This is a genomic window from Paenibacillus sp. V4I9 (genome assembly GCF_030817295.1).
GTDB lineage: Bacteria > Bacillota > Bacilli > Paenibacillales > NBRC-103111 > Paenibacillus_E.
This window is the reverse complement of the sequence record NZ_JAUSZE010000001.1, coordinates 980,418-1,038,088: the sequence shown is the minus strand read 5'-3', so window position 1 is coordinate 1,038,088 and position 57,671 is coordinate 980,418. Positions and strand designations below refer to the sequence as shown.

The window sequence follows — 57,671 nt, the reverse complement described above, 5'->3', positions numbered from 1 at the left end:
TTGCTAAACCGTCATCAGATTAGCCTTATCGAGTACGGCATGACACTCCATGCTTATACTCTAGCTCTGTAACAGGAGCTCCTGTCACACCACCTCCTGAGAGCCAATTCAGGTTCCGATGTGATGCTCAGTGACTTGGTTCAACAAGGTATACTTTACTCCTTTTCAGCAGCCGGAGCTCTCTGTATAAGTACGCCTTGTTTACTCTTCACATCATTGCATTTGTTTAATATTACCAGTGGGGTGTTGTGTTTGTAAATGCAAAAGCGTTGAAAGTATCCTGCCCGTTACTTCAATAAACGAAAATGGAGCTGCCCAAAGCAAGCTCCTCAACTATCGTTTCCCGTTAGTTGAATGAATCTTCCTGTCTTTACACCAATTCACTTCTTCGAATAGTTATACAAGTTGTATCCTGTGTACTTTATATAAAATCCATTTTGAATACGTTTTTGGTCTAGAGGTTGTATGCCAAAAGAAAAATCAGCACCTGGCCCGATACCTTGCTGTCCTAATGGTATCTTGTTTCTATCCTTATCATAAATAGTTATTTCTCCTGGTGATGGAGATGAGATAGTACCATCTTCATTAAAAATTCCATTATACAAAAATTCTCCCGCCTTATATTTCATGTTAAATTCTGCATGAAAACTAAAGTAAATGTCATTGCCTCTGTTCCATACATTGTTTAGAAGAATAGTTGTGTTGTGTGTTTCAAGAAGCTTCTCATTTAATTCTTTTTGCTCATTTGGTTTAAATGGAATCCACTCAGGTTTAATAAATACCTCTATTGGTACTTGTTCTTGTTGATTAACCAATGTGTATCCATCACGGCTTGTAACGTTATCTAAGATGGCTTGCTCGGTATACTTTAAACTGTAATACCTGTAGAACATTATAAGCATGGCTACTAATACTAAAGTAACTGCAAATAATTTTCTTCTTGTATTCATGCCTCCTCCTCCTATCTAAAAGACCGTCGTTTCCAATTATACCCTATACGTCATTACAATGAATTTGTTGCGGTAATCTGCCCGTTAGCGCAATGACAGCTGCCCCGCGGCAGCCGTTTTGGTGTTGAACTATCGTTCCTGTTAGTTTAATCTCGTCTAAATCTCTACGTTATTTATATTATGCATAATTTTTTTAACCCAACTGACGTTTAGGTAATTTTTATTGTGTGAAAGGAGTTCCTCCAGAAATACTCGTGTTTTAGTTCTTTGACGAACGTCCATCCCTTATCCTTAACATAGAACGGATGATTGAAGGTCGATTCAATCGTCTGACCGCCCACATGGATGCTGTATATCTCATCCGTTTCGTGATTGAACGTCGCCGTAATCTCTTTGTAAGCCACTTCGCCAGTTTCTTCATCCTTTGAGAGAACCTTATCTCCGACTTTGATGTCCTGATAATCTTCTCCCCTTCGTCTGTTTGAACCTTCGTCTCCCAGTAAAACAGTTACAAGCATTAGCAGCCTTACTTGCTATAGATGCTTCTTTTGTAAAGAACTTTCCTTCTGTACTCATAGCAAGGTAAACTCCACCTTCAGCGAGTGCTTCAACATCCTCTAAAGTAAATTCACAAGGGGTAGATAAAATCAATAATATTCGCTTTTCCAACAAACACCCCCATGCACAGCAACCCAACACAGCTTCTTTATTTTCATCCTTACATGAAACATAGATTTCATCTAAATGACAGGGGAAGCCCTGCATGAATCCTGACAAACAGAAACGTCCCTCCGCTCTCTCTCAATTGTTGTGTTGATGCTGATTAACAGTTACGCATTCAACGTAGCAGAAGAGTTCTGAATCGGTCAGGTTTGTTAATTGAAAGGTTAGCCGCTAGTATCTTTCTAGCGCTGATTTGCGTTGTTAGTGATACTGCGGCGGACAAAAAGAAAACCTTGCAATACTTACTCGCAATGTTATGTTATACGTTGGCTAAGCATGTTATTGATTAAATACTGGGTTCATTCGGTAGTGGGTAGCCACACCAAAAGAAAAACCCTGAAAGAAGATTTCTTTCAGGGCAAGATTTTTATGTTATTGAAGGAGAGCGGTTGAATGGTCTTTATATTTATATGCTCTGCCTGTAGAAGCTATTGTTCATAAAGTGTGATTGAAAGACCTAATTCCCCCATAAGTCCTTCACCATATTTAACAATAATATTTCTGGTACACGTTGGTGGGTTGAATCCATTTTATAATGAAGATCGAGCTCAACGAAAACTAAACAAGCTGAAACTGGCAGAATACCGGTGCCAGCTTGTTGTAGAAGGCTTTTCAATGTCCACTATACGCAAACAGAGTCTTACTGGTCTAATTGTTAACCAGCCATGTTATTGGCGGAATCTACCGAATTAATAAACAGAAATATGATCTACTTTTCCAGTGGATTTAGCAATGATAAACTTAAGTTGAAAAACTTGTGATGCTTTATAGATATATATAGTATGATCACTATTTAATTTGATGTCATTCGGTTTAGACAAATAACCACCACGTGACTACAATCGTTTGAACATAAAAGTAATCACTTAAGTGGCTATTATTTATATCTATTTGTTATTTGTTATTTGTTATTCGTTATTTCCGATCCATTGGAAATGAAAACTTCCCTTTTTATCAATCCGCTCGAACGTATGAGCCCCAAAATAATCTCTTTGTGCCTGAAGTAAATTTGCTGGAAGTCTCTCTGTGCGATAGCTATCATAATATGCTAAAGCGGAAGCAAAACCTGGAACCGGAATCCCACTCGTTACAGCCACCGAAATCACTTTTCTCCAAGCATCCTGATAGTTTTTTACGATTTCACCGAAATATTCATCTAACAACAAGTTTTTAAGAGCTGGGTCTCTGTCATAAGCATTTTTAATATTTTGCAAAAATCTTGCACGGATAATACATCCGCCACGGAAAATCATCGCAATGCTGCCATAATTCAAATCCCATTTGTATTCATCGGAAGCAGCTCTCATTTGGGCAAAACCTTGCGCATAAGAAGCAATTTTACTGGTGTACAAAGCTTTGCGAACGGCTTCGATGAATTCCTTAGGATCTCCGTCGTAGCTGGATGCCGCTGGGCCAGTGAGGCGTTTGCTCGCGGCTACACGTTCTTCTTTCATAGCCGAAATGAAACGTGCGAACACGGATTCGGTAATGATAGACAAGGGTACGCCCAAATCTAAAGCACTTTGACTTGTCCATTTTCCGGTTCCTTTTTGTCCTGCCGAATCGAGAATGACATCTACCATCGGTTTTCCTGTTTCCGGATCCGTCTTCGCGAAAATATCAGCCGTGATTTCGATCAGATAACTATCCAACTCGCCATTATTCCATTCGGAGAAAATCTCATGTAATTCGGTTGTATTTAAGTTCAGTACATCTTTTAACAAGTGATAGGCTTCGCCAATAAGCTGCATATCACCGTATTCGATACCGTTGTGTACCATTTTGACATAATGACCAGCGCCATCTGCTCCGATATAAGTTGAGCACGGATCGCCGTTCACTTTTGCCGAAATAGCAGTCAAGATTGGCTCGACCAGTTCATAAGCGTCTTTTTGCCCCCCAGGCATAATTGAAGGACCGTTCAGGGCTCCCTCTTCACCGCCTGATACGCCAGCACCGATAAAGCGGAATCCTTTCGCTTGCAAATCTTTATTTCTTCTTTGCGTATCAGGGAAAAAGGCGTTGCCACCGTCGATCAATATATCTCCCTGACTCAGATAAGGTACAAGCTGATCAATAGTATCGTCTGTCGGTTTGCCCGCTTTTACCATGATGAGTATTTTACGCGGTGTCTCTAACGATTGGACAAATTCTTCGATACTAAACGTACCGACAAAATTCTTTCCTTGCGCCTCCGCAGTCAGCTCATTCGTTTTCTCTGGTGAACGATTATAAACAGCTACCGAGAAACCTTTACTTTCAATATTCAATGCTAAGTTTTTACCCATTACGGCAAGACCAACTACACCAATTTGCTGTTTTTTCATTGTCATTACCTCCCTGTTATTTACCAGATGTATTTGTTAAACGTTTGATAAGCTCATCTTTATGTGCTTCAAATCCAGGCTTGCCGAGCAGTGCAAACATGTTTGTTTTGTAAGCTTCCACGCCTGGCTGATCGAATGGGTTCACCCCAAGCAGAATGCCACTGATGGCACAGGCCTTCTCGAAGAAATACACCATTTCACCGTACGTAAATTCGTTTAGAGCATCTATCTCTACAATCAGATTAGGCACGCCTCCGTCAACGTGAGCGAGTCTTGTGCCCTCAGCTGCTTTTTTGTTGACTTCATCCATTGTCATACCGGCAACAAAATTCAGTCCATCCAAATTGCTTGAGTCCTCTTGAATGGTCCACTCAACCCGCGGCTTTCTCACCAAAAGCATGGTCTCGATGAGATCGCGCCGGCCTTCTTGAACATACTGTCCCATCGAATGCAAATCAGTCGAGAAATCCACAGATGCCGGATATAGACCCTTCTGATCTTTACCCTCACTTTCACCGAATAACTGCTTCCACCACTCGGATACATAGTGCAAAGAGGGTTCAAAATTAGCCAACAATTCAATGGTTTTTCCTTTGCGGTAAAGAGCATTTCGAACAGCGGCATATTGATAGCTCTCATTGGTAGATAGATCGGCATTATTGTATTTCTCGGCTGCGGCTGCGGCGCCTGCCATCATTTGATCGATGTTGATCCCCGCGGCAGCAATGGGAAGCAGACCTACTGCTGTAAGCACGGAATAGCGTCCGCCTACATCATCAGGAATAACAAAGGTTTCATAACCTTCTTCATCGGCAAGTTTTTTTAATGCACCTTTCGATTTATCAGTGGTTACATAAATACGTTTATTGGCTTCTTCTTTTCCATATTTCTTTTCCATATATTCGCGCAAAATACGAAATGCGATGGCCGGTTCCGTCGTTGTCCCCGATTTCGAAATGACATTCAAAGAAACATCCTTGTCTGCCAGCATTTCTAATAAATCAGAGATGTAAGTTGAACTAATGTTTTGCCCAGCAAAATACACTTGGGTATTCCCCTTCATCTGATTATGAAACGAATGGGATAGCGCTTCGATGGCAGATCTGGCTCCTAGATAGGAGCCTCCGATTCCTATGACAATCAATGCATCAGAGTTGCCACGGATTCTTTGGGCAGCATCCTTGATTCTCGAAAATTCTTCCTTATCATACTGAAGCGGTAAGTCCACCCAACCTAGATAATCGGAGCCAGGTCCCTTCTTCTCATGCAGCAATTCGTGGGCTGTTTTTACGAAATCCTTAAAATAATCGACTTCATGCTCTTGCATGAAAGGTAACGCATTGGAATAATCAAATTTAATAGCCATGTTTGTTCCTCCCCAAATAATCTTATGTCCACTCAGTACTCAGCTTTTAACAGCTTTTTTCCAATCTGCCGCGAATTTCTCAAGCCCTTGATCCGTTAATGGATGTTTCGAAATTTGTTCAATTACACTGAAAGGTACCGTTGCGATATGCGCTCCTGCCATGGCTACGCGTGTGACATGATCAGGATGACGGACAGACGCGGCAATGATTTGGGCATCTAGATTGTGGACTCGGAATAGCTCAGCAATCTTGACCACTAATTGTACGCCGTCTTCCGATATATCATCGAGTCGACCTAAGAACGGGGAAACATAAGTGGCGCCTGCTCGTGCAGCCAGTAAGGCTTGATTCACGGTAAAGATCAAGGTCACGTTCGTTTTAACACCTTTCTTGGTTAAGTAACGGCATGCTTCTAATCCATCCAACGTCATTGGCAACTTAATTGTAATGTTCTTATCGTTATTATTAATTTTGATAAGTTCTTCCGCTTGAGCAATCATTTCCTCAGCTGTAACTGCATCCGGCGTAACCTCGGCGGAAACGGATTCGACGTCAGGTACCAATTTCAAAATCTCTTCAATGCGATCCTCAAATTTCACACCTTCTTTGGCCACCAGGGATGGATTCGTTGTTACTCCTGCTAGAACACCCACTTTATAAGCTTTTTTGATATCCACTACATTCGCGCTGTCGATGAAAAGTTTCATTTTAAATTACCTCCATAAATTGAATTTAGTTTTAGAATTACGATTCAGGTCATTCTTTACGATTTACAATGATGATCCGAGTAGATCCTTCGATATTCGGACGACATTTTCTACGGAGAAACCGAAATATGCCATGACTTCAGGTCCTGCCCCCGATGCCCCAAATGTATTTATAGCGATCATTTGGCCTTGCGTACCTACATAGCGTTCCCAACCCATTGAAATTCCAGCTTCAATTGATAGGCGTTTAGTTACGGAAGAAGGAAGAACGGTTTCTTTATAGGTGGCTGGCTGCTGGTTAAAGAGTTCCATACTAGGCATGGCAACGACTCTGACAGATACATGACCCTTCTCTAACTCGCTTTTCGCATTCACAGCCAGGGAAACTTCCGAACCGGTTGCGATGAGAATAAGATTCGGATGCGCATCAGTTTCTGTTAAGATATACGCTCCCTTCTTCACTTCTTCTAGATTTTCTTTCGTCGCATTGTAAACCGGAAGGTTTTGTCTACTTAGAACAAGAGCTACAGGCCCATTCTTGTTCTGCAATGCATACGCCCAAGCACTTGCTGTCTCGTTAGCGTCACTTGGCCGAATAACGGTTAGGCCCGGAATTGTCCTAAGTGCAGCCAAGTGCTCGACTGGTTCATGCGTCGGGCCATCTTCACCGACAGCAATCGAATCATGCGTGAAGACATAAATGACCGGAAGTTTCTGTAATGCAGCCAAGCGAATGGATGGTCGCAAATAATCGCTAAAGACGAAGAAGGTACTTACAAATGGGATAACTCCTCCGTGTAAGGCCATACCGTTGCCCGCTGCACCCATTGCGTGCTCACGTACGCCGAAATACACATTTCGTCCTTCATAGGATTCCACACCGAAGATTTTTTCACCATTGATATCCGTCATCGTGGAATGCGATAAATCGGCGCTACCTCCGAATAAGGACGGCACACGTTTCATGAAATGATTGATCGCGTTCCCGCTAGCTACACGAGTGGAAATGGCTTTCGAATCATCGAACGTCAGTATGTCGGATGCTTCGATCAGAACCTTACCATGTATAGCATTCTCAAGTTCAAGGCCAAGCTCTGGATAAGACGTTTTATATGAAACTAACAATTGATTCCATTCTGCTTCCTTGGCTTGTCCGAGAAGTTTCAAATTTTCAAAGTGAGCTTGAACGTCCTCCGGCACCGTAAATTCATCATGCTCCCAGCCATAGAATGCCTTCGTCGCTTGGGCTTCTTCCAATCCAAGTGGGTTACCATGTGCTTTATTCGTTCCTGCAACCTTGGGACTTCCGTAGCCAATGATCGTCCTTATTTCGATTAAGGTAGGCCGCGTGGCATCTTTCTTAGCTAAATCGATCGCTTTCGTAATTTCAGCGATGTCATTGCCATCCTCAACTCTTAAGTACTGCCAATTCGCAGACTCTGCTCGTAACTTTGCGTTATCTGAATAGGAGACGTTCAACGCTCCGTCTAGAGAAATATCATTGGAATCGTATAAAACGATCAATTTATCCAGCTTCATATGCCCAGCCATCGACATTGCTTCATACGAGATACCTTCCATCAGGCAGCCGTCTCCAACAAGTGCATACGTATAATGATCAACAACCGGGAAAGTATCTTTGTTAAATTTCGAAGCCAAATGAGCTTCAGCCATCGCCATCCCAACAGCCATCGCAATTCCTTGTCCTAGAGGACCCGTTGTTGCGTCGACGCCATCTGTATGACCATATTCCGGATGGCCTGGCGTTTTACTTTCAAGTTTACGAAATTGTTTTAGATCATCCATGGACACTTTATAACCAGACAAATGCAACATGCTATAGAGTAACGCAGAGCCATGTCCCGCGGACAAAACGAAGCGGTCGCGATTAAACCATTTGGCGTGTACGGGATTATGCTTCAGATGTTTTGCCCATAACGTGTAGGCCATCGGGGCAGCTCCCATTGGCAAGCCAGGATGTCCCGAATTCGCCTTATTGATAGCATCAATAGATAAAGTGCGAATCGTGTCCACTGATAATTGATCAAGTGTTGTATTCATAAGTATAGTTCTCTCCTTTTGTTTCATTGTTTTTCGATACGTTTTTGGAATCTAACCACCAATGGGAGCCGTCTTTCTCAAGCAATGTATCGGATGCATGAGGACCGTACGTTCCTGCTGGATAGATGTGAAGCGGTATTAGGTTATCTCTATAAGCGTCTAATATTGGCTGTACCCATTCCCATGACAATTCCACTTCATCCCAATGTGCAAAGTACGTTTTATCACCTGTTAACGCATCGTGGATGAGTATTTCATAAGCATCCTTCGCACCGTCGTTCATGATGCTAAGTTGGCTTCGAACAGGTACATTTTCATCTGAATGCTCCTTACTTATCTGACTTTTTTGATAGAAAATGCCTTCTTTGGGACCAATCTCTATGATCAAAAGATCCTTTAAGGGACCTTCAGATTTAAACTCGATTACGATTCTTGTGGCTTTCTCTTTCAGTCGCTTTCCTGTTCGAATATAGATGGGAGTGTCCTTCCAGAACGGGTCATTGATTTGTAGTCTGGCAGCAATGAAAGTATCATTTTGAGAGTCTAAGTCTATTCCCGGCTCATTTGAATAACCGACAACTTTCTCTCCTTTTATCTCCCCTGCCCCATATTGACCACGAACAATATGGTCAGAAACATCCATTTTATTAAGCGGCTCTAATGACTTCATGACCTTCTTTTTAAGCTTTCCAACGTCTTCTACCGAGCTTCGGTTCGGCAACTCGATTGTTAACATCATAAGTAATTGAAGCATATGATTCTGGAACATATCACGGATGGCGCCTGCATGATCATAGTATCCAGCTCTTTCTTCCACACCTAGTGTTTCGTTTGCGGAAATTTGTACACTGGCAATTTTTCGTGTCTTAAAATCTTGCTCCGTAAGAGCAGTGTGAAGCAGTTGCCCCATTTGCTGGACCATAGGTTTACCTAAGTAGTGATCAATACGATATATTTCAGTCTCATTGAATGCTTGGTTCAACTTGTGATTCAATTGTCTTGCAGATAACAAGTCGCGGCCGAATGGCTTCTCAATCACTAGACGCTTCCAACCATTCGCTGAACCAAGGCCGCTTTCATGAATATTGGCCGCGATCGTTTCAAAAAACTCAGGTCCAACAGACAAATAAAACATACGGTTCGGGGTTATGTTAAGCTCCGCTTCCCGCTCTTCAACTAATCTTAGTAGCTTCGAGTAATCTTCTTTGCGATCAACATCAAGTACATGATAACGGAATGCACGCAAGAATTTTTTCATAACATCGGCATCTTTCACTTCATTTGGGGAGAAAGTAATAAGAGATTTCTCTACATTTGCCTGAAATGACTCATGAGATACTTCTTTTCTTCCAAGCCCAATCAAAGAAAAGTTTGGAGGTAATTTCTGATCGATGAACAATTGGTATAAGGCAGGGTAAATCTTCCTTTTGGCTAAATCCCCTGTAGCTCCAAATAAAACAAACGTTGCTGGCTCCAATTTAATCTCTCCTTCGCTGGTTCTTTTATCAAAGCTCTACTATAATGTTTCTTATGCCCATTAAATCTATATAGGAGCTATAATCCAAATTTTATGAACAATAATTACGAATTGTATAAAGTGTTTTATTGGGCAGCAAAGACCGGCAGTTTGACTCAGGCTGCCAAAGTCTTGTACCTCACCCAACCGAGCGTCAGCCACGCCATCAAACAACTGGAAGACAGCTTTGGTATTACCTTGTTTAATCGTAATTCCAAAGGCGTTATCCTCACTCAAGAAGGTGAAGTCCTTTATTCTTATATAGAAAAGTCCCAACTCTTAATCTCTCTGGCTGAAAAACAAATGGCTGCCCTTAAAAATCTAGACAGTGGTGAACTGCGAATCGGCGGAAGCGATTCACTGTTCAAGCATTACATTCTTCAATACTTGGAAAACTTTCATAAACAGTATCCAGGCATCAAACTTCATCTTAATCACGGAACAACCCCAGAGATCATTGCTCTTTTAAAAGAAGGAGAAATTGATTTAGGCGTTGTTCGTATGCCGATCTCAGATTCTCAACTTGAAGTAAGGGAAAGCTTTCAACTTCAAGATTGCTTTGTAGCAGGATCGCTTTATTCCGAGCTTCAAGGTGTTGTTCTATCCTTGGATATGTTGCTTCAATACCCAATTATTCTATTCTCTCGAAATAGCCGGGCTCGAATGGCTATTACGGAACTATTTCAAAGCTATGGTCATCACCTCAAACCCGAAATCGAAGTTGGAAGTGTGGATCTTCTCATTGAGTTAGCGCGGAAAGGACTCGGAATCTCTTACGTGACCAGGGAATTCGTATCGAAAGAGCTGGAAGAAGGAACACTCTTCGAGATTCAATTAGATGTGCCAATACCCCCGTCACATGTAGGAATTATGATAATGCGCAACATGCCGATTTCCAATGCGGTTAACAAGTTTATTGAAATGGTTCAATAGATCAATGAATATATCAAGCTGATATTCCTGATAACCAACCAACCGCATTGTGTATATCCTCGAATTCATGGTAGCGTAATTTAGTTGACTCTTTTCCAATCGCTTGACTTATGTCGTTGCTAGGAAGTGAATTCTCTGGCGCAACAGTAGCCGTATATTGAATACCTGCATTTAGAAGTTTTGGAAGCCACTCTTCAGAAAACCATTTTTTGTCATCTGACAAAACTAGTCTAGGACTTTTATCAAACAATACTTTTTTTGCATTTTTTAAAATTGCCAGTTCAATTACTTTATTTAGGGGCAATCGGAACTCCTCATCCCTAACTAAAGAATTCCAACGAATTACAACAGCTTCAATCACATCATCCCAAAAAATATGAACTTCTTCAGAAAAGTAATAGTGCATCAATTTAATCTCTCCTTTCACATATCTCCAATTAAAATTTAGATGTAAATTAAACTTGTGATTCTTAAACGCTTATATTTTTGCGTGCTATCCATAGATCAACTATAGTACGAAATTCATCTATACATGTAATTAATATATTTAACAATGCTCATAGACCATATGAATGGGTGTATCCGTGCACTTAATGAAATTATAATATTACAAGTTGCAACAAAAAGACTGCCAATCAAATTGGCGGCAGAATCATCATCATTAATTTTTATCTTAAACTTCCGTCGATCGTCAAGTCTTATGGATTGTGTCACAATCTAAGTGTTTTGTTTTAATTGTTTTTTTTGGAATCTCGTTAACCCTTGAACTTGTCTAATGAATTTTTCATCTGGGTAAAAGTCTACAATCTGTAACCCCACCATATATTTTTCATTATAAAAAAATCACCCAGTATAATGGACACCATTAAGTCCAAAGCATCCTGGACATTTCGGATTAATATATCGAAACTTTCTACAATGGCTACCTTAGAATCATTTTGCTGATCAACCCTTATATTCATTATATGTCTCCCCTATACTATCGTAGATTTCTGTCCCATTGCTTCAGCTCAGCTTCACGGACATCGGTTCGGTAAGGTCTGTACCAGGTCAAGACTAAGTCACGTACCGTGTACGATCTGCAGAAGCCACACGGCTATAGTCGTACGTCTGTGACCGTTCATGTTCAGCAGCCGCTAGTGACTTTTCAGCTTGGGCTATCTTGGCGTTCAGTTTATTCTTCTCAGTGGTCAGATTTGTCTTCGAAAGGATGATAAAACCATATTAAAAACGAGCCTCTAGAATCGCTTCTAGGGCTCGTTTCGCATTTAGCTTTTTCCAAACCAATACTTTTGCAGCGGTCTCCATAAAAGGGGCTTGTTTGAATAGTTCTCTATTTTTAAACCTAACCTCGCAGCTTCAAAATGAATTAACCTTAAGCAAAATTCTTCCTCGGCCATGTCTTGATTCACTTTTCTCATGAGCCTTCTTCGTTTCGCTTAATGGAAATATTGAATCAATCTCTGCTTTTAATGTTCCGTTGGCAAGTAATTGAGCAATGACTTGCAAATCCTCGGAGGTTGGAAACTTCGAATTAAACTTAGCTGTGACTCCATACTGTTCGGCCTTTTCAGCAGATGGGGGCTGCGTCAAGGAGACCAGTTTTCCGCCACGTTTCAGAACAGACCATGATCGATCCTCGTTATTTCCCCCAACCGATTCGATGACTAAATCTACGTCCTTGACTTTCTCCTCAAATGGTGTGGTGGTGTAATCAATGACCAGGTCCGCACCCAATGACTTTACAAAATCCAGATTGGCGGTTGAGGCAGTAGCAATAACCTTAGCGCCTTTCCACTTAGCCAACTGTACAGCAAATTGTCCTACTCCGCCAGCGGCAGCGTGAATGAGTACCGTTTGACCGGCTTCTAATTCGCCTTCCGAAAATAATACCTTCCAAGCCGATTCTGCACCGCCTTTAATAGTTGCCGCATCCTCAAAGTTCAAGTTTTCCGGCATGTGAACCAAATCATTTGCCGGGGCAATGCCATATTCTGAGTAGCCTCCATTTACATTTCCAAAAACGCGATCGCCTTGCTGAAAACCGGTTACGCCTTCGCCGACGGCTTCAACGATACCCGAAACAGCTGTTCCAGGAGTATAAGGCAATGTTTTAATAAATATCTCTTTCAGCCAACCGTTACGGATCTTCCAGTCTAGAGGAATAGCTGCAGCGTAAGCAACTTTGACAAGAACTTCTCCAGCAAGCGGTTTAGGGCGTTTAATTTCTTCGAGTTTCAAAACATCCGGTCCGCCGTACTTACCGACTTGAATAGCTTTCATTAAGGATTCAGTCATTTGTATCTCTCCCAAAGATTATTTTAAAGCAGTGTCTATTTGAGCAGCTACTTTTCTTGATAAATTTATTAATAGTTCTTTTTCTTGTTCTGAAAGGTTCTCTATCGTGACTCTCTCCAGTATACTCCAAGCTTCTAGAAGTTTAGATTCAAATCCACGACCAGCCTCGGTAAGGGACACAATAGTAACACGGCCATCTTCGTCTGAACGGTTGCGGGTAATCAATCCCGCCTCTTCCAGCCTGCGGACAGATTTTGCAATGGTTGAGTGATCCAGACGCAAGGTCCTGCCAAGGGAGTTCTGCGACTGGCCGTCCTGCTGGAACAGCTGCATGAGAATGATTTCTTGTCCCGGAAAGAGGCCTGTCTCGCGAATCAATTGGGAAGCCAGTGCGCGATGCGAACGCCCAAGAGCAAAGATCGAGAAGCTGATCGGAAATTGCTTCTCTGCGCCAAACTCTACTTCGGGTAATTCATTATCGGGAAGTTTCTTTTCTTGTTTCATAGATATCCACAACTTTCTTAAGCTTTATCCTGTTCAGCAAGCGTCGGATAATCGGTGTACCCTAGGCTGCCTCCTGCATAGAGCGTAGCACGATCCGGTTCATTTAGCGAGGCACCGGCTTTAAATCGTTCAATGAAATCAGGATTAGCCAAAGCCCAAGACCCGATAGGCGCAATATCAGCAAGTCCTTCGTCGATGTCGATTGTAATATTTTCAAGCGGTCTGCCAGCACGGTTTACCAACAGAGCCGTTGGCCATGCCGATCGGATTTTGCGCAAAAGATCTTCGTTTCCGACATGTACGATGTGAAGATATGCTAGATTTAGTGTTGCCAGCTCAGATACCAGGTATTCATATAACTCAGTACCATTCGGACCTTCATCAAGACCACCCAACGGTACGCCAGGAGAGATGCGGAACCCTGTACGGTCTGCGCCGATTTCTTCCACCACTGCTTTTGCCACCTCTATGGCAAACCGGGCGCGGTTTTCAATGGACCCTCCGTATCCATCAGTCCGTATGTTCGCATTCTCCGCAATAAATTGTTGAATGAGATATCCGTTCGCCCCATGAATCTCTACTCCGTCAGCACCCGCCTGAATGGCTGCGGCAGCTGCTTTGCGAAAATCCTCGACGGTTGCTTTGATATCTTCAATGCTCAACTCACGAGGAACTGGAATTTCCTGAAGTCCTGCTAAAGTATACATTTGAACATCAGGTGCAGGTGCAATTGCAGAAGGAGCAACAGGCTGCCGATGATGAGGAGTGTTGTCCGGGTGTGACATACGACCCACATGCATCAATTGAATGAATAGATGACCGCCTGCATCATGTACTTGATTAGCGACTTCACGCCACCCGGCAATGTGTGCATCTGTGTAAATGCCAGGGGTAAACAAATACCCTTGCCCATCATCAGATGGCTGCGTACCTTCGCTGATTAACAAACCCAATGAGGCGCGCTGCTTGTAATAAAGGGGTGTGAACTCTCCAGGTGTCCCGTCAGGCAGAGCCCGTCCCCGAGTCATTGGTGCCATTGCTAGACGATGAGAAAGCTCCATACGTCCAATTTTAATAGGATTCCATATTTTTTCCATTGTTAACACTCCTCGTAAATAATATATTGCCGGCAACAAACTTTATGTGGTTGGCAACATAAATATATCATAACTTTATGTGGTTGGCAACATTTAATTGAATGTGAAGCGAATAATCTTGTCGCTTCTGGGGAAATTTAATTCCGGTCATTGCGAGAACCGTTAACGCCAATACCCTAATTAGCCGTCCGATATCTCAATAAACGGCTCACGAAGACTGTGAATATGAGCAAGGAGATCGCTACTGAAGCGGCAGCGACAAGGAACAAGACCTGATACCCCGTGTATTGAGACACCCATCCGAGCATGATCGCGCCAAGCCCGATTCCCAGGTCAAATGCCGTCATGAAAGAAGCATTTGCTGCCCCTGCCCGGTTAGGACGTACAAGGCTCAAGGTTGCTGATTGAAGAGCTGGTTGTGCTGAGCCGATTCCAATTCCAAATAAAACCGATGAGGCAATCATGCCGTATAAACCATTTGACAAGCTTAATACCAGCAAGGCTGCAATTGTAACCGTAAGAGCCGGTACAACCACAAATACCTCGCCATAGCGATCTGAAAGTTTTCCCGTAATCGGCCGGATTATAGTAAGCGTTGCTGCGTACACCAAAAAGAAAGTGCCTGGATTAACCTTGACCGATTCCGCAAAGAGCGGCAAAAATGTAATAATTCCGCCATAAGCGACGGCCATAAAAAAGATCGCAGCCATGATGGATAAAATCGATTTTTCAATAAAATCGATTCGCCCTGCGGCAGCTTTCGGTTGAAACGGCGTTTTTGTCATAAGTGCCAAAAGCATTGCTGCCGCAGAAAGGATCGTACCGAAAAGGAACAGGCCGTTGAAAGAATAGTTCCACAGGACCCAGATTCCCAGCAATGGACCAATCGCCATCGCCACGGTCATCGCCATACCAAACCAACCCAAGCCTTCTCCACGGCGCGAGGGCGGAATAATGTCCGTAATCGCCGTTCCTACAGCTGTTGTGGAGAAAGCCCAGCTTGCTCCATGAAGCACCCGTAATGCCATCAAAACCACGATGCCGCCTACCCAGCCATATAAATACATCGACAAACCAAAGAATAGCAGCCCCGAGACAATAAACGGACGCCTGCCGTACCGATCCAGCAATCCTCCGACAATCGGACGAAAAATAACGGCAGACAGCGTAAACATTCCCACGGCCAGTCCAATCTGCGATTCGCTACCGCCTAACTGTTTAATAAAAAGAGGCAGTGTCGGAACCAGCAAATAAAAACTGGTAAACAGAAAAAGCATTCCTATAGTCATAAGAAAAAATGGCTTTGTCCACAAGCGGTCCATAATTACCTCCCCCCGCTGATCGTACCTGATTTCGAGGCTGCTGCATTTAAATCCGACAAGAAAGCGACGATTATCGCTTGACTTAATGTTCTCATTATGGGCATTTCAAGTTCTGTAACCGTAAAAGCATCCCCTTTCTGAAGGGTAGTATTACCCACTTGAACCGTTCCGTTCATCACGTATACAAAGGGGCTCATTCCCTCAGCAACGGGTACTTCAAGTTCTGCTCCTGCATCCGTGTGGATATCGAATACCAGGACTTGATTGCGAAATTTAAGAGGGGCATCGGAAGCTTCCGGTCCAGCCACCAGCTGCCATGTGCCATTGGTATAATCAACCGGACGATCGTAGAATTGAACACCCGGCGGTAAATCCTTATCTCTAGGCCTGACAAAAATTTGCAAACCTTCAAGGTCTTCGCCCGAATTCGTTTCTTCGTGGGAAAAGCCGCTTCCGGCATTCATCAACATTAAGCGTCTGCGTGTAATGTTCTCCGTAACACCCATTGAATCTTCATGAGTGACCTTGCCGCTGATAAGATAGGTCAGGATTTCATCGTTGAGGTGTTCATGCATAGGGACCATGTTATTTGCTCTAAGAGTGGCATGGTCAATAACGCTAAGCGGCCCGAAAGCAGGATCAAATGCCGGTACCCCGTATACCTTGCCTGGTCTCATACGTCTAATTTGAAAGGGGCCGCCTCTTCCCATTGTTGGACTTTGATGAGATTGTAATATTTTAATCATAACTGTCCGCTCCTTCATGATTCTAATTGGAATTCAGTCCTAACAACCATATTTTGTTGCCAGCCACGTAAATATAGCATAAATCAATGTGGTCGACAACATAAATTAACGTAAGTCATGCGCCCCATTCACATCACCACGTACTTCAGTGATGTTTAGAAGTTCATTTCGTCTGTCCTATCTGCTGTTGAATGGCTCAATATAATATTTGGTATAGTGGCATAGTTAAATCACAATTTCTCGATATTTGCTATCCATTTATATTCTTGCACCACAACCATTTTGTTTCTGTTTCATCTTATGCTTCATACTGAGTGCCTCTTTTCGTATGTGGGTTTAGTTCTTGCCGGAACGTTTCCCAGTATACTAGAGGCGCTTTTTTCTTTAAAAGCTCAAATTACTTCATTAAAGGAATGGCTCCTTTATAGTAATGTAAGTGCAAGCTGGAATAGCTAAATATCTTCACTATTTTCTCTGAACACCACGAACCGTTCATTGAAAATAAAATAAACCGGAACCCCCTATTTGGAGTTCCGGTCTCATAAACACTAAACAACTTCATTCAACCGCCCATCCCGAAACCGCACAATCCGCTTCGCCTGCTGCGCAATCAATGAGTCATGCGTAATCAAAATAATCGTCCGATCTTGTGCATTTAATCTCTTTAAAATGTTTAAGATCTCCACACCCGTCTTCGAATCTAATGCTCCCGTAGGCTCATCCGCCAAAATGATCGGAGGATCTCCTGCCAACGTTCTCGCAATCGCAACACGCTGCTGCTGTCCGCCAGATAACTCTGATGGAAAATGCTTCTTACGATCCAGCAAGTCCACCGCTTCCAGTGCATGTAAAACGAGCGGCTCTCTTTCCTTTTTGCTCATTCCCCGATAGATCAAAGGCAACTCCACATTCTCATAGGCACTTAATCTAGGCAGCAAGTTGAAGCTTTGAAAAACGAAACCAATCTTTTGATTACGAATCTCAGCAAGCTGAGAATCCTTAAGCACGTTTATTGCTTGACCATCCAGGTCATAAATTCCTTTATCTACAACATCCAAACACCCGATGATGTTCATCAGCGTGGATTTGCCGGAACCTGATGGTCCCATGATGGCCACGAACTCTCCATGATCAATATCTAACGAGACATCATCTAATGCTTTAATCGTTTCCTCGCCCATCGTATAATACTTACTGGCATTTTCGATATGAATTAACGTCATAATCTTCACCTCCATTACTTGCACAATGTCCAAATAAATGAAGTATCTGATTCATAACCCTTACCGTTTCGCCTTATAAAACTCATGATACAGCTTCATCAGCGCCCGCTTCTCAATCCTCGACACATAGGACCGGCTGATGCCGAGCTCCTTAGCAATCTCCCGCTGCGTCCGCTCTTCCCCGCCAAGCTCCAGCCCAAACCTGCCAACGACGACTTCCTTCTCGCGATCGTCCAATATCTCCAGATTGCGATAGATTTTGCTCTTCTCTATCTTGAGCTGCACCTTATCCACGACATCATCCGCTTCCGTGCCGAGGATGTCGATCAATGTAATTTCGTTCCCCTCTTTGTCCGTTCCGATGGGATCATGCAAGGACACATCTTTACGCGTTTTCTTCAATGAGCGAAGATGCATAAGTATTTCGTTCTCGATACAGCGAGCCGCGAAGGTCGCGAGCTTGGTCCCTTTGTTCGGCGAGAACGACTCGATGGCTTTAATCAATCCGATCGTCCCAATCGAGATTAAATCCTCGAGATCTTCTCCTGTATTGTCGAATTTTTTGAGGTTGTGAACACGAAGCAACGTAAATGTTTTGTTGCCATGATGGGCCACCTTGATGAATTCATAATTTTACAGGTGTAGGTAGTAGTTGTCACTTAACCCATAAGTTTGCCGCTTTGGCATGCTTATACTTCTAAATTACTGCGGCAAAATTATGCTTCCAAAACGAAAAAGTCCTTGGTATTCAAGGACTTTTTCTCTGCAGCCGTGATTATGAATGATCCCTCATTAAACAATCGTTTCCGTTAGCTTAATGACCTGACCTTCATCTATGGTACAGTTCATCGACCGTATCACAAATAGTGGTAAAGCGACGGCTTGGGATCGTATCTAATATCAAAGACCATACACAATTATGCTTGACTGAATAATTAGAATAAATATGACTGGAAAAGCTACTTTGCTTATCCAGTCATATTTTTTAATCTCTTGGTATCGAGGATGATAAATAGTATTTGAATTGTCTAATCAAGTTTGCTTTCCCTTCCGTAGACGATAGCTTTTATTCTCTCCTCACTTAGACAATACAGCTCGGATAATCTAGAAATCTCATACCCATTTCTAAAATGTATTATAATTTCCATATTACGTTGTTCAAATTCTTCCCGAATCCCGCTTTCTGTCCCCCACGATTTTCGTTCTGTACTAGGAACATAGATGTGAGTTCCTTGGACATACTTCTGTATTTCTCTCACGAGGCTTTCCGGTAAAACTTGCTTGGCATTTACATACTTACTCATACCGACTTAACCATCATGACATCGTGACCAGGTGACAAATCAAATCCTTCGGCAGATAATACCAAGATAGTATTGAAGTTCTGTGAAGATACTCTTGACCAAGCTGCAGTTACTCCAATTTGCTGCATGGATACTAAAGTTGCTTGAATGAGTTGGCGTACTTCTTCTCGGGAAACATCATATTTCGGTCTAAAATGGACTCCGAATGCCGTCGCAAAAAAATCTCCTTCCTTTGCCCACACTTTGTAGTATGAGATTCCTTTTATTTCTTTCTCGTTATCATATAAACAAAGGAATACATGATCAGGAGTTAATTGAGCGAAATTCCCCCGAAATTCTTCTGCAAGGAAATACTCGTTATCCTCCTCCAATATTGTTGAAATTTCTTCAATCTCAATCTTTGAAGGCATCTGTATCTGGCTAAGGTCTAAATTTTCTGGCGGCTTCCAGGAATCGATATTTCGGTTATCAACAAATACATGATAGAACTGATTGCAATAAAAGCCATGAGACTCCCACAATGTTATTTGATCATTGCGAATCTGACCTAATGGCATGCCCGTAATTTTATAAATTCGGGTACCGCCAGCTTCTTTCACAATTGTTCCGCAGCACTCCAATAGACCTTTCAACATATAACCACAATCATGATTAAAGCCGTAATCTAAGTAACCGTTGTTTGATTGCTGGGAAATACCAACGGTCGCAAATGCGGAAATAACTCCAGCTTTTTCGGCAACGAATCCTCTTAGAGAAAGTGCTTTTAATACTAGCGGCTGCGCTCCTGTTGAATCCGGGAATAAGAGTTGCTTCCAATTGTCTTTCCTATAAGAATATTTGTGTTTACCAATCCATAATTCTTCTTTACCCTCAAAATGAGTCCAGTAAAATAAGCGTTCGATTAGCTCAAAATCATCGTCCGGTGTTATTTGTCGAACGATATAATCAGCAGCTGACATGGTCTAACAGCCTCCTCAAAATTAATATTTATATCATGCCACATGCTAGATTAAATCGAAATATTGAATATGATTATATAAAATTCTTAACATAATTTCAGGTGTATAGTGTGGGTGAACCGTATCGTAATGAATATTCATCTATTGCTTATTCTGCCTGCTCGCACAAAGGGCTGCACGCGGCAGCCTTTTTAGGTTTGTTCAACTAAAGTTTCCGTTAGTTGAACAATTTTGTTGCATAACTTTAATTACCTTCGCGACTTTGATTTGGACTATTTTACTAAGTCCTTTCAACCATATCTCAATAGGATACACATCGACTATCGGAGGAATTGTATTATCATAGCGGTCTAGTTCAATCTTAATAACTGAGTGAGTATCTACAAGAAAGCTAAATATATCCTCACCTTGTTCGGGTGTCCAAGATAAAGTGTGCGCTGTCTTCATTGTGGGAAAGGTCTCTCTAATAATGTTTAAGAACCTGCGCATGGATATGTCATTGAACAAATGAAATTTTGAGGACTTTAATTCTTTTCGGTATGCTTGTTCTGTCATTGTCCCTCTAAGTTTCATGACGTGCCTTCTTTCCTAAAACCATTGGTAATTAGAGATTAAACTTACCTCTATCAATTCAAGGCAGCCACCAAAGTATCCTGCCCGTTAGCGGAGCGAAGGGCTGTAACGCTGCAACGCTTGCCAAATACAACTTATTTCTCTCAGCGACAATCGGTACAACTTTTATGATGATCCGGCAAGCCCGCCATATTTCACGTTTGTTGGTTGAAACCCCTAACCCAAAGAAAATGATTGCATTCGAGTTTACTCGAAGGTATATACTTGGTTCATGGAAAACTTATTAAGCATTCGACAAGTCGCTACTATCACAGGTCTTAGTGTCCACACACTTCGCTATTATGAGAATATAGGTCTGCTATGTTCCATTGATCGAAATGAAAATGGGTATCGATGTTATTCTTCGGCAGACATTACTTGGATTGAGTCGTCTTAAAGCCACTGGAATGTCAATTACCAAAATGCTAGAAATCGCCGAACTCCGGAGGCAGGGTGATTCAACTCTAACTGAACGGAGGATATTTCTCGAGGATCACTATGAAAGAGTTCAACAACACATAGTTGAACTTCACGAAAATCTAAATTTGCTTGCACATAAAATCGTTATTTACAAGGAAATGGAGGACAATTTTGCAAAAGAGCATTAAATAAATATATTTACGATAAAGTATCATACCAACTCAAGAAATATCATATCGGTGTGGAGCTGCCTGAAACCAGCCTCGCCAAATGATATTCTTGAGAGCGCATATAAATGGAAACCATTTCATTCCATTAATTGTTTTTATAGGATTTAGATCAAATAGAGGAGATGTTACCCATTCACATGAAAAAGCCATTTCTTACTTATATCATCGCTTTCGGCATATTTGGAATCATCAATACGGAACTTGGTATTGTGGGCGTTTTACCGCAAATTACGAAGAATTTCCAAATCAGCGTTTCCCAAGCAGGTTTACTTGTAAGCATGTTTGCTCTTATCATCGCGCTTTCCGGCCCGTTTATGACATTATTATTTTCAGGAATAAATCGCAAAAAAATCTTAGCAGGTGTCATTGCCCTTTTTGCAATCTCCAATCTTGTTTCAGCATTCGCCCCTAACTACACGGTTCTATTAATTGTTCGTGTCCTACCTGCTTTTCTTCATCCCGTTTATTTCTCAGTAGCATTTGCGGCTGCTGCCAGTTCTGTCCCAAAAGAACAAAGTGCCAGGGCAGTGGGCAGAGTTTTTACAGGCGTAACCGTAGGGATGGTTTTAGGGGTTCCGATCACATCATTTATCGGGGATCAGTTTTCACTTGACGCTGCATTTCTCTTTTCCGCAATTATTAATGTTATCACATTTATCGGAATTATTAGTTGGATTCCATCCCTACCAGTAACAGAAAAACTGTCCTACGGGAAACAATTGAAGGTTTTGGTGAAACCTCAATTATGGCTTAACATTGCAGCCGCTTGTTTCATTCTTGCAGCATTATACTCCGTATATGCCTATTTTGCTGAATATCTTGGAAAAGTAACGAACATGAATGGAAAAACAATAAGTGCCATGTTGATTCTTTTTGGGGCGAGCGGTGTTTTCGGCAACCTGCAAGCAGCAAAGCTATTAAGTAAAAATATGATCAAAACTACCATTTATTATCCTTTGGTCATGGGAGTGATTTATTTATTGATATCTTATGCAGGGGCATATATCATTCCAATGACCGTTATTATCATAGTATGGGGGGTTATTTTTACCGGCGGTCTCATTGTAAGCCAAACTTGGTTAACTTCTGAGGCATCAGAAGCACCTGAGTTTGCCAACAGCTTGTTTGTATCCTTTGGAAATTTGGGTGTTGCATTAGGCACCGTAACAGGTGGCTGGTTTCTATCACAACTGGGAATACAACGGATTATTTTTAGCGGTGCAATTTTTCTAATGCTTGCATTCATCTGTATTGGACTAAAAATAAAGCTTTTTGATCAAAAACAAGAGAAGATCTATCAATCAAACGATTGAAAAAAGTGAACCAGCGGCAGATCAGGACGCAAAATAGTCCTAGACTGCCGCTGTTTTTAACTCGTCCCAATTACCCTTGTACTGCACACATTGTTCTTTCGTAAAAACTGAATGACAACAATTCCGCAAACGTATCCCATCTAGCTTTGAGTCTTCAGTTCTGCTCCCTTTCTGATTCAATTATCGTTCTCGGTTAGCGTAACGAAAGGCTACCTAGCGACAGCCTTTCTTAGTGTTGAACTATAGTTCTTGCGTTAGTTCAGTCATCTTATTGGACTGGCTTCCATCTTACATCGCTAATAGGCTCTTCATACATATGTTGACCTTCATAAATATATCCGCGAGTATATCTTTGGTACTCTTTATTGTCATCTGGGACATCCGCATTAAAAGTAAAGAAAGATAACCCTCCTTGATCCCAATCAAAGCGAAGTTGAAGAAAACGCCATTGGAATTCTAATTCAGTAAAGTGATCATGATTATTTTCGAAATTACCAGTATTAACTCCATCTTTCGTTGAGAACGAAGGTGATGTAAATTCAATTTGTTTTACAACAGAACTTTTTAAATAGAGACTGAGAAAGTTCTTTGTCGATTTGTATATTAACTGATTATCGAGTGTATTCGTAGGATTTCCAAGAAGCTTTATTACATCATCTTTTGTCATTCCAAGAGAAATTTTACCTACCGATTTTCCAGGTATGATTAGATAATCATTGTTAATTACAGAATGAGTCTGATCTCGATTATATAAACCATCAACAAAAACGTTCGCCCCTAATATATTGCTATTATTTGTTTTTACCTCAAGATGATCTTTTTGAAATGATATACGTAATTCAAAATTATACTCGTCATCTTTATATACAGCTTCATTACCGTTGAAAACTGCTATCTTATTTTCAATAACACCGTTATGGCCATCCATCGTTTCGTGATTTGTCACATGAAAGGCATTAAGCGAAAAGAAAACCTGTTGATCCTTAATATTATTGATAGTAATAGTTGAGACATCATATTGTGTGGATTGATCCCATTTCCATTTTCCAATCCAAGCAAAAGGATCGATTGAAGGTTTTGTGGATGATGCAGGCTCTAAATTGTTTTTAGTATTCGTTGAAGATAGATCTGGTGTCGATGTTGGTGTGGAGACTATCGTAGATGAATCGGGGTCTTCATTAGCTTTCGAGGCTACGGAACTTTGGGTACATCCCGTTAGTGTAAGAGCTATAAGAAACATATGTTTGAAATTTTTGCACGCAAATACCCCTCGGATTATACTTTTTCCAATTATAACCTATATCTCGAAATTTGTAATTCAACTCTTCTGCCAGATAGCTTAATGAGGCTGCCACTCATTTTCACAGCGGCAGCCTCATGTTGTAGTTTATTGAAGTAACGTTTCTCGCTAGCTTAACCCCGAGAGTCACCTTCAGTTATATAACTTGCTAATCCAAAGATAATTTTAAAAGCATGCCGTGGCTTTTTCATTCTTTTTAAACCTTCTCTTGAGTCCAAAATGAACACTATCTTACCTAACCAAATTCTAAAATAGATGGAGTGAAGAATAATGGGCTTAATAATACCCTTTTGCTCATATTCAGACCCGTCAGCAAGTTCTGTCTCCGTACGTACGATCCAGGTATTCCCTATACCAACCTCGATATATTTCAATTAGGTTACCTCTTTCCTTACTGAATGTGCCAATTTTATATTAACACATATTGGAAGTATCCTGCCCGTTAGCGGGGGAAAGCCAGCCGCTGGATGTTGGTTGCCTTCTCCTAGGGCAGTACAACCCCGCCCGGCGTAAAAAGCGGACTACCATATGGCAACGCTCCGAGCCAATAGATCGTACCGTCCTCCGCGACGAACAGATGTTGAAAGAAGGTACGGCCTTCAATTGGGTAATGATACATCGATACGGAAGTCTTCAGCCTGACCCCTGCCGGAAGGCTCGCTTCTACTCTGAAGATGCCGTTCGGATCGCTAATCCTGCCATCTTGGCCGATCTCTGCGCCTCCGGTTAGGCGGATGGCCGATCGTCCCGTCGTCTTCACTTGGACGGCAGCCGTTTCATTGTCGTTATTTCCATCACGCTGTAGCTTCAGTTCAACCTCATACACATGGCCATTCACGTCCAATGCTTTGCCGATGTAACCGATCCCATCAAAAAATACGTAATGCATCGCTGACCACTGCTTAACCGGCGCATCGAAAGATGATACGAGCCCCATTAGAGGCACACCGTCTTTTGTTCGTTCCTTGAAATAAAGCTCCCCTTGGTCGGTACGAACGAACGGGATCGGCTCGCCGGACACTTCGATGACTTTCCCTTTCGGCTTCGGATCGAATTGGAGCTCGACGCTGTTGCCCAACCCCGATATGCTGCCTTCCACATGGAAAACGCGCCTGTCAGACAAGGCCGTCAAGATGCCGTTCAAGGCGATGGATACGTCCGTAACTGGCACCGGCGTTTGTAGCAGCTTGCATGGCTCCGTCTCGTCGGGATTCGCGGCCAGGAGTCTGCCATCCTCAAATAGCACGGCAAAATGCCCTAACGCCATGATTAGCTTCTTCGCTTTCTCGCCTAGCAAGACGGGCTTCGCCACTGCACCGTCCTTCAGCATCCACACATCGCCTGCCCTCACAGCAAATGTTCGCCCAAATGTAGGAAATAGGTCGTCAACTCCCTTCCATGTACCGATCGCATGCAGGTCTTCTGCAAAGATCGGCTGCCTTCCAAGCTGGCCGTACATATTAGAGCCGATCGTTAATACGCGGCCATCCACCGTTAAGGCGAGCAGATGGTCGGATCCAGCTGCCAATGTCACTACATTATTCAATGCGGGGTGCCGCTGCGGGGTTTCAGTTATAGCAAACTTCTCCGCAGATTGATCATAGGCACCAAGTTCTTTCCCCCATACCCAAACGTAGCCCTCCTTATCCAGGGCTGCCGTCAAACGTACCGTTGCTGTTACTTGAGTGGTACCTAGCGGCAGTACGGTCGACTTGAGCGCTCCGCTGCCGTTTACCGTGTACCAAGTGCCTTTATCGGATAAAATATAAGCCGCTTCCTCATACGACATCGTAGTTCCCGTTCGTGCCACCTTTCCGCCGTCAGGCAGCTCAAGCGGAGCAGGAACAGCATTCGGAAGCGATGAAAAGGTCGACTGTCCAACCCAAAGCATCCCCTTGTTGTCGACCGCCAGCATGATATAAGGGCTAGCCATGACGGATACCGCACGGAATGATGCCTCAACCCGTTTGACTGCAGGCTTGCCGTCCTGACCGTATATAGAATACAGGGTGATGATTCCATCGGAACCAACGGTAAATACCGACCCATCGTCCGCCTGAGCGATCGACTTCACGCTAGATAACCCCGCTATTTTCTCCGGGCCGCGTTCAGCGTTCATGTCGAAGACTCCGCCAGATTTTACCAATGCAAATCGCCCTTCCAGTTGAATAACAGGATCGCGCTCAGGCAACCCTGCAACCTTCTTCGGAAAGGCGTCGGGCATCCGGCCTTCTCCCCAACCGGATATCCCCCACCGATAAACAGTTCCATCCCCGGCTAAGGCGTAAGAGGAGCCGAATTCCATCCCGTAACCGGCACCATCGAACAAATGGCCTGCAGAAACTTGACGGATCCCCTGAATCGGCAAGCGAGACGGTTGCTCTGCAGGCGTAAATCCGGAAGCCTCTTCCGTGTCAGGATACCATTTCATATCTGGCGGACATGACGCGAAGGTGAACAATGGTTCGGGAAGCGTGATAGGCGCTTTCGAAACTATCGGTTCAGCCGGTGTTGGTTCTGAGCTGGGTATAGCCGATGTGACGCTTGGAGCAGGCGTGACGGAAACGAGGGTACCTCCAGTTTCCGCCGAATTCTGAAGTGTCCTGCTGTATACGACTGTGGACAGCAGGACGATTACCGCTAGCAAACCCCACATCATAAATTTGTACTTAATGAGAAGGTTCAAGACTTTTCGGTACAAGGACATAACCGACACCTCTTCCAATTAATTTCCATCCCCTTGTTTAGACGGTCGGTCTGGCGGAAGGTTGCGAGCACACGGCACGATGGACAAAAAAAGTTCACTGACTACAAATTGCCATTTTTTTCATTTCAATCATTTGACTAATAGTTGTTGGCTGATTTATGCGGGGACTTATTGTGGGACTCATCATAATCATACTAGGAGAAATACTGTTTAGCATCTCATCTTAATTCCCATTTCCCTTATTCTAGAACTCTGTGCAACCATACATCCTCCCATTAGCACAAAAGGCTGCACGCGGCAGCCTTCTTACGTTCATTCAACTATAGTTTTCCATTAGGTTAATGACCTACACTTATACCTGTGGTACTGTTCACTGTTGTACCAGCAAGTTTTGTTACAAAAAAAGTCCGGAGAGTGCCCTTGTGTACTGATTACTAATGGGAAACAACAGTCTCTTTCCATTCAATGATAGTACGTTTTACAATTGCTAACTGGCTGCGTCGTCGATCAACAGCAACTGTAGAGCGACACGATCAGCGCGGTTCGTACCGCATGGACAGGCGAGACGCTAATTCTCCCTGACCACAGCCGTCATCAGTTGTCTCATATCCCATCTTTGTGCGAGCGTGCACCAGCCTGCCTCGCGAGTTTCATAGCATTCCAAAACATAGCCAGTGCAATAACCGGGTGAAAGGCGGATAAAACTCCGATTTTAAACGATAATACGGCGGTTACAAACATCAAGATGACCATAACGAGCAGAATGAGGCTTTTCACTAGATAGGTTACCGGAGGACGTGCGAAGAACCACAAAAGGATCATCAGGACCGGAGGAATCACAAAAAAATGAGCAAAGTTCGTATGAGCCGTCCAATCCGAATTGGTGAACGTTGCCATACCGGCTATAAACACTTGCATCGCGATCATGAGGGCATAGACCCTCGCCATCCACTTGATGACAATCAGTGTTTTACTTGCGCCAGAAGATATATTTGTGTTATTTTCCGCAAGGTGTTCAGCACGATTCATTTGTTTCGCCATGGGTGATCCCTCTTTCTTATCGATATGATTCTTTAACCTGCATCGTAGGATACAAGCTTTCAAAAAGTCTCATGTTCCTCCGCGAAACAAAGACTTGAGGCTTATTCGAAGCAACTCAAGTCATGTGTTATTGAAGTAAAGGTTTACTACCAAATTTTACGAAGCAGGTCGTTTAAAAAAAGCGATAAGACGGCCCTGATGAGGAACAACGGATGCGAGCTCCCAACCTTCTTTGCCCCACTTGGATAGTGCATAATCCAAGACGCTAACCTCTGTCTCATTTTGAGTTAAATAATCACTTAATCCTGTTTCTGCACTATAATCCCATCTTTGAATTTGATCATTTTCTCTATTTTGATGAACGACTCCGCCATATTCTTTATTTAAGCGTATATTGGCTTTAGAGATAGCCGCGATAATTGAATCTTGTTCTGTTTCGTCTAAAGCTAAAATATTAGGAGCGAGAGGAACCTTAAACTTAACGTGAGAGTGAAATACTCGTAATACAAATGTTCCAACGGGCTTTTCATGTTCATCCTTCACTACACACCACATGCATCTTTCTCTTTCTTCCGGCGGACCCCAGTGTTCCAAAGAATGAGGCATTTTAAACCCCGGTTTTAAGTTATAACCGGCATTCGTCACTTCTTTAAGAATGGGCTGCAACAGTTTATGAATATAAACGCCATAAGAAGGTTCTCCTATTTTTTCAAAGGTGTCCGTCAATTCGTCATAGTGATCCTGTAATACCGACACCCACATCTGTTGAATATGTTGATTCACATATGCTGCCAAACTCTGAATCGTAATTTCTTGGTTTGTTTCAAAATATTCTTTCCACGCTTTCATTCCTCACAGCTCCTTTTGTTAATGTAATTTTCATGCCTGAACGACCTTCTTATACCTCTTTTGCATGAATGAGTTTACCCCCCCACCTTTCCCCAACACTTTTTCGTTTAAACAACACGAAGTTGTTCTGTTATAATTATATGGCGAAGGTGTAGCCCCAACAACCGATTCATTTCTAGGTAATGTTGTCTATACGACAAACAGACCGTAAACGTATTGGGAAAATGATGAAATCATACAAATGGAGGGAGATTGTTTTCATGAAGAAGTCAGTGGATCCGCGTGTGAAAAGAACCCGGAATATGTTAAAAGAGGCACTGCTCGTTCTCATCGAAGAAAAAGGATTTGATGCGATCACGATACGTGATTTAACCGAACGCGCTGAAATCAATCGCGCTACGTTCTACCAGCACTACAAGGACAAATTCGATTTACTGGATCAAACCATTGATGAGATGCTGTTATCTTTTGCGACATATGCTTCTCCAAAAAGCTCAACAGAATTTACGGATAACGATGGTACAATTCCAATTTTCTCAAGAATGTTTGAATTTATCTCTGAGCATGCCTTCTTTTTTCAAGTGATGATGGGGAAGCATGGTGTTCCTTTTTTCCAGAACCGCTTCCTTAACATTACCCGTAAGTTTATGGACGAGAAGATAAAGAATATTCATCCGCATCCTGAAAAAATGTCGATACCGAAGGAAATTTATATACAATATATGGTATTTTCAAACCTTGGTTTGATCTCCTATTGGTTAGAAAGCGATATGCAGTATTCGGCTAAATATATGGCAAAGCAGCTGTCCGAGTTGACAATTAGAGGTCCATTTACCGCAGCCGGACTAAAGTAAAACTCTTGGATGCCGAGGTGAACATGGGTCAGAAAGTCTGATTTGCCAAAACATAATTACTCTCAAGCACTTCGTTAAATTGCGGCGGGCTCTCATAGCCAACTTTAATGTTAGCTTCGGTTGCTCCTACCGGATCGCATAACATCAGGCGCCTATCTTCTTGAAGACGCAGCTGCTTCTGATACTACAGGGGGTCTCAACATCGAAATCGAGACTCCCCCTTAATTTTTTTCTACGACTGAATTAGTTATTAACCAACCAATTTGACGGGGGTTTTCTTGTGCATTTTTTACCAAAGAATCGTGTTATTCCTGAAAAGAAAATATACTTTCGTCCAGATAACAACAAAGGAAGCACCTCCTTTGAAGTGCTTCCTTTGTTGTTATACTTATAAGATTTTTTATTTGTATTTAACTATGATGGAACCCCTGACTATTTTTCCTTTATCAATTTTTTATTGCTGTTTAACATTCATTAGGAAATAGCAAAACTAATATTAATCCAACGAGAAAAACTCTTTTCAAGCACATTTCCATTCATTGCATCTTATCTTGTCTTCTACGATAACCTCTTTAGTATTCTCTACAATTTTATTCTGTTTACATTTGTAAAATTCACTAACGAACTCTATTTTCCAGTAACACACTTTATTTTCCACTAACGATCTTTATTTTCCTTGATCACAAGATTAAAAACCAGGCTGCGTTTTGTTTAGAATACATTTACAATAAAAGTAAAAAGTGATATCATATGAATATCAAAAAGATATAATTTGAAGGGGTGTTGCAGGAATGAAAGAAACGAATGCTTGGTCGTTGAACGGTTTTCTCGGTTTATTGTTATTTATTATCGGCGGTGGGATTGGCGTTTTCCTTCTTACGCAAGAACGAATTGTGCCGGGTATCATCCTTATTATTCTAGGGCTGATATTCGTCTCGACGATCACTGCGGTTAATCCGAATGAAGCTTCAGTCATCACTTTCTTCGGCAGTTACTTGGGTACAATTCGTAAGAGCGGCCTATGGCTCATTGTCCCTTTTTCAAGCAGAAAGAAAATTTCATTGCGGGTGCGTAATTTTAACAGTGTGAAACTAAAAGTAAACGATATTGAAGGAAATCCTATCGAGATTGCGGCTGTCATCGTGTTTAAAGTAGTCGATACCTACAAGGCCCTCTTTGATGTGGACAGCTACGAAAAGTTCGTTGAAATTCAAAGTGAAACGGCGCTGCGTCATGTCGCCAGCAAATATCCTTATGACCGTTTTGAAAGCGAAGGCTACTCACTTAGAGGCAATGCAGATGAAGTTGCCGCTGAGCTTAGCCTTGAACTGCAGCAGCGTCTGTCTGTAGCAGGTGTAGAGGTCATCGAATCCCGCCTGACCCACCTTGCTTATTCGACTGAAATTGCCAGTGCCATGCTTCAACGACAGCAGGCTTCTGCTATTTTATCCGCTCGCCAAATTATTGTTGATGGCGCTGTGGGTATGGTTCAGATGGCTATCTCTCGGTTGGAGTCCGAGGGTTTGCACCTAGACGAGGAAAGAAAGGCGGCTATGATTAACAATCTGCTTGTTGCGATTGTATCGGACCGCTCAGCGAGCCCGGTCATTAATACCGGTTCGTTGTACTAACGGGACCAGAGTTATGGCTCCTAAGAAAAATTTCCCGCTCCGACTTGATCCTAAGCTGTACGAGGCTTTGGAGCGTTGGGCGGAGGATGAATTCCGCAGTGTGAACGGTCATATCGAGTATTTGCTGCGTGAAGCTCTTCATCGAAATGGACGTGTGACTAAACCCGGAACAGAGCAAACCATTTCTGAAAAGACGGATGAGTGATTTCTACTATGACCTTGCGATGAACCCTCGCAAGGTTTTTCTATTTATAAGTTTCTAGATATCGACTTCCCGAAAAAAACAGGACATGAAAGATCGCTCTTATTATGAGCGGCATAAGGAATTCGCTTGCTTATCCGAGTAGTGTTGTATTTTGTACAACTTTTGGTAAGCTAATCCACGTTTTCCACTCAATTGTTGCAGTAAATACAACAATTCCAGCTGAAAGTAGCTCTATTGCACATAAAAAGGCTAAATTGTTGTATAACATACAACAATCCTTAGCTTTTTAAGAAGAAATCAAGGAAATTGTTGTACGCTGTACAACTTACCTACCCCCTAACCCGAAAAAATAACTTTTTATAATGAAAAAAAGGGACCTTGCGGCCCCTTTTTCATCATTTCCAGTCTTTCACAACTGCACTACTTAATTGATAAATGATCAATCATTAAATTTCTTATTTCTAAATTATCTTTACGCTCGATTACCCCTTGGTAAACCATTTTCCCTGTTTCCAGTTCGGCAACAGCTACTCCTGGATTTCCCTTCCCAGACATGTACATGTATATTCGGTTATTTACAATTTGGAACATACCCGTTCTTCTCCATTCTTTTTGCACGTCCTGGAGAGCAAGTTTGACGTCACTCTTTACTACATTTCCATTTAAATCAGAACGAAGGACTTGCGATTCGCCAGAGTCTGACAATTTCGTAATGTATAGTTCACCGCCAACCTGGCGAATCGTCAGCTCATCTGTTTTCGCATTCAGTAACAGATTACGCATGGGCTCGTTTTGAATCCTCGTCAATTGACCGTTCCATATATCGTAAACAAGGATCTCACGGTTCACTATCTCTTTGCTTCTTAATTCTACTGTGTCCTCTTCGGCATCATCTTTATAAGTGATCCTATCAAAAATAGCATAACGATTTGCCTTGATTTGATCGCTTGACCACACATTCGTTGTACTCGTCCTCAACCTATTTTCTGGAGGGGCTGCAGGTTCAATCAATTGGTGATCAACAACACTTCTTTTGTCGAGATCAAGTGTATACAAATGGTATTCAGCATCCTTATACAGTCGCGGATTTGTCTCTGTTCGATGCTGATAAGCAACGAGTAATTTCATCGTCTGCTCTTTTACTTGCACATCCGCTATGCTGATAAACTCATTTTTGTCCTTCTTCAATTTCACCTGGAAATCCGCACTTTTCTTCTTCTTTCCTTTATCATATAGAGCGATATCAAGAATATCCGGTTGCCCTTTTTCTAGATCGAAATCTGATTCAGAACCTACGTAACCTATAACTTTTTCATCTTCAAAAAATGCATTTACATTCCGCTTTCCTCTCATGAAAGAACGATGTTCTGGGAGTAATCCCCCTAATTCCTCCAGGTAATAATAGGACGAATCTAACTTTTGCCAGTACGACTGATGTTCGTCTGAATAGTCACTCCCTGTCGTTTGAATCGTGATTGGATCCGTTTCATATTGACCTTGAATAGCTATGTGTGATCCTTCCTGCTCCTGACCTGCCAGCGTTTTGAGATAATAATCAGGCTTGTGATCTTCGGAAGCGGTGGCGTAATATATACTAATTGACAATGCAGTAAATGGAATAAGCAAAGCAAGTATCCAGTAACGCTTCATGGCGCACCTCCTTAAATGGTCACTTTTTTACGTAATAAGTAGGAACTGAACCACAAAGAAAGACCTGTGATGCAGATACCAATGATAATTTGCAAAAGGAGAACCTCACTAGGGAATAGGTAATTCCTAACCCACACTTCAGCAATGATGACGGGCAATAAAATGAGAAGCAATGCTGCGACACTATAGAGGATGCCTGCCGCGATTCCTTTGTATCGAAAGCTGCGTTCTAGTAAAATCGCCGTAAACAGGACGACCACGCCCATCGCACCTGCTCCGTAATATAGGACAAATTCAATAAAATATTTAGGAGCAAGCATTTTTAATAGAGGATGATGATGGATGAGTTCCGGGATGGGCACGTCTTGTCTGAATTCACCTGGAATCATAGCATCGAATACTGAAATGTGAATGGGAACCAGCATGAGCTGAAAAGCAATAAGCCCCAATACGAACAGGACAATGGTGCTTAGCTTGGCCAGATACACATTCATCCTCGAAGTGGGTAGCATAAGAAGCCTATAGGCAAACGTACTTTTACCGAACCACTCCTTGTACCAGATCAGAAAAATATATAAGAGCAGCGACGCTGCGCACAAACTAATTGACCCTTCAATCCATATAGAACTGTAGCCGTTCGTGATACTGGTCTTACCGTACTGCGCTGCATACTGGACAGCCGAAATCGAATTCCTATCCATCATTTCTTCCGCTCTATTCATGTAGCTATTCGCCTCTAACCATATGCCGAAAAATTGCGAAAACAGCGTAATTACCAATAATGCACCATAAAATTTGCTAAATCGGACGATTTCCCAATTCAGCAGTTTACCATAACGATTCATGCCAGATACACCTCTCTCATGACATCTACAACAGACTTGCCTTCCTTGGAACGCATCTCCTCCGCATAAAACTGCTTCATCACTCGGCCCTGATCGAGCAGAACGACCTTATCAATCAAATGCTCGATATCGTGGATTTCATGTGTCGTTATCAGGACTCCGCGGTCCTCGACGAGATGGCTGGTGAAGACGTCCGTGATCTGCTCCCTGCTGAAAATGTCTATCCCAGAAAAAGGCTCGTCCATGAGTAGATAGTCAGCATCGAGCGATAGACCAAGCAGTAAATTGGCTTTAGCCGAATTCCCTTTGGATAAGCTGCCTATCCGATCTTCTGCTTTAAGCTTAAAAAAAGTTAGAAGCTCCTGCGCTCGTTTACTATTCCAATTCGAATAGAAATCCTGCATAAACTGCATCGCCTCTGCAATTCTCAAATGGGTAGGCATGGTCAAAGTATCAGGAATAAATACAACCTTCTCGTACGTGTGTTTATCTAAAAGCTGACTGTCAATCTGAATCTGACCGCCATTTATAGGTGTTAACCCCATGATGGATTTCAAAATGGTCGATTTACCGACGCCATTTATGCCAATAAGACAAGTGATTTGGCCTTTCTCAGCCGTGAATGAAACTTCATCCAGCACTCTTCTCCTGCCGTATTTCTTAACGATCTTATCTACTTCGATCATTTGTTGACCTCCTTCGAGTGATGCTTAACAAAAATTTCTTCGTAACATGCGGCATTACCCTCTAGCACGCTCCGATTCATACTTCTCTTTCACAAAGCGAAGCAGTTCATCCGTTGGCAGCTCGATTTTCTTAATGGATTGGACGAATACTTCAACAGCCTCCTGTATGAGCTCTTCACGAATCGAATTCAAAATTCGTCCATCCGTCGTTATCCGGCTAGGGGAATTTCCTTCGGTTGTAATCAACTTCTGCTCCTCCATCTCTTTGTAAGCTCTTTGTGCGGTATTGGGATTGATCTGGAGCAAGCCCGCCAATTCACGCCTAGACGGGATCTCCTGTCCTGAAGCTAGCTTGCCTGTGGCGATTTCTTCTTTAAAATACTTCACAACTTGCAGATAAACCGGATCGCGGTTGTTAAACGTAATGTTCATCTACCCATCTCCTATGTCCCTTCCTTAGTAAAACTGGATAAATTTAGTGTGTGTATTAACTGGTTCATACATCATGAAGTGTACTATACACTTCATACACTTATTCTGTCAAGAGATAATTGGAAGCCATAGCCATAATTGGCCGCGTTCCCACATACCTGTAAGTGAATAAGCAAACACTAGAGGCAAGGATTCGTTGAAGGTCGGGGAGGTAATTGGTGTTGGGAGGAACAGTTAAACCAAGAGGTAAGAACATGAAAGGTGTTCTAAGCAAAATGAGAGGACTGCCGAACGCAGTTGCACAGCTGTTCAAGCAGCAAGCATCGCTGCTTTTGCATTCCTCTGCTAAAATAGTTGGCCCTTTGGAGGAAATTCCTGTCACGACAGCATTCATAGGACGGCTGGAAAAGGGCTTAAAACATCAATTAGATCTGCAGCAAAGCGGTGTCGTAAGTTCTCTTCTCTCGACAGATGAGAGGGCGATTGTGCATCGAATTAAGGAACGAACCCAGCGGGAAAACCGAAATAATGTGACACGAACTAACGCGTATTGGTCTTGTTATCAAGATAATCCGGAGCTTCACTGGGCACTGCTTGCCCATATGGTCTCACGCAACGGGGGCTGGTGCATGACCGATCTTCGTGGGGAGCTGCTGCCACATTTGATAAGCAATGAATTAGCCCAGCATCTATTTGCTTTTCTGGAACGAGCGAACGGTCTTATTTTTCAAGATGCTTATCCACAACTACTGCTTTATGGCGAAAGCAAGAAACGAAAGATCAGTTTGTTTCATCTCCTGCCGCATATGGACATCTCGTCCTGGATGGTCCCTGTTTGGAACGACTTCTGGACGAATCAAGAATCGGCCGCGCTAACGATTGCACTTATTGTTAATGAGCAAAACTACATCGAAAAACGAATCGTAAAGAATAAACAGATTCAGCAAAACGTGTTGAATACGCCTTTGTTCAAAACACAAGCATGGCTGCAATTGAATCAAATCGGGTTTCCCTTTTTTCCGGCTTCCAGCGAATCACAAGCACCTCTGATGCATCTGTCTGGACTTATACTCGAGAACTTCGCTAGCTTAACAGAACGCATCGAATTCGGTAAAAGCTTGTATGCGATACTTTTCGGAGTACCGGAAGTACTACAAGGCGTGCTTAGATTTGCGGCCACAACTCCCCACACTGGCTCACGTTCCGATTACTGGCCTCACCTGTTTGCCCAAATAAGAAAAACCCCTCCCGATATGAAATATCAGGAGAGGCTGGATGGCAGCGCCCTTAAGAAAGGGACACAGCCGTTTTATAGTCCTAAGCTTACGTCGGTATGGCCTGACAGGAGCTTGGCTCCTGTAGAGCCCGGTGACTGGTTCACGAGTGTGAAGGAGCCACTTGTGCATATGCGCTCCATTCCTGTACCGATTCCTTATGATTTAACGAAAGAAGTGTACTTTGGTTTAAGCAAGATCGAGTTAGGCATTGTAGCTGCCCAAGCGATTAAGAAGGTGATCCGGTGAATCAGCTTGGCTATGGCTAGGAATGTTTGATAAGACGACTCACTTTGCCGATTAGCTTTTGCACTGGCGATGGGAAGTTTTTCACATCGTCCTTCGTTACAACACGTGTTACCATCAGCATCAATGGATACAAGGCAGCCGAGAAGCCACAAACAAGTACTGCATTTATTCCTTCATTTAGTCGATACCAGCGAGTTGGATGCACATACGTATGTGTGAGCCATTCTGCCCCTAGACCAAGGATAACTATGACAACGATGGAAAACAGTAATCCGATGAAACGACGTCCGAGGATCGTAAAGTCGACTTCTTTACGAAGCGAGCGTAAATTGAGCCAAGACATGACAATAAAACAAAGACCCGTTGAGCCGATGATTCCATAGATCCCAAACCACTGCGCAAGTAAGAAGCTACCAGCTAGCTTGACCGCAATACCAACGGCAACATGCAGCATCAGCGGTTTCATTCGGCCCATGCCCATAAGGACTGCACCCGATGTCTGCATCACGATTTGAAACATAGCTCCTAATGTGAGCAGAGAAATCATGTGAGGTCCATGGCTCATACCAAAAGCGGTATCCTCATGCCCGAACATGAAGAAGTCTAATGGACGGGCAGCAATGGCGATCACCAATACGGCTGGTAACCCAGAAAGAATCGAGAGTTGAAGCACCCTTGTTGTCTGGTGGCCAACCTGTTTCATATCTTTGCGGGAATAGGCCGCTGAGATGATGGGAACGACGGATTGACTAAGCGCGATGGCCAAAATAATCGGAATCCCCGCCAGGGACTGGGCACGTCCTCCTATAATACCAACAAGCCCAAGCGCTTCGCTTCTGCCAATGGTCCCTTCTAAGAGCGGGATAATAATAGAAGTGTCGATCGCATACACAAGTGTAACCGTCACAGAGAAAATAACGATCGGAATCGACAGCTTCAATAAGCTGCGATAGATTTCACTATAACGAACTGGCGTATGTGATTGTGGTGATTGCGTGCTTCCCGCAGCTATCTGTTCGACCGCTATGTTCGACTGCGCATCTCTGCGCTTCAGCTTCAAGGCATAGTAAAGCATAACGGCAAGTGCCGCAATCCCTCCCATAACCCCTCCGAAAGATGCACCCGCAACTCCCCAACCTAAGCTGATGTTCAATAAAATAAATGCGAGTCCGATTGAGGTTACGAGTCTGAATATTTGTTCCACAACCTGTGAAATCCCGTTAGGCATCATGTTTTGTCTGCCTTGGAAATAGCCCCGCATAATAGCAATCAGCGGGAAGAACAGCATGGCTGGCGCTATAGCGCGAGTGGCGAGTGTGGCATCCGGTCCACCATGTGAAATGTGCTCGGCATAGATCGGTGCAAAGACATATAGCAGCGCCGTCATCACGACTCCCGCTACGATGGCAAACCATATGGCCGCGCGATAAATCCGCTGCGCTTCTGCCGGTCTTCCGATCGCATATTTCTCGGAAACCATTTTGCTTAGTGCGCTGGGGATACCGGCTGTTGCTACAACAAGTAAGATCGAATATAGATTAAAAGCAATGGAATAACTGCCCATTCCTTCCTCATGAAGCAAATGCACCAGCGGAATTCGCTGGAAAACGCCGAGAAACCGCGCTATTAGCGCGGCCACGGTGAGAATGAGCGTCCCTTTTACTAGAGAATCTTTGGTTTCCTTCGTCAAGTCCGTTCCTACTCTCTTACAGTATTCATTCCATTAAAAAACCCAGATAAAAAAGATAATAATCATCGCCAGCTGAAGCGCAATTTTCACCGCACTGCTTGCAAAGAAACCGAGTACAGAGCCGACACCGGCACTTATCGCCTTTTTCCACGACGTACCGATGATAATTTCACCAATCACTGCGCCTAAGAAGGGGCCAATGAGTAAGCCGAAAGCTGGAATAACAAAAGGCCCAATGATAAGACCAATTGTACTTCCGATGATAGCCGCCCTTGAGCCTCCAAACCTCTTTACCCCTAGCGCACCTACTGCGTAATCGGCCACCATGATGATGATGACAATCAAGGATTGGATAAGCCAGAACCAGACGCCGAACGGTTCGAAGCTAATCAACCAACCATAGATGAAGAAAGCTCCATAAATCGCTAACACACCGGGCAGCACCGGATAAACAGCACCAATCATACCCACTACAAATAAAAGGATAACTAATGTCCAGCCTAAGGTGATCATAGATCGCATCTCCTCCAATCTAAGCGGTTTATCACTTCTACTTTACAGCATATAAGTGCGAATCACTTTAGCAATGGCATGTTCATTGTTGGTAACGGTCGTAATATCGGCAATACGCTTCACTTCATCCTGTGCATTACCCATAGCTACACCAAGACCTACTTCACGAATCATCGCGATGTCGTTCTCGCTATCCCCCATCGCAATGACTTCGGACATGCTAATGCCTAGAAGCTGACATACAGTCTCCACGCCGCTCGCCTTACTAATGCCTAGTGGGTTTAGTTCAATATTAGATGGATGGGAATTCGTTATTTCAAGTGTTCCCCATCCCTCAACGATGTCCCGGATTTGCTGAAGTTTCTCCATATTTTCGGTGAAATAACCGAACTTTAGCCATTCTTGGCTGTCAATGTCCATGGCTTCGCTCTCACGATTGAACACACCTTGCACCGAATAAGCCCACCACCAACAATCATACGTTTGTGCTAGAGTATGCAAATTACGTACCGTTTCAGCAGGGAGCAGGGTCCGCTTAAGTAATTTAGTCGGAGACTCCCACACTTCACTCCCATTGACCACGACAAGCGGTGAGGTAAGTCCTAGCTCCTGAATATAAGGCATGGCGCTTACAGCTCCGCGTCCTGTAGACATAATAACGATCTTACCCGCTTTAGTGGCTTCCTGAATCGCTTCTCGGTTTTCATCTGATATTTTTTTGTCATCGTCCAGCAAGGTGCCATCCATATCGAGGGCAAGTAATTTATAAGATCCCACGTTTTCCCATCCCCTGTCTCTACGTCATTAGTAGACCTAGTAAGCAGCGAGCACTTTCTTAGGCAGTTCTTCCATGAATGTCACATGCCAGAGGGCAAAAATATAGATGGTCCAAATGCGGCGAGCATAGTCGCCCTGATTATTACGATGCTTATGCAGCATGCGCTCCACAGCGTTGATGTCAATATAATCTTCAATCCCGCTGGATTTAATTTGCTCCAGGACCATATCGCCCATAGAACCTTTCATCCAATCGCGCAGCGGTACCGGGAAGCCCAGCTTCGGACGGTTCAGGATGGGATCAGGGATGATACCTTCCATGGCCTTTCGGAAAATGTACTTCGTCGTTCCATTCGCGATTCGGTACTTGGCCGGAATGCGGCGTGCCACTTCGAACAGTTCCTTATCGAGGAACGGAACTCGAAGCTCAAGTGAGTGTGCCATCGTCATCTTGTCAGCCTTCATCAGAATATCCCCTGGCATCCATAGATTCATATCGATATACTGCATCCGGCTTACTGGATCAAGATGCTTCGTCTTACTGTAATAATCGCCAGCAATTTGTACGGGATTCTTATAGGCGCGCAGCATCTCACTATCAAGGCGCAGCACCTCCGCTTTCATATCCTCGGAGAAAATCTTGGCGTTGCCGAGGAAACGCTCCTCAAGCGGTGTCGTTCCGCGCAGTAAATAGTTGCGGCCCTTCACACTGCTTGGCAGAACCCGGGCAAAGCGGTTCAGCATGCGCTTCACCGATGCAGGCAGCTGTTCAATCGGACGCAAGGATTGCGGCTCGCGATAAATGCGGTAGCCGCCAAACAGCTCGTCCGCGCCTTCGCCGGACAGTACAACCGTTACGTGCTCGCGCGCAAGCTTCGCCACGTGATAAAGGGCAATGGCCGAAGGATCGGCGACAGGCTCGTCCTGGTGCCAGATCGCCTTCGGCATCGTACCGAAGAAATCATCCTGCGTGATGATTTTGTCGTAATGCTCTGTGCCTAATGCCGCAGCCGTTTGGGCGGCAATCGGCGTTTCATTGTTGGCGCCTTCGAAGCCAACAGAGAACGTGCGGATCGGTTCGATATTCCTCATATGTGTTGCAATCGCCGTCGAGTCAATCCCGCTCGACAAGAAGCAGCCCCGATCCACATCACTGACCATGTGAAGCTTGACCGAATCCTTCAATGTTTCACGAATTTGTTCCACGTACTCGTCAAACGGGCGCTCCTCCGGCTCAAACATAGGATCCCAATATTTATGTATCGACATTTCTCCGTCGAACGTAATTTTGACCGTATGCCCAGGTGGAAGCTTATGTATGCCATGGAACATAGTGTTAGGCTCCGGCACGTATTGAAAGGTCAGATAGTTCAGCAAGCTGTCCGTATGGATCAACCGGTTCATGCCGTCCGCAGCCAGCAAGCTCTTAATTTCGGAGCCGAACAAGAACTGACGGTCATTGACATGATAGTAAAACGGCTTAATGCCGAAGTGGTCTCTCGCACCGAACAGCTGCTTCTTTTTCTTGTCCCAAATAACGAAGCCAAACATGCCGCGCATGTATTTGACGCATTCCTCTCCATACTCCTCATAGAGGTGAACGATAACCTCCGTATCACTTTGCGTGCGGAATTGATGCCCACGCTCCTGCAGCATACTGCGCAGGGCTTTATAATTATAAATTTCCCCGTTGAAAATGATCCAGACAGAATCATCCTCATTAGCCAAAGGCTGATGCCCTTCTTTCAGGTCAATAACAGACAAGCGGCGAAAGCCAAGACCAATACGATTATCCGTCCAAAAACCGGAATCGTTCGGACCCCGATGAACAATAACATCTGTCATTTGCTGCAACATTGCAGTGGTTGGTTCTCTATCTTCAAAATACATTACACCCGTAATACCACACATGGTGAAACTCACTCCTCCGTACCATTCATCATCAATCTTTCTATTCGACAACCGATATATTAGTATACCATATCTGTCCGTCATACTGGAAATGCGATGAAAGTACGTGAAAGCGCTGTATCCTATAGAAAAATGATGGAAATCAGAAGTCGCTTTAATGAAGCTGATAACCTGGTTTTTTTCATACATTCCTCCACCTTTCCTCTGTGCATAAAAGTTTGCCTCGCGCAACTTTTAGGGTGGAAAATGTTCTTTCCCTTACACTAGGATATGCTCAAGGATGGGAAACGGTTCCTGCACTTGTGTGCTGCATGAACAGGCATAGAAATAACCAGCTTACGCCTTCCATTAGTGAGCGTGTTTATACAGCTGATGCAAAGCAAGCTGCGCCCAAGAGACGTAATGCTGAAACATTCGCTTACTTATCCGTGTTAAGTAGTGCTTTGTACAACATTAGGTAAGCTAATCTGCATTGTTCAACCGAATCTTGCAAAAAAGAGACCGTCGATTCATTCATCCAATATTGCTCTAGATTGAGGTGTCTTAAATAAGGATCAATCGTCATATATGCTCAATTGAAATTGCTGGATGAATGAGAATCCATACGCAAATTGTTGTATAAAACACAACATTGGTAACCTCTATAGGCCATTTGCCCTCACGAAAGCTGATTGACTCTAAAATCGAAAAACAGCAAACAAAACGCTAAGAAAACCTAGTTTCTTACCGAATGATCGTGCAGTATACACCATCTCAGCAAAGAGAAAAAGGACCTGCTTTTGCAGATCCCTTTTACTAACACCTTTATTTCTTTCCTTCCAATGCCATTTGATCCACTCTGCTGGGATGAATTCGAATAACAGCGAATTCAGCAGTGATTTACCACGGCCTTTTTCCGCCGCCCAGCTTCGTCAGAATACCGTCGTTCGCCGCGTCATAAGCCTGAAAGATTTTGGCTGCTATCGGGGATGCCCCATAGCGTCCGAATCCACCTTCAGGTACAACCACTGCTATGGCAAGCTTTGGATTCTCTACGGGAGCAAAGGCGATAAATACGGCATTTTCTACCGTGCCGCCCGAAACTGCTTGTGTCGATGTACCTGTTTTGCGTGCTACATTATACGGTAATTCATCAATGCCCTCGGCGCCACTTTTCATCCCATGAATAATGACATTCCAATCTTCTTTAGAAAATTCAGAGGAAGAATCCTGAATAACTTCAGGCTCAACCTTTTTAACTAGTTCACCTTGGTAATCTCGAATTTCATCTACGAAAAGAGGCTTCATACGTTTCCCACGACTGGCAAGTGTAGCTGTATATTGAGCTAGCTGCAGTGTTGTCGTTTTTTCATTCTGTCCCCATGAGGCGTAGACCATTGCGGATTGGTAGCTGTCTTTTTGGGCATTTTTAATAAAATCATTCGAACCTGCGAATTCACCTGGAAGTCCGCTTCCTGTTTTCACACCCATACCGAATTTCGCAAGGTATTCTGCCCATTTCGTTGTGACCTTTGGTGTTTCTCCCCCATATTTCGAATAGAAGGGAATGCCCACTTTCTCGGACATAAACGTGTTAGAAGAGTGTTCAATAGCCCCAGCAGCATCAATATATCCGTAAGCTGCTTTACCCGAATTTGAGATAGTACTAGACCCTCCCTTACCAAAGCTAAACGATCCTGAATCGTAATAGTTCTCATAAGCGCCGAATAATTTCTCCTTAAGTCCGATTAACACCGACAAAGGCTTAATGGTTGAACCCATAAAAACAATGGAAGACGGATGCTTCGCATTCTCTTTTTCATCTGGATATTTAGATTTAGCCGTCATGATGGATCCATTAGAAATATACGTACCAATTTCTTTGTAAATATTTGGCGAAATACCTCCGGTCCAAGCATTCGCATCGTAATCCGGATAGTTTGCCATAGTGACAACGCGCCCCGTATCCACTTCCATCGCAACGGCAAAACCAGAGGAGGCCTTCATCCCGGTTTTCATATACAGATCATTGGCATGAGAGGGACTGCGTAAATATTTGATATGTTCCTCCAGCATTCTCTCTGTTGCCTTCTGGATATCTTTATTAATCGAAAGATATAGATTATTCCCTTTTATAGGCGCTGTCACTTCGGCTCTTCCGATAATTTTCATAGCCGCATTTACTGGATATTTCCTACTCCCGTTTTTACCGCGCAGCTCATCCTGATACATACGTTCAATGCCGTCAAACCCTACATTTTCTGTGTTCAGATATTCTTCGCTACTTGGGCTATCTTTATAGATATCTTTGGCCGTCTGCGTAGAAAATGATTTTAAATATCCAACTAAATGTGTGGCAATCGTCGTATTATCATCATCCATTTCATACGTACGGATACTTTCTTCCGTCACTTCTAACCACTTAAATTCATCTCGGTGCTCTAGTAAATAGGCCATTTCCCCTTTAGATAAATCAGCCTTTATCCGTCGCGGTACCCAATAATAACTCGGATCTTTCACCTTATTTTTATTAATATCGTAACCTAAATCCATCGCTAGAACGATCTCTTCTGGCGTAGGGCTGACCGAATTCGGTTTGGCATATTTATCAAGAACATCAACCTTTAGCCGCTGAGCTAGTGCAATCACTTCATCTTTGTTTTGTTGACCTGGTTCAATACGGAAAAACAAGGACTGAACTGGAATCGTATAAGCAAGAGGAGATTTGGTAGAGTCGTAGATATTACCTCGAATGGGAGCGATACTCGTGGTCTGATTCGTATTTGTATTCTCCGCCTCTTTAAGATCTTTGGCTTGAACGAATTGTAAGATAGCCAAACGCACGATTAAGACAGAAAATAATAAAAACGTTACAAAGAAAAATATATTGATCCGAAACGAAAAGTGCCGCTTTTTGGTAACCTCTTTTTTCTTCGGATCATCCATAATGGATGACTTCATCGCTTCTCAGATCCTTTCTTACGCTATGGCTTGCTCATGAAATAGCTCAAGCAGGGAATGAATACCCTCCCCTGTATGATAGGAATAACGGATTATTCGAACAGCATCGATGCCGACTTGACTTGGCGCCCAAATATCATTCGTCTCATGGTCGCCGATATAAAGAATATCCTTAGCCTCTAACCCCGCCCTATCCAGGGCAAGCTGGAAGATCGCCGGATCGGGCTTCTCTAGACCAACTTCTGTTGAAACAATGACGGGGTCGAAATCATGCAAAATCCCCTTATCCTCCAATATGGCTTTCAAGGTAGGAGCAAAATTGCTGATAATCCCTATTCGAAAACCTTGGGCCTTCAAACCATCTAAAAATGGTTTAACATCATCAAACAATTCATAATACTCGGGTGCCGTGTAAATGTCGTAGAGCTCATGGCAGCAGGTATAAATCTCTTCCTCTGTCCACTCCTCGTGTATGCCCAATTTATGGAGCACATATTTATATAGATTGACCCAGAACTCACGATCTGACTCTGGACTGCAAACCACGAAATTGTCCTGCTTATTCACATAATAAAAAAGACGAAAAGCTTCCGTAAATAGTTCACTAATATGAGCTTCATCACGATCCACAGATCGCAATTGTAAATACTGTTTCAATATCGTCTGGGCCGCCGGAATCGTAAGTAAAGTGTCCCCAGCGTCTAAGTAAATCATCTTATATTCCTGTAATGGTTTTCGCATATAATCTCCCTCATTCTTATAAACAATCGCACCTTATCAGTGTACCACATTTAATCATGATATGAGAAAACCCTCCAGATCTATCCATGAATTCCCTTAAAAGTTCGGTCGCCTTAAACAAAAAAAAGCCCTCCCTTGATCTCCAAAGGAAAAGCTTTCTTGCCGATACTTTTTAAGCGTCCTTAACATGAGTTTGATCGAAGTTAGGCGGATTGAACCAGTTGCCACCGCTTGCCACCCAGGTTGAATCTAGCGGTACCCAGCGATCAGACTCTTTCAGGTAAACTTCGTTCCAAGCGTGAGGCCCATAGCTGCCCTGCCCGTCATAGCCTAGCCCCGTCACAACTTTCACATCAAGTCCGATGGATCTGGCCATCTGTGCATACAACCTAGAGTAGTCTATACAAACCCCTTCGCGGGTGTTGAAGGTATCCTCCGGCGTCTGTTCTTTCCAGATTCGTTTCTCTTCATACAGAGTTACCTTATCCCAATCATATTTGATGTAGCCGCCTACCCATTTATACAACAGCTTGGCCTTCTCTTCATCCGTCTTCCCACTGGCGGTTACTTCTTTGGCCGCATCAGCAATATTGCCTGGAATTTTCGCGTCTAGAACTTCATACTTACGCTGCAGGATATTCGTAAATTCCTGTTCGACAGCACGTGTGAACACGGGCACTTTGTCGGCAATGAAGTCACCCGTGAAGGGTGAAATTACTTCTTTAGCACCTTTCTGATACATCTGTGATGATTCAATGTATGGTGTGACCAAAGAGTGAGGGAATAACGTTACATAAATGAAAAGCACAGCAATAAGAATGAGCGCCCTAGCGAATCCTGCGACAGAACCGATGGCTCCACCAGAGACAGAACTAATAAAAGAGTTGCTGCGCTCCCTGTAAGGATCACGATTAGCCAGCCAACTTCCTAACAAGGGATCAATCAATAGGTTCAGCAGTTGCTTCACGATCATATAGCCAAGTAAAAACAATATACCGAAACGCAGCAGCGGGAAATCGCGGATACTCGTCATAGCCGTATAATAGATTTGTTTAAGCATGCTTATCTCTACGGATGGAATTTGCAAATTCTGCCCTTTCAGCCAGATTTGTATCACAGGCGATATCCACTGGACCCCTTTCCACGCAATGAACATGGACAGAATGACGATAACCGCCTCAACGAGCATAGACAGAAGATGCTTGGCTGAACCTGATCCTCCCCGGAAAAACCCTTGAACGACTGAGCCTACAAATGTGAGAACGATCACGATGGATATTAAATTTATCGAAGTTGATTGTAACCACGTCATATCCGTCATGATTTCTCACCATCCTATTTTTTATAAAAAATGACTCTTCTTACTGCTTAGCGTTTTTCTTTGCTTGCTCGATGAAAGCATTAACGGCTGCGTTGGCGTTCATCTTAAACGTTTTACCAAGAAAGGTGACTTGTACTTCATCCGTCCCTGCCTTGCCTTCCACCTTTAAGCTCTTCGTCGTAATGAGAAAGGAACCGTCCGGATTCGCTTTAAATTGGGCATCTTTGGCTTCCGAGGTCAACGTACTGACAGCCTTATCTTTGATTTCATCACCGACTTGCGAAACCACGCTTGCCCCAATATCCTTTATTTTATCCTTATAGCTCGCTCCATAAACGACGAGAGCCCCAACAATTGCGATGACCACAATCCATTTCACCACGGTTTTCACAATTCCGATCACGATAAAAAGCACAATAATAGCGGCCACAATTAAGTACCAACGATCCTGCGCAAAGGAAATCCACTGATCCAAACTAACCCCTCCTAATTATCCAAAAGTCCCTTCCTATCATACTACAAGGAATCCTTAATCTTCATCTCTTTTTTTCCTTAACAGGGCTAACTTTCGTTCTATCTCCTCCGTTTTATCGACTCTACTTCTCGTCTTTCGAAAAGACTGTCTCAAGCGAAAAATCAGGAAAATAGCTGCGCCAGCGAGTAAAACAATCACATATGCGTCCATAAAGCCTCCTAAAAACAGAATTGTGTCATTTGTATGGAAAGGTCATATCTATAGGACGAGCGGCGTACATCTTAAGAAGAGACAAGTCTAAATGATTGAGGTGGTGAGAACATGCGAACAGCTATTTGGTTGTACTTATTTATGTTTGTTGCTTTTTTTGATTTACACGCGCAGTACCCGATTCTTTCTCCCTTCGCCTTATCTTTAGGAGCAGCTCCTTCATTTATAGGGCTAATTATGGGCGTATACTCAATTACACATTTGCCTGGGAATCTAATCGCTGGCTATGGCGTGGACAAATATGGAAGTAAAATCTTTATTGTCTTTAGCCTGATTGTAGCAGGGATCATCTTACTTTTTCAATCCAATGTGAAAGATCCTTGGCACTTGCTATATATTCGTTCGATTAGCGGATTCGTACTCGCCTTCTTATCCCCTGCCTGCTTATCGTTGCTTGCACGCATAGCCAAGGATCGCATCCATCAAAGTAAACTGATGGCTGGCAACGGTCTCATACATACCCTTGCTTCCGTGGTATCTCCAGCAGCAGGCGCTGTGTTAGTTGCCAAAATTGGATTTACAACAGCCTTCTCCGTGTTAGGTTGGATTCTTATTATCACAGGCATACTTGCCATCTTCGGTGTGAAAGAAAAGCAGCTCCTAGCGCAAACAGGAAGCAAATCCCCCATCTTAGATGATCATGGTCATGGCATGCTGAGTGATGAATCAGACCTACCCGCCAGCGTAACGATTCCATGGTTATTCTTTCTCATTCCAATGGCTCTCTCCTGCTCGCAAGGCATTCTTTTCTTTGAGCTTCCACTTATGCAGTCGGCCAGAGATTCTATCCTAACGTCCGGCGTTTTTTTCACTTTAATCAGTTTAGGCGCTCTGTTAAGCATCAGCTTCTGGTTCTTAAATAAGATCCCCCCGTTTATCCGAACGGTCTGTGGAAGTATCTCGCTTGCGATCATTTTCTTCGGTTTAGCCATTCAGTGGCCGATACCACTCACGGTTTCCCTTTTCCTAATCGGAATGGCGAAAGGTATCATTTATCCCGCTCTCGCTGCCCTTCTTGCCGGTATAACAAGCAGCAATCGATATGGACGCGTCTTTTCCCTTCTTTCCATCTCCTATTCCGTTGGCGCCTTTATCGGTCCCATGATGGCCGGACAGCTTCGCGACCACATTTCCTCTTACTTCATCGCGTTTTTCGTCTTAATGCTAGCACTTTCCCTCTTACCGCTGCGCACATTTAAAACGCCTATTACAACGTAATTGCCGATAAAATGGCGGCTTGAGCTTATCAAGCCGTCTTTTGCGCTGTCAATCCCTGTCATTTCCCGGGAAATGACAGCATCATATTTGCCTAATCGTCGAATGAAATCCTTGGATCACTTGCGAAAACGGGTTATACTACAAAAAAACCTAAAGTGAGGAAATCCCATGTCGATTGTAATCATAGTAGAAGGTAAAAATGATAAAAGCCGGTTAAAACGCGTGGTTGATGAAAGTGTCGTGATCTTATGTACATTCGGTACCCCCAGCTCGTTAACTCTTGAAGAACTGAGAAAAAAAGCGGAAGACAATCATGTGTTCATATTTACGGATAATGATGCATCCGGCAAAAAAATACGTTTTCTATTGCGAGAAACGTTTCCAGACGCAGAACAAATATATACGCGCAGAGGGTATGCTGGCGTCGAAGGAACACCTGAGGAATACATCATTCAGCAATTAGAAAAAGCAGGGCTGGATGAGTATATCAAATACCCCGCTCCAGACCCTGCTTTTGAATAGTTAACACCATGAATGATTGACTTATTTTCCTTTAGATAAGGTCACGACATCTTTGACAATATGGTCAACATCCAACTCTGGGTTGCTCGCATCATAATAATTCCGGAGTTTTCCTTTTGGGTCAACCAGCAAAATAGCATTCGAATGCGAGAAATTACCATCCTTTTCTTTAATCACCATAATGCCGAAATCTTCAGCAAGCTTGTGAATTTTCGATTCCTCACCACGCAGGAATGTCCACCCACCCGGAACTGGCTTCGATTCAAATCGGTTTCCAAATTCTTTAAGCACTTCCGGTGTATCTCGTTTTGGATCGACTGTTATGGATACAATTTCCGCTTTAGTACCCAGTAAGTCTTTTTTCTTCAAAGATTCCTGAACCTGAGAAAGCAAGAAAGTCGTCGGCATGCAAACATCCGGACAAAAGGAATAAAAGAAGTATACAAGTCTAACCTTACCATCCATATCCTGAGAGGCAACGGGTTTGCCATCTAAGTCCTCCAATTGGAACGAAGGAGCTTGTTTCATTGCTGTTAAGCGTTGGTCAGGTTCACTGCCGTTAGCCCATAATTTATAGGCAAATGATGCAATCATGGCAATTAATATAGCGCCCAGCGCAAGTTTAAACCAATTTTTCCCGAAAAACGTACTCATTACTTCAGCCCTCAATTCTAACTAATTTTCACAGTATCAATGACCATGAGGAACGATAAGAGAGTTAAATACAACAGTGAGAATAGGAACATACGCTTGGCCCATACCACTTCGGCCTCACCTGTTGCCTTAAATCCTTTGATACTCATGAAAGCCCAAATCAATCCTAAGATGGTTGATGCGAATAAAAACAAATAACCCACATATCCATAAGCCGTTAACATCACGGTTACAGGAACAAGCAAAACCACATAACGCACCATACTGATCTTGGTCACGTAAGTCCCCTTCACGACGGGTAAAAGCGGGAATCCTGCAGCGCGATATTCTTCCATACGTCGAATCCCAAGAGCCCAGAAATGCGGAGGCTGCCAGAGAAATAGGAAAGCAAAAAGGAGAATAGCACCTAGATCAACCGTACCACTTACTGCACAGTATCCAATAACGGGAGGTGTAGCACCAGAGAATGCCCCAACGAATGTACTCCATACCGAAGTTCTCTTAAACCATGCTGTATAGAGCCAAACATATAAGAACAGTCCAATCAGTCCGATCAACGTTGCAAGAGGCGATTGCGCTCCAAAATATAGGACTCCTAGACCGATCGTTCCTAAAATAATACCGTACCATAGAACGACATTAGCACTCATTCTCCCGCTTGGAAGAGCTCTATTCTGCGTCCGTTCCATCTTCGCATCCATTTCACGGTCCAAATAATTGTTGAGCACCGTTCCTCCTGCCATTACAAGAGCTGTTCCTAGCATGGTCATAATAAGGTGTACCCAGCTTACTTCCCAATGGGCCGCCATCCAATAGCCAGCAAAAGCTGTCATTAGATTGGAATAAATAATGCCTGGCTTAACCAAGCGATAAAAATCTTTTAAGGTCACAGGCTCAGCCGATGCCTGAGTATTGCTAGCTTCTATGGAATCTGTCCCAATAGACCCTTGTGACGAACCGTTCGCAACGCTTTCGTAGCTAACTTGATTTCCCACGTAAACGTCCTCCTCTATGTCGAATTTCCGAGCAAACTGAATAATGAACATTCTCATCATACCAACCCTTACATCGTTTGACAATGAAGTGCAGCCAGTTGTCATCATATTGTCGATTCTCCTTCCAGTATGCGTGGAAAATGATCGGAACATTCGATTTCATGCAAAAAGGAGCCCCCAGGGCTCCTTTCAATCGTATAAATCCTATTTATTTATTTACCATAAGTGGTGTTAAGGCTAATAAACTGCGGCGAATTTCATGCCATGCCTTCGTCAAAGCCAGCTGTAGTTCCCAAGCATGTCTTCCCATGACTGTGACAATCAAACCGTATTTATACGTAAGACTGGCCCCGATACGGACCTCTACACCCTCAAGCTTCTCAAGACTCTCCAATACTTTCTCAAGATGACGCTGTTTAAGACGATCCGAGAAAATGTACAGATTACCAAGGTGTGTTTCCCGCTCCCAGCAACCTGGTGCTGATAGCTGCATGGTCTGTGGTTCAATTCTTTGATTCTGATAAAAAATCAATTCCTTGCCGTGCCAAACTTTCATACGATTCATATAACGGGAGTACTGAAATATTTCGCCTCGCTGCGTTCGTCCCGGACAACATACATCTGAGAAAATCAATGCAGACCCCGGTGATAAATGAACATCCATTTCTGCGGCTAGGCTTGCATCCTTATAGAGCATTAAGGGCTCTGGCATGTATTCCAGCAGCGCGTCAGCTTCCAATTGAACCGTCTGACGCTGCGTGCTTCCGTGACCAACCTCAGACGGATGAACCTTCGTGAACGATTGGTTCGTTAGAAAAACACGTGCGCCCTCTCCAAGGCGCACGTTGATTTCGTAATGATCCCCCGACATGAGTCCTGGGGAGCAGTCCATCATATAGACGCCCAATTGATCCGCAGGATGGGCGTCCTGGATGAGTGTTTCGTTCTCGTAACGAAACGTTTTGGCGATTTTGAGCGGGGAGGCGTGGTATTTGTGGACAAGCTGCGTCAAGCTGCCGCGTAACGCAAATTCCGCCTTAATCTCCCCAGTCACTCTAGGCATGGCGGAACTCCTGTTCCACCCATGTAACAATATCGTCTAACCCTGTACCGCCCATCAGGTTTGAGAAAATATACGGACGGTCGCCGCGCATCTTCTTCGTATCCGAATCCATCACTTCCAGGCTGGCGCCTACATACGGGGCTAGATCGATTTTGTTGATAATGAGCATATCGGAACGCATAATGCCAGGACCGCCTTTGCGCGGTATTTTCTCCCCTTGGGCGACATCTATAATATAGATGAAGCGATCTACCAACTCCGGGCTGAACGCTGCAGCCAAGTTATCGCCGCCACTCTCGATGAAAATAATATCAAGATTATCGAATCGCTTCTCCAGCTCTTCGATAGCTTCGAAATTCATCGAAGCATCCTCTCGAATCGCTGTATGCGGGCATCCGCCTGTTTCTACCCCAATAATCCGGTCCTCAGGCAGTACTTCGGAACTAATCAATATACGGGCATCTTCCTTCGTATAGATATCATTCGTAATCACCGCAATACTATAGCGGTTATTGAGTTTCCGAGCCAGACGCTCCACTAGCGCCGTCTTACCAGAGCCAACAGGTCCGCCGATTCCAATACGCATTGGGCGACTCCGATCCACAGCTGGTTTCTCCCATTGGTGGTGATGATGACCTTGACCTTGACACATAGTCATTCCTCCTAAAATTATGATAGGGCATATTTGCCTCATTAAGACATGAATAATCGCGAATACAGGGTTTCGTGCTGCATCATGGCCAGATCTGCGGCTGGTGAATTCGTATACGCATCCAAGGGATCCAAATGCGCTACACGCTGCCACTCGCTTCCGGTCAAAGGAAGCAGTTTCGCAAGAAGAATTTGTCCTTGAGTTTGCCCTATGGACATGAGTCTAAGCGCACTGTTGATACAGGTCATGATACAGCTATAAAGATAACCTTCCGCCGCTTGATGTAAGGGCACACCGAGGTGATAGCTCACCCATCCATGGACAATCGGATGATTGGAGCTGCAGCGGCCGGCTTTCACTGCTTCGTCCAGAGGCAGCCAGTTCAGCTCGGGGTACATCGAGCGCGATAGCTGGAGAAGCCTGCGGCCCATCTTTTGAACGCCGCTCCTCGCTTCACTTGATACACGTTGCACATGCAGCATATGGTCGATCTCCCAGAGCTGATCCCATTCCTGCCTTGGAATTTGGGTATAGGCAGCTTTGATTACCATCGCATCTGACGTTGCCCAACTATTGGCGAGCATCGTACGAATATAAGCTTCGAGCTCTTCAATCGTTGTTAAGCGCTCTTGCTGAACGAGCGTTTCCAAACCAAAGGAATGAGAGAATCCGCCAATGGGTAAGGCTGAATCCAGAAGCTGCTGATAAGCGAGCCAGTGAAACCTTGGAGTCATCTCTTCAATGAATGTCGTTGTTGTCGTTGTCTTTGTTCTCATCGCTATTATATCGTCACCTCGATCAGGGACTTCCCGCTCTTTTAAAACAAAAAATATAACTGCGCCATCGGCAGCTCAGTTGCTGGCTCACAAGTAATGGCTTCCCCATCAACTTTCACTTCATAGGTCTCTGGGTTTACTTCTATAGAAGGCGTGCCGTTATTATGAATCATGTCTTTCTTCGATATATGACGACACCCTTTCACAGGCTCGACACGCTTTTGCAGCCCTAATTTCTCAGCGATGCCACGATCATAAGCTGCTTGAGAGACGAAAGTAATCGAGCTTTGCGTCAAAGCTTTACCAAAAGCAGCAAACATCGGACGCCCAAATACAGGCTGCGGTGTTGGAATTGAAGCGTTGGGATCTCCCATCTGCGCGTAGGCGATACTGCCGCCTTTGAGTACCAGATCCGGCTTAACCCCGAAGAACATTGGACTCCAAATGACAAGATCCGCGAATTTCCCAGGCTCAATGGAGCCGACAAGGTGCGAAACACCATGTGTAATCGCCGGATTTATCGTATATTTGGCGATGTAACGTTTAATTCGGAAATTGTCGCCATCTTCCGTATCGGGAGTCAGCGGTCCACGCTGTTTCTTCATCTTATCAGCGGTTTGCCATGTTCGAATAATGACCTCGCCAACCCGCCCCATTGCCTGAGAATCCGAGCTTAGCATGCTGAAGACACCTAGATCATGAAGAATATCTTCCGCAGCAATCGTTTCCGGGCGAATCCGGGAATCCGCGAAAGCAACATCCTCGGGGATACGGCTGTCCAAATGATGACACACCATGAGCATATCCAAATGTTCTTCAATGGTATTGATCGTATATGGACGTGTCGGGTTTGTCGAAGACGGCAGTACGTTAAGCTCAGCAGCTGCACGGATAATATCCGGCGCATGCCCACCGCCTGCTCCTTCGGTATGATACGTATGAATCGTACGGCCCTTGATGGCTGCCAGTGTATCCTCGAGAAATCCCGCTTCATTTAATGTATCGGTGTGAATGGCTACTTGAACGTCATATTGATCTGCTGCTTCTAGACAAGTGTCGATTGCTGCCGGCGTCGTTCCCCAATCTTCATGAAGCTTCAAACCAATAGCTCCCGCTTCAATTTGTTCCGTCAACGGGGCTAGAAAAGAAGCATTACCTTTACCCGTAAAGCCCAAATTCATGGGAAAAGCTTCAGCTGCCTCCAGCATACGCTGCATGTGCCATGCACCTGGTGTACAAGTTGTGGCATTCGTTCCTGTAGCAGGCCCCGTCCCGCCACCAATCATTGTCGTCACACCAGAGGAAAGTGCCGTTTCAATTTGTTGGGGGCAAATAAAATGAATGTGCGCGTCGATCCCGCCCGCGGTTACAATCTTACCTTCACCCGCAATGACTTCCGTGCTCGCGCCCACGATCATATTCGGATGAACGCCATCCATAATGTCCGGGTTCCCCGCTTTACCGATACCCACGATATGACCATCCTTGATGCCGATATCACCTTTGACAATACCCCAGTGGTCGATAATAACCGCATTTGTAATGAGGGTATCTAGAACACCTTGGTCACGGGTAGCACCGCTGGATTGCCCCATCCCATCCCGAATGACCTTGCCGCCGCCAAATTTACATTCATCACCGTATACGGTGTAATCATGCTCTATTTGTGCCCAAAGCTCGGTATCAGCCAAACGAATGGCATCTCCAGTTGTAGGTCCGAACATGGACGCATAACTTTTACGATCTATTCGATTCACCGGGCTTTCCCTCCCATGCTTGCCATCTTTCTCTCGCAGCACTTGACATATTTCCAATAGCTGCTAAGCCTTTACTCAAGTTATTTAGTCCATAAGAAAGTTTCGCTCCACCAAGTTCAACTAGCTGAATAGGTTTCTGTTCTCCTGGCTCAAAACGGACAGCCGTTCCCGCTGGAATGTCCAATCGCATGCCATAGGCTTGTTCTCTCGGGAAGTCCAAAGCTCTGTTCACTTCAAAAAAATGAAAATGCGAGCCCACCTGAATGGGACGATCTCCTGTATTCGTAACGATAAGTTCAATCGTTTGTCTTCCTATATTCATTTCAATATATCCTTTGACTGTTCGATATTCTCCTGGAACCATCTTCTCGCCCCCATTTGTATAGTTAGGTTATTGGCTCGTGTACGGTAACTAATTTGGTCCCATCGGGAAACGTAGCCTCTACCTGCACCTCATGAATCATTTGAGGTACACCTTCCATAACTTGCTCAGCTCTCAGAATCGTTGTACCGAATGCCATCAATTGAGCAACGGTCAACCCATCCCTTGCTCCTTCCATAATTTCGGATGTTAGCAGAGCTATGCTTTCGGGATAATTCAGTTTCAAGCCTCTGGCAAGTCTTCGGCGTGCGAGATCAGCTGCCACAGTAATGAGCAGCTTTTCTTTTTCTCTCTCCGTTAAATGCACATCTTCACCTCATTAAAATCCGAATAATGGTAATTACTTATCCTTATTATATTCGTGTATTCCATGATTGTAAATCATCAATGTTAGATATTATGACACCAAAACAACGATTTCTGAAGTCGTTCTTCGTATTTTATGTGATTTCAACAAAAAAATAGCTAATTTTTGTGCGCTGTTAACAAAAAAACCTTTATATATGTCAACTATATTGACACTAACTTGTTTCGCACTTTATCATAAGCCTTGTAATCCAAATCTTGTAAGCAAAGGGAGTGGGACGTGAATGAGAGAGATACGAAACAAAGGTAAGCTCACAGTCGCTTTGAGTATGGCTTTGATGATGGTCATGGCTGGCTGTGCAAAGACAGAGCCAACTACATCCACGACAACTACACCTATGGCGACCAAAGCCGCTGAAGCTAAGGCGGAGACGAAGGATGAAACGGTACCTGTTGGTATTCTTCACTCACTGACAGGCACGATGTCCATTAGCGAGGTGTCTGTCAGAGATGCTGAACTTATGGCGATTGACGAAATTAATGCAGCTGGGGGACTCTTAGGTAAAAAAATCAAGCCCGTGATTGAAGACGGTGCATCCGATTGGCCGACTTTTGCAGAGAAAACTAAGAAGTTACTGCAAAAGGACAGCGTCGTAACCATCTTTGGCTGCTGGACATCTGCCAGCCGCAAAGCCGTGCTTCCTGTCGTCGAACAAAACAAAGGATTACTGTGGTATCCGGTACAGTATGAAGGCGTGGAATCATCACCTAATATCTTCTACATTGGCGCAACAACGAACCAACAAATTATCCCTGCGGTAACTTGGCTTCTTCAAAACAAAGGCAAGAAATTCTACCTGCTTGGTTCCGATTACGTATTCCCGAGAACAGCCAACAAAATTATTAAAGAGCAATTGAAAGCTGAAGGCGGATCGCTTGTTGCCGAAGAATACACACCACTTGGACACACGGACTACAATACAATCATTAGTAAAATCAAAAAAGAGAAGCCAGATGTCATTTTCAATACGCTGAACGGCGACAGTAACGTAGCCTTCTTCAAGCAATTGAAAGATGCAGGCATTTCATCCAAAGATCTAACAACAATGTCCGTAAGTATCGCTGAGGAAGAGGTTCGCGGTATTGGAGCATCTGTCCTTGATGGACACTATACAGCTTGGAATTACTACCAAACAACAGATACACCTGAGAATAAAAAATTCGTTGAAGCTTACAAAGCTAAATACGGCAAAGACCGCGTTACGGATGATCCGATCGAAGCTGGTTACACGGCCGTTTACTTATGGGCTACAGCTGTTAAGAAAGCAGGATCCTTTGAGGTAGAGAAAGTAAAAGCTGCTGCCAAAGGTATCGAGTTTAACGCACCTGAAGGTAAAGTGGTCATTGATGGAGAGAACCAACATATTTCCAAAACGGCTCGAATCGGTCAAATTACGGCGGATGGCCAAATCAAAGAAATATGGAACTCCGGCCAACCACTCAAACCAGATCCTTTCCTCAAAACATACCCTTGGGGCGGAGAAGTAACGAAAAAATAAAGTTAGTTATTGGAGCCAGGACTGCCTAACGGCAGTCCTGGATTTCACCATTTACTTGGGGTTTACTGGGAGGGATTGTCATGAGTCTGCTGCTTCTTCAATTATTTAACGGTCTAAGCCTTAGCTCCATTCTGCTGTTGATCGCCATCGGTCTTGCGATTACATTCGGCTTGATGAATGTTATGAATATGGCACATGGCGAATTCATCATGATTGGCGCCTACATGGCTTATCTAGTCCAGCAGTGGTTCCAGAAGTTTCTACCGGCGTCCGCTTTCGGATGGTATTTCATCGTGTCGTTAGGAGTTGCCTTTGCGGTAGCCTTCTTTGTCGGCTGGCTTCTCGAAGTTTTTCTTATTCGATTCATGTACGGCAGACCTTTAGACAGCCTGCTTGCTACATGGGGAGTAAGCCTTGCCTTGCAACAGCTTGCGCGCACCATCTTCGGTGCTCCTAACGTGGCTGTCAAAGCACCCGAATGGTTGGAAGGCGGACTCCATCTATCAGCGGACCTCATTCTCCCTTACAAGCGCCTCTTTATTATTGCTTTGGTTGCGCTATGTATCTTGGTGATTTATATGTACCTGTACCACTCAGCCGGAGGAAGGCGCATGAGAGCTGTTATGCAAAATCGTGAAATGGCTGCTTGTCTTGGTATTTCCACACGTAGAGTAGATGCTCAGTCCTTCGCTTTTGGCTCCGCTATGGCAGGAATTGCCGGATGCGCCTTAACGCTTCTTGGACCTATTGGACCAACCATAGGCACTTATTATATTGTGGATGCGTTCATGGTTGTCGTACTTGGTGGAATTGG

The 57,671-nt window shown here is 43.7% G+C and carries 54 protein-coding genes and 1 other annotated feature (2 of these 55 cut by a window edge); of the genes, 11 read left to right on the top strand and 43 right to left on the bottom strand.

Annotation, left to right across the window (positions count from 1 at the left end; genetic code table 11):
- Positions 1-226: a binding site (T-box leader), on the bottom strand; it reaches 35 nt to the left of the window's first position.
- 154 nt (positions 227-380) lie between these two features.
- The 8 genes from QFZ81_RS05075 to zwf form a co-directional block, all read right to left on the bottom strand.
- Positions 381-950, bottom strand: coding sequence for a hypothetical protein (locus tag QFZ81_RS05075; protein WP_307601736.1), 570 nt, complete (start codon positions 948-950; stop codon positions 381-383).
- Between the two features lie 209 nt (positions 951-1,159).
- A complete protein-coding gene (locus QFZ81_RS05070; RefSeq protein WP_307601733.1) occupies positions 1,160-1,468 on the bottom strand; it encodes a polymorphic toxin-type HINT domain-containing protein in 309 nt (102 codons plus the stop codon).
- 894 nt (positions 1,469-2,362) lie between these two features.
- Complete coding sequence (locus QFZ81_RS05065; RefSeq protein WP_307601731.1) at positions 2,363-2,494, bottom strand: DUF4309 domain-containing protein; 132 nt, start codon at positions 2,492-2,494, stop codon at positions 2,363-2,365.
- Between the two features lie 87 nt (positions 2,495-2,581).
- Positions 2,582-4,000: an NADP-dependent phosphogluconate dehydrogenase gene (gene gndA / locus QFZ81_RS05060; RefSeq protein ID WP_307601729.1), complete on the bottom strand. Its 1,419-nt coding sequence runs from the start codon at positions 3,998-4,000 to the stop codon at positions 2,582-2,584.
- A 16-nt stretch (positions 4,001-4,016) separates the two neighbouring features.
- Positions 4,017-5,366: a glucose-6-phosphate isomerase gene (locus QFZ81_RS05055; protein WP_307601727.1), complete on the bottom strand. Its 1,350-nt coding sequence runs from the start codon at positions 5,364-5,366 to the stop codon at positions 4,017-4,019.
- 39 nt (positions 5,367-5,405) lie between these two features.
- Positions 5,406-6,074 (bottom strand): fructose-6-phosphate aldolase, encoded by a 669-nt coding sequence (gene fsa / locus QFZ81_RS05050; RefSeq protein WP_307601725.1) that lies wholly within the window; start codon positions 6,072-6,074, stop codon positions 5,406-5,408.
- Positions 6,075-6,137: 63 nt separating this feature from the next.
- Positions 6,138-8,135, bottom strand: a complete 1,998-nt coding sequence (gene tkt, locus QFZ81_RS05045; RefSeq protein ID WP_307601723.1) for a transketolase — start codon at positions 8,133-8,135, stop codon at positions 6,138-6,140.
- Positions 8,119-9,612, bottom strand: coding sequence for a glucose-6-phosphate dehydrogenase (gene zwf, locus QFZ81_RS05040; protein ID WP_307601721.1), 1,494 nt, complete (start codon positions 9,610-9,612; stop codon positions 8,119-8,121). Before zwf ends, tkt begins: the two co-directional genes overlap by 17 nt.
- 93 nt (positions 9,613-9,705) lie before the next feature.
- Here zwf and QFZ81_RS05035 point away from each other — a divergent pair, with 93 nt between their 5' ends.
- On the top strand, positions 9,706-10,584 hold the full coding sequence (locus tag QFZ81_RS05035; RefSeq protein ID WP_307601719.1) for a LysR family transcriptional regulator: 879 nt from the start codon (positions 9,706-9,708) through the stop codon (positions 10,582-10,584).
- 13 nt (positions 10,585-10,597) lie between these two features.
- Here the strand turns inward: QFZ81_RS05035 and QFZ81_RS05030 are convergent, their stop codons facing one another.
- The 10 genes from QFZ81_RS05030 to QFZ81_RS04985 all read right to left on the bottom strand — a co-directional run bounded on the left by QFZ81_RS05030 (position 10,598) and on the right by QFZ81_RS04985 (position 20,037).
- The gene (locus QFZ81_RS05030) at positions 10,598-10,993 is read right to left on the bottom strand and encodes a hypothetical protein (RefSeq protein WP_307601717.1); all 396 of its coding nucleotides are present in this window, start codon (positions 10,991-10,993) and stop codon (positions 10,598-10,600) included.
- Positions 10,994-11,943: 950 nt separating this feature from the next.
- Complete coding sequence (locus tag QFZ81_RS05025) at positions 11,944-12,882, bottom strand: NADP-dependent oxidoreductase (protein ID WP_307601715.1); 939 nt, start codon at positions 12,880-12,882, stop codon at positions 11,944-11,946.
- A gap of 18 nt (positions 12,883-12,900) precedes the next feature.
- Positions 12,901-13,386 (bottom strand): MarR family winged helix-turn-helix transcriptional regulator, encoded by a 486-nt coding sequence (locus tag QFZ81_RS05020; RefSeq protein ID WP_307601713.1) that lies wholly within the window; start codon positions 13,384-13,386, stop codon positions 12,901-12,903.
- A 17-nt stretch (positions 13,387-13,403) separates the two neighbouring features.
- Positions 13,404-14,483, bottom strand: coding sequence for an alkene reductase (locus tag QFZ81_RS05015; protein WP_307601711.1), 1,080 nt, complete (start codon positions 14,481-14,483; stop codon positions 13,404-13,406).
- Positions 14,484-14,659: 176 nt separating this feature from the next.
- Entirely contained in the window at positions 14,660-15,805 is a 1,146-nt protein-coding gene (locus QFZ81_RS05010) for an MFS transporter (protein WP_307601710.1), read from the bottom strand.
- Between the two features lie 2 nt (positions 15,806-15,807).
- Positions 15,808-16,551 carry a pirin family protein gene (locus QFZ81_RS05005; protein ID WP_307601708.1) on the bottom strand — a complete coding sequence of 248 codons (744 nt, stop codon included), beginning with the start codon at positions 16,549-16,551 and terminating at the stop codon, positions 15,808-15,810.
- 548 nt (positions 16,552-17,099) lie between these two features.
- Entirely contained in the window at positions 17,100-17,774 is a 675-nt protein-coding gene (locus QFZ81_RS05000; protein WP_307601707.1) for an ABC transporter ATP-binding protein, read from the bottom strand.
- A gap of 60 nt (positions 17,775-17,834) precedes the next feature.
- Positions 17,835-18,389 (bottom strand): RNA polymerase sporulation sigma factor SigK, encoded by a 555-nt coding sequence (sigK, locus tag QFZ81_RS04995; protein WP_307601705.1) that lies wholly within the window; start codon positions 18,387-18,389, stop codon positions 17,835-17,837.
- A gap of 413 nt (positions 18,390-18,802) precedes the next feature.
- The gene (locus tag QFZ81_RS04990; protein WP_307601703.1) at positions 18,803-19,078 is read right to left on the bottom strand and encodes a CD3324 family protein; all 276 of its coding nucleotides are present in this window, start codon (positions 19,076-19,078) and stop codon (positions 18,803-18,805) included.
- Positions 19,075-20,037 carry a hypothetical protein gene (locus tag QFZ81_RS04985; protein WP_307601701.1) on the bottom strand — a complete coding sequence of 321 codons (963 nt, stop codon included), beginning with the start codon at positions 20,035-20,037 and terminating at the stop codon, positions 19,075-19,077. Before QFZ81_RS04985 ends, QFZ81_RS04990 begins: the two co-directional genes overlap by 4 nt.
- An 844-nt stretch (positions 20,038-20,881) precedes the next feature.
- Here QFZ81_RS04985 and QFZ81_RS04980 point away from each other — a divergent pair.
- Both QFZ81_RS04980 and QFZ81_RS04975 read left to right on the top strand, forming a co-directional pair.
- The gene (locus QFZ81_RS04980) at positions 20,882-21,046 is read left to right on the top strand and encodes a MerR family DNA-binding transcriptional regulator (RefSeq protein ID WP_307601699.1); all 165 of its coding nucleotides are present in this window, start codon (positions 20,882-20,884) and stop codon (positions 21,044-21,046) included.
- Positions 21,047-21,436: 390 nt separating this feature from the next.
- Positions 21,437-22,612, top strand: coding sequence for an MFS transporter (locus QFZ81_RS04975; RefSeq protein ID WP_307601697.1), 1,176 nt, complete (start codon positions 21,437-21,439; stop codon positions 22,610-22,612).
- A 268-nt stretch (positions 22,613-22,880) separates the two neighbouring features.
- Here QFZ81_RS04975 and QFZ81_RS04970 read toward each other — a convergent pair whose 3' ends face one another.
- From QFZ81_RS04970 to QFZ81_RS04950, 5 genes are all read right to left on the bottom strand, one after another.
- Entirely contained in the window at positions 22,881-23,852 is a 972-nt protein-coding gene (locus QFZ81_RS04970; protein ID WP_307601695.1) for a hypothetical protein, read from the bottom strand.
- A 173-nt stretch (positions 23,853-24,025) separates the two neighbouring features.
- Complete coding sequence (locus QFZ81_RS04965; protein ID WP_307601693.1) at positions 24,026-24,286, bottom strand: DUF3977 family protein; 261 nt, start codon at positions 24,284-24,286, stop codon at positions 24,026-24,028.
- Positions 24,287-24,396: 110 nt separating this feature from the next.
- Positions 24,397-26,619, bottom strand: coding sequence for an RCC1 domain-containing protein (locus tag QFZ81_RS04960; protein WP_307601691.1), 2,223 nt, complete (start codon positions 26,617-26,619; stop codon positions 24,397-24,399).
- A gap of 603 nt (positions 26,620-27,222) precedes the next feature.
- Complete coding sequence (locus tag QFZ81_RS04955; protein WP_307601688.1) at positions 27,223-27,660, bottom strand: DUF6220 domain-containing protein; 438 nt, start codon at positions 27,658-27,660, stop codon at positions 27,223-27,225.
- A 156-nt stretch (positions 27,661-27,816) separates the two neighbouring features.
- Entirely contained in the window at positions 27,817-28,509 is a 693-nt protein-coding gene (locus tag QFZ81_RS04950) for a DUF6022 family protein (protein WP_307601687.1), read from the bottom strand.
- A 260-nt stretch (positions 28,510-28,769) separates the two neighbouring features.
- Between QFZ81_RS04950 and QFZ81_RS04945 the strand changes: the two genes are divergently transcribed.
- The 3 genes from QFZ81_RS04945 to QFZ81_RS04930 all read left to right on the top strand — a co-directional run bounded on the left by QFZ81_RS04945 (position 28,770) and on the right by QFZ81_RS04930 (position 31,199).
- On the top strand, positions 28,770-29,363 hold the full coding sequence (locus tag QFZ81_RS04945) for a TetR/AcrR family transcriptional regulator (protein ID WP_307601685.1): 594 nt from the start codon (positions 28,770-28,772) through the stop codon (positions 29,361-29,363).
- Between the two features lie 791 nt (positions 29,364-30,154).
- On the top strand, positions 30,155-30,994 hold the full coding sequence (locus tag QFZ81_RS04935) for an SPFH domain-containing protein (protein ID WP_307601683.1): 840 nt from the start codon (positions 30,155-30,157) through the stop codon (positions 30,992-30,994).
- A gap of 13 nt (positions 30,995-31,007) precedes the next feature.
- Positions 31,008-31,199, top strand: a complete 192-nt coding sequence (locus QFZ81_RS04930) for a type II toxin-antitoxin system antitoxin (protein ID WP_307447399.1) — start codon at positions 31,008-31,010, stop codon at positions 31,197-31,199.
- A gap of 420 nt (positions 31,200-31,619) precedes the next feature.
- Here QFZ81_RS04930 and QFZ81_RS04925 read toward each other — a convergent pair whose 3' ends face one another.
- From QFZ81_RS04925 to QFZ81_RS04910, 4 genes are read right to left on the bottom strand one after another with little or no spacing between them, the layout of a single operon-like run.
- Positions 31,620-32,849, bottom strand: coding sequence for a hypothetical protein (locus tag QFZ81_RS04925; RefSeq protein WP_307601681.1), 1,230 nt, complete (start codon positions 32,847-32,849; stop codon positions 31,620-31,622).
- 11 nt (positions 32,850-32,860) lie between these two features.
- Positions 32,861-33,694 carry a hypothetical protein gene (locus QFZ81_RS04920; protein ID WP_307447404.1) on the bottom strand — a complete coding sequence of 278 codons (834 nt, stop codon included), beginning with the start codon at positions 33,692-33,694 and terminating at the stop codon, positions 32,861-32,863.
- Positions 33,691-34,380: an ATP-binding cassette domain-containing protein gene (locus QFZ81_RS04915; protein ID WP_307601679.1), complete on the bottom strand. Its 690-nt coding sequence runs from the start codon at positions 34,378-34,380 to the stop codon at positions 33,691-33,693. Before QFZ81_RS04915 ends, QFZ81_RS04920 begins: the two co-directional genes overlap by 4 nt.
- A 54-nt stretch (positions 34,381-34,434) precedes the next feature.
- On the bottom strand, positions 34,435-34,812 hold the full coding sequence (locus tag QFZ81_RS04910; RefSeq protein ID WP_057307568.1) for a GntR family transcriptional regulator: 378 nt from the start codon (positions 34,810-34,812) through the stop codon (positions 34,435-34,437).
- Between the two features lie 254 nt (positions 34,813-35,066).
- Here QFZ81_RS04910 and QFZ81_RS04905 point away from each other — a divergent pair, with 254 nt between their 5' ends.
- Positions 35,067-36,335, top strand: coding sequence for a DUF2515 family protein (locus QFZ81_RS04905; RefSeq protein ID WP_307601676.1), 1,269 nt, complete (start codon positions 35,067-35,069; stop codon positions 36,333-36,335).
- A gap of 16 nt (positions 36,336-36,351) precedes the next feature.
- Here the strand turns inward: QFZ81_RS04905 and QFZ81_RS04900 are convergent, their stop codons facing one another.
- From QFZ81_RS04900 to QFZ81_RS04865, 8 genes are all read right to left on the bottom strand, one after another.
- Complete coding sequence (locus QFZ81_RS04900; protein WP_307447417.1) at positions 36,352-38,025, bottom strand: putative polysaccharide biosynthesis protein; 1,674 nt, start codon at positions 38,023-38,025, stop codon at positions 36,352-36,354.
- A gap of 33 nt (positions 38,026-38,058) precedes the next feature.
- On the bottom strand, positions 38,059-38,538 hold the full coding sequence (locus QFZ81_RS04895) for a DUF456 domain-containing protein (protein ID WP_307447421.1): 480 nt from the start codon (positions 38,536-38,538) through the stop codon (positions 38,059-38,061).
- Between the two features lie 42 nt (positions 38,539-38,580).
- Positions 38,581-39,315, bottom strand: coding sequence for a Cof-type HAD-IIB family hydrolase (locus QFZ81_RS04890; RefSeq protein WP_307447424.1), 735 nt, complete (start codon positions 39,313-39,315; stop codon positions 38,581-38,583).
- A gap of 36 nt (positions 39,316-39,351) precedes the next feature.
- Positions 39,352-41,226: an asparagine synthase (glutamine-hydrolyzing) gene (asnB, locus tag QFZ81_RS04885; protein ID WP_307606830.1), complete on the bottom strand. Its 1,875-nt coding sequence runs from the start codon at positions 41,224-41,226 to the stop codon at positions 39,352-39,354.
- Positions 41,227-42,105: 879 nt separating this feature from the next.
- The gene (locus tag QFZ81_RS04880; RefSeq protein WP_307601674.1) at positions 42,106-44,166 is read right to left on the bottom strand and encodes a peptidoglycan D,D-transpeptidase FtsI family protein; all 2,061 of its coding nucleotides are present in this window, start codon (positions 44,164-44,166) and stop codon (positions 42,106-42,108) included.
- Between the two features lie 18 nt (positions 44,167-44,184).
- The gene (locus QFZ81_RS04875) at positions 44,185-44,907 is read right to left on the bottom strand and encodes an HAD-IA family hydrolase (protein WP_307447430.1); all 723 of its coding nucleotides are present in this window, start codon (positions 44,905-44,907) and stop codon (positions 44,185-44,187) included.
- A gap of 172 nt (positions 44,908-45,079) precedes the next feature.
- Positions 45,080-46,228, bottom strand: a complete 1,149-nt coding sequence (locus QFZ81_RS04870) for a transglutaminase domain-containing protein (RefSeq protein WP_307601673.1) — start codon at positions 46,226-46,228, stop codon at positions 45,080-45,082.
- Between the two features lie 40 nt (positions 46,229-46,268).
- Entirely contained in the window at positions 46,269-46,703 is a 435-nt protein-coding gene (locus tag QFZ81_RS04865; RefSeq protein ID WP_171641008.1) for a hypothetical protein, read from the bottom strand.
- 321 nt (positions 46,704-47,024) lie between these two features.
- Between QFZ81_RS04865 and QFZ81_RS04860 the strand changes: the two genes are divergently transcribed.
- Entirely contained in the window at positions 47,025-48,191 is a 1,167-nt protein-coding gene (locus tag QFZ81_RS04860; RefSeq protein WP_307601671.1) for an MFS transporter, read from the top strand.
- 168 nt (positions 48,192-48,359) lie between these two features.
- Positions 48,360-48,713: a ribonuclease M5 gene (locus tag QFZ81_RS04855; RefSeq protein WP_047681520.1), complete on the top strand. Its 354-nt coding sequence runs from the start codon at positions 48,360-48,362 to the stop codon at positions 48,711-48,713.
- Positions 48,714-48,734: 21 nt separating this feature from the next.
- Here the strand turns inward: QFZ81_RS04855 and QFZ81_RS04850 are convergent, their stop codons facing one another.
- The 8 genes from QFZ81_RS04850 to QFZ81_RS04815 form a co-directional block, all read right to left on the bottom strand.
- Positions 48,735-49,367, bottom strand: coding sequence for an SCO family protein (locus QFZ81_RS04850; protein WP_307601669.1), 633 nt, complete (start codon positions 49,365-49,367; stop codon positions 48,735-48,737).
- A 17-nt stretch (positions 49,368-49,384) separates the two neighbouring features.
- Positions 49,385-50,362, bottom strand: a complete 978-nt coding sequence (gene cyoE, locus QFZ81_RS04845; RefSeq protein ID WP_307447447.1) for a heme o synthase — start codon at positions 50,360-50,362, stop codon at positions 49,385-49,387.
- Positions 50,363-50,570: 208 nt separating this feature from the next.
- On the bottom strand, positions 50,571-51,425 hold the full coding sequence (locus QFZ81_RS04840; protein WP_307447450.1) for an urease accessory protein UreD: 855 nt from the start codon (positions 51,423-51,425) through the stop codon (positions 50,571-50,573).
- On the bottom strand, positions 51,418-52,077 hold the full coding sequence (ureG, locus tag QFZ81_RS04835; protein ID WP_307447452.1) for an urease accessory protein UreG: 660 nt from the start codon (positions 52,075-52,077) through the stop codon (positions 51,418-51,420). The genes QFZ81_RS04840 and ureG overlap by 8 nt, the downstream gene beginning before the upstream one ends.
- A gap of 41 nt (positions 52,078-52,118) precedes the next feature.
- Complete coding sequence (locus QFZ81_RS04830; RefSeq protein ID WP_307447455.1) at positions 52,119-52,853, bottom strand: urease accessory protein UreF; 735 nt, start codon at positions 52,851-52,853, stop codon at positions 52,119-52,121.
- A 41-nt stretch (positions 52,854-52,894) separates the two neighbouring features.
- Positions 52,895-54,577 (bottom strand): urease subunit alpha, encoded by a 1,683-nt coding sequence (gene ureC, locus QFZ81_RS04825; protein ID WP_373463764.1) that lies wholly within the window; start codon positions 54,575-54,577, stop codon positions 52,895-52,897.
- Positions 54,578-54,590: 13 nt separating this feature from the next.
- Positions 54,591-54,974 carry an urease subunit beta gene (locus tag QFZ81_RS04820; protein ID WP_307447461.1) on the bottom strand — a complete coding sequence of 128 codons (384 nt, stop codon included), beginning with the start codon at positions 54,972-54,974 and terminating at the stop codon, positions 54,591-54,593.
- A 22-nt stretch (positions 54,975-54,996) separates the two neighbouring features.
- The gene (locus QFZ81_RS04815; protein ID WP_029194808.1) at positions 54,997-55,299 is read right to left on the bottom strand and encodes an urease subunit gamma; all 303 of its coding nucleotides are present in this window, start codon (positions 55,297-55,299) and stop codon (positions 54,997-54,999) included.
- A 283-nt stretch (positions 55,300-55,582) separates the two neighbouring features.
- Between QFZ81_RS04815 and urtA the strand changes: the two genes are divergently transcribed.
- Both urtA and urtB read left to right on the top strand, forming a co-directional pair.
- A complete protein-coding gene (gene urtA, locus QFZ81_RS04810) occupies positions 55,583-56,857 on the top strand; it encodes an urea ABC transporter substrate-binding protein (protein ID WP_307601665.1) in 1,275 nt (424 codons plus the stop codon).
- A gap of 80 nt (positions 56,858-56,937) precedes the next feature.
- Positions 56,938-57,671: the 5' portion of an urea ABC transporter permease subunit UrtB gene (gene urtB / locus QFZ81_RS04805; RefSeq protein WP_047681504.1), read on the top strand. 172 nt of this gene lie beyond the right edge of the window; the window shows 734 of its 906 coding nt (coding positions 1-734); it begins with the start codon at positions 56,938-56,940; its stop codon lies off the right edge, out of view.

What these genes read in the sequence shown, in the direction of transcription:
- QFZ81_RS05075 (WP_307601736.1), bottom strand. Translation starts at nt 950, where the DNA reads ATGAATACAAGAAGAAAATTATTTGCAGTTACTTTAGTATTAGTAGCC.
- QFZ81_RS05070 (WP_307601733.1), bottom strand. Translation starts at nt 1,468, where the DNA reads ATGCTTGTAACTGTTTTACTGGGAGACGAAGGTTCAAACAGACGAAGG.
- gndA (WP_307601729.1), bottom strand. Translation starts at nt 4,000, where the DNA reads ATGAAAAAACAGCAAATTGGTGTAGTTGGTCTTGCCGTAATGGGTAAA.
- QFZ81_RS05055 (WP_307601727.1), bottom strand. Translation starts at nt 5,366, where the DNA reads ATGGCTATTAAATTTGATTATTCCAATGCGTTACCTTTCATGCAAGAG.
- fsa (WP_307601725.1), bottom strand. Translation starts at nt 6,074, where the DNA reads ATGAAACTTTTCATCGACAGCGCGAATGTAGTGGATATCAAAAAAGCT.
- tkt (WP_307601723.1), bottom strand. Translation starts at nt 8,135, where the DNA reads ATGAATACAACACTTGATCAATTATCAGTGGACACGATTCGCACTTTA.
- QFZ81_RS05035 (WP_307601719.1), top strand. Translation starts at nt 9,706, where the DNA reads ATGAACAATAATTACGAATTGTATAAAGTGTTTTATTGGGCAGCAAAG.
- QFZ81_RS05025 (WP_307601715.1), bottom strand. Translation starts at nt 12,882, where the DNA reads ATGACTGAATCCTTAATGAAAGCTATTCAAGTCGGTAAGTACGGCGGA.
- QFZ81_RS05020 (WP_307601713.1), bottom strand. Translation starts at nt 13,386, where the DNA reads ATGAAACAAGAAAAGAAACTTCCCGATAATGAATTACCCGAAGTAGAG.
- QFZ81_RS05015 (WP_307601711.1), bottom strand. Translation starts at nt 14,483, where the DNA reads ATGGAAAAAATATGGAATCCTATTAAAATTGGACGTATGGAGCTTTCT.
- QFZ81_RS05010 (WP_307601710.1), bottom strand. Translation starts at nt 15,805, where the DNA reads ATGGACCGCTTGTGGACAAAGCCATTTTTTCTTATGACTATAGGAATG.
- QFZ81_RS05005 (WP_307601708.1), bottom strand. Translation starts at nt 16,551, where the DNA reads ATGATTAAAATATTACAATCTCATCAAAGTCCAACAATGGGAAGAGGC.
- QFZ81_RS05000 (WP_307601707.1), bottom strand. Translation starts at nt 17,774, where the DNA reads ATGACGTTAATTCATATCGAAAATGCCAGTAAGTATTATACGATGGGC.
- QFZ81_RS04990 (WP_307601703.1), bottom strand. Translation starts at nt 19,078, where the DNA reads ATGAGTAAGTATGTAAATGCCAAGCAAGTTTTACCGGAAAGCCTCGTG.
- QFZ81_RS04985 (WP_307601701.1), bottom strand. Translation starts at nt 20,037, where the DNA reads ATGTCAGCTGCTGATTATATCGTTCGACAAATAACACCGGACGATGAT.
- QFZ81_RS04980 (WP_307601699.1), top strand. Translation starts at nt 20,882, where the DNA reads ATGGAAAACTTATTAAGCATTCGACAAGTCGCTACTATCACAGGTCTT.
- QFZ81_RS04975 (WP_307601697.1), top strand. Translation starts at nt 21,437, where the DNA reads ATGAAAAAGCCATTTCTTACTTATATCATCGCTTTCGGCATATTTGGA.
- QFZ81_RS04970 (WP_307601695.1), bottom strand. Translation starts at nt 23,852, where the DNA reads ATGTTTCTTATAGCTCTTACACTAACGGGATGTACCCAAAGTTCCGTA.
- QFZ81_RS04960 (WP_307601691.1), bottom strand. Translation starts at nt 26,619, where the DNA reads ATGTCCTTGTACCGAAAAGTCTTGAACCTTCTCATTAAGTACAAATTT.
- QFZ81_RS04955 (WP_307601688.1), bottom strand. Translation starts at nt 27,660, where the DNA reads ATGGCGAAACAAATGAATCGTGCTGAACACCTTGCGGAAAATAACACA.
- QFZ81_RS04950 (WP_307601687.1), bottom strand. Translation starts at nt 28,509, where the DNA reads ATGAAAGCGTGGAAAGAATATTTTGAAACAAACCAAGAAATTACGATT.
- QFZ81_RS04945 (WP_307601685.1), top strand. Translation starts at nt 28,770, where the DNA reads ATGAAGAAGTCAGTGGATCCGCGTGTGAAAAGAACCCGGAATATGTTA.
- QFZ81_RS04935 (WP_307601683.1), top strand. Translation starts at nt 30,155, where the DNA reads ATGAAAGAAACGAATGCTTGGTCGTTGAACGGTTTTCTCGGTTTATTG.
- QFZ81_RS04930 (WP_307447399.1), top strand. Translation starts at nt 31,008, where the DNA reads ATGGCTCCTAAGAAAAATTTCCCGCTCCGACTTGATCCTAAGCTGTAC.
- QFZ81_RS04925 (WP_307601681.1), bottom strand. Translation starts at nt 32,849, where the DNA reads ATGAAGCGTTACTGGATACTTGCTTTGCTTATTCCATTTACTGCATTG.
- QFZ81_RS04920 (WP_307447404.1), bottom strand. Translation starts at nt 33,694, where the DNA reads ATGAATCGTTATGGTAAACTGCTGAATTGGGAAATCGTCCGATTTAGC.
- QFZ81_RS04915 (WP_307601679.1), bottom strand. Translation starts at nt 34,380, where the DNA reads ATGATCGAAGTAGATAAGATCGTTAAGAAATACGGCAGGAGAAGAGTG.
- QFZ81_RS04910 (WP_057307568.1), bottom strand. Translation starts at nt 34,812, where the DNA reads ATGAACATTACGTTTAACAACCGCGATCCGGTTTATCTGCAAGTTGTG.
- QFZ81_RS04905 (WP_307601676.1), top strand. Translation starts at nt 35,067, where the DNA reads ATGAAAGGTGTTCTAAGCAAAATGAGAGGACTGCCGAACGCAGTTGCA.
- QFZ81_RS04895 (WP_307447421.1), bottom strand. Translation starts at nt 38,538, where the DNA reads ATGATCACCTTAGGCTGGACATTAGTTATCCTTTTATTTGTAGTGGGT.
- asnB (WP_307606830.1), bottom strand. Translation starts at nt 41,226, where the DNA reads ATGTGTGGTATTACGGGTGTAATGTATTTTGAAGATAGAGAACCAACC.
- QFZ81_RS04880 (WP_307601674.1), bottom strand. Translation starts at nt 44,166, where the DNA reads ATGAAGTCATCCATTATGGATGATCCGAAGAAAAAAGAGGTTACCAAA.
- QFZ81_RS04875 (WP_307447430.1), bottom strand. Translation starts at nt 44,907, where the DNA reads ATGCGAAAACCATTACAGGAATATAAGATGATTTACTTAGACGCTGGG.
- QFZ81_RS04870 (WP_307601673.1), bottom strand. Translation starts at nt 46,228, where the DNA reads ATGACGGATATGACGTGGTTACAATCAACTTCGATAAATTTAATATCC.
- QFZ81_RS04860 (WP_307601671.1), top strand. Translation starts at nt 47,025, where the DNA reads ATGCGAACAGCTATTTGGTTGTACTTATTTATGTTTGTTGCTTTTTTT.
- QFZ81_RS04855 (WP_047681520.1), top strand. Translation starts at nt 48,360, where the DNA reads ATGTCGATTGTAATCATAGTAGAAGGTAAAAATGATAAAAGCCGGTTA.
- QFZ81_RS04850 (WP_307601669.1), bottom strand. Translation starts at nt 49,367, where the DNA reads ATGAGTACGTTTTTCGGGAAAAATTGGTTTAAACTTGCGCTGGGCGCT.
- QFZ81_RS04840 (WP_307447450.1), bottom strand. Translation starts at nt 51,425, where the DNA reads ATGCCTAGAGTGACTGGGGAGATTAAGGCGGAATTTGCGTTACGCGGC.
- ureG (WP_307447452.1), bottom strand. Translation starts at nt 52,077, where the DNA reads ATGTGTCAAGGTCAAGGTCATCATCACCACCAATGGGAGAAACCAGCT.
- QFZ81_RS04830 (WP_307447455.1), bottom strand. Translation starts at nt 52,853, where the DNA reads ATGAGAACAAAGACAACGACAACAACGACATTCATTGAAGAGATGACT.
- ureC (WP_373463764.1), bottom strand. Translation starts at nt 54,577, where the DNA reads ATGTTCGGACCTACAACTGGAGATGCCATTCGTTTGGCTGATACCGAG.
- QFZ81_RS04820 (WP_307447461.1), bottom strand. Translation starts at nt 54,974, where the DNA reads ATGGTTCCAGGAGAATATCGAACAGTCAAAGGATATATTGAAATGAAT.
- urtA (WP_307601665.1), top strand. Translation starts at nt 55,583, where the DNA reads ATGAGAGAGATACGAAACAAAGGTAAGCTCACAGTCGCTTTGAGTATG.